Annotated in this window: 56 protein-coding genes and 1 riboswitch (1 of these 57 cut by a window edge); of the genes, 39 read left to right on the forward strand and 17 right to left on the reverse strand. The window is 38.5% G+C overall.

Going from position 1 to position 57,671, the window contains the following annotated elements:
• The 21 genes from J4N24_RS07445 to J4N24_RS07545 all read left to right on the forward strand — a co-directional run.
• On the forward strand, positions 1 to 146 hold the final stretch of the coding sequence (locus J4N24_RS07445; RefSeq protein ID WP_207533045.1) for a DegT/DnrJ/EryC1/StrS family aminotransferase. Its footprint begins 1,021 nt before the window's first position; only the last 146 of its 1,167 coding nucleotides appear in the window; its start codon lies off the left edge, out of view; the stop codon is at positions 144 to 146.
• Positions 147 to 189: 43 nt separating this feature from the next.
• Entirely contained in the window at positions 190 to 1,053 is an 864-nt protein-coding gene (locus J4N24_RS07450) for a glycosyltransferase family 2 protein (protein WP_207533046.1), read from the forward strand.
• Between the two features lie 20 nt (positions 1,054 to 1,073).
• Positions 1,074 to 2,174 carry a glycosyltransferase gene (locus tag J4N24_RS07455; RefSeq protein WP_207533047.1) on the forward strand — a complete coding sequence of 367 codons (1,101 nt, stop codon included), beginning with the start codon at positions 1,074 to 1,076 and terminating at the stop codon, positions 2,172 to 2,174.
• 205 nt (positions 2,175 to 2,379) lie between these two features.
• The gene (locus tag J4N24_RS07460) at positions 2,380 to 3,372 is read left to right on the forward strand and encodes an O-antigen ligase family protein (RefSeq protein WP_207533048.1); all 993 of its coding nucleotides are present in this window, start codon (positions 2,380 to 2,382) and stop codon (positions 3,370 to 3,372) included.
• Positions 3,373 to 3,472: 100 nt separating this feature from the next.
• Complete coding sequence (locus J4N24_RS07465) at positions 3,473 to 4,744, forward strand: DegT/DnrJ/EryC1/StrS family aminotransferase (protein ID WP_242691556.1); 1,272 nt, start codon at positions 3,473 to 3,475, stop codon at positions 4,742 to 4,744.
• Positions 4,728 to 5,321 carry a sugar transferase gene (locus J4N24_RS07470; protein ID WP_207533049.1) on the forward strand — a complete coding sequence of 198 codons (594 nt, stop codon included), beginning with the start codon at positions 4,728 to 4,730 and terminating at the stop codon, positions 5,319 to 5,321. Before J4N24_RS07465 ends, J4N24_RS07470 begins: the two co-directional genes overlap by 17 nt.
• A 9-nt stretch (positions 5,322 to 5,330) precedes the next feature.
• Positions 5,331 to 6,395, forward strand: coding sequence for a glycosyltransferase family 1 protein (locus J4N24_RS07475; protein WP_207533050.1), 1,065 nt, complete (start codon positions 5,331 to 5,333; stop codon positions 6,393 to 6,395).
• A 49-nt stretch (positions 6,396 to 6,444) separates the two neighbouring features.
• Entirely contained in the window at positions 6,445 to 7,554 is a 1,110-nt protein-coding gene (locus tag J4N24_RS07480) for a glycosyltransferase (protein WP_207533051.1), read from the forward strand.
• Between the two features lie 58 nt (positions 7,555 to 7,612).
• Positions 7,613 to 9,481 (forward strand): asparagine synthase (glutamine-hydrolyzing), encoded by a 1,869-nt coding sequence (gene asnB / locus J4N24_RS07485; RefSeq protein WP_207533052.1) that lies wholly within the window; start codon positions 7,613 to 7,615, stop codon positions 9,479 to 9,481.
• 12 nt (positions 9,482 to 9,493) lie between these two features.
• On the forward strand, positions 9,494 to 10,591 hold the full coding sequence (locus tag J4N24_RS07490) for a glycosyltransferase (RefSeq protein ID WP_207533053.1): 1,098 nt from the start codon (positions 9,494 to 9,496) through the stop codon (positions 10,589 to 10,591).
• A gap of 311 nt (positions 10,592 to 10,902) precedes the next feature.
• Complete coding sequence (locus J4N24_RS07495) at positions 10,903 to 11,988, forward strand: NAD-dependent epimerase (RefSeq protein WP_207533054.1); 1,086 nt, start codon at positions 10,903 to 10,905, stop codon at positions 11,986 to 11,988.
• Between the two features lie 572 nt (positions 11,989 to 12,560).
• Positions 12,561 to 13,928, forward strand: coding sequence for a pectate lyase family protein (locus tag J4N24_RS07500; protein ID WP_242691557.1), 1,368 nt, complete (start codon positions 12,561 to 12,563; stop codon positions 13,926 to 13,928).
• Positions 13,929 to 14,307: 379 nt separating this feature from the next.
• Positions 14,308 to 15,705, forward strand: a complete 1,398-nt coding sequence (locus tag J4N24_RS07505) for a pectate lyase family protein (RefSeq protein ID WP_207533056.1) — start codon at positions 14,308 to 14,310, stop codon at positions 15,703 to 15,705.
• A 222-nt stretch (positions 15,706 to 15,927) separates the two neighbouring features.
• The gene (locus tag J4N24_RS07510) at positions 15,928 to 17,070 is read left to right on the forward strand and encodes a glycosyltransferase family 4 protein (RefSeq protein WP_207533057.1); all 1,143 of its coding nucleotides are present in this window, start codon (positions 15,928 to 15,930) and stop codon (positions 17,068 to 17,070) included.
• Positions 17,071 to 17,101: 31 nt separating this feature from the next.
• Positions 17,102 to 18,151, forward strand: a complete 1,050-nt coding sequence (locus tag J4N24_RS07515; RefSeq protein ID WP_207533058.1) for a GNAT family N-acetyltransferase — start codon at positions 17,102 to 17,104, stop codon at positions 18,149 to 18,151.
• A gap of 33 nt (positions 18,152 to 18,184) precedes the next feature.
• A complete protein-coding gene (locus J4N24_RS07520) occupies positions 18,185 to 18,988 on the forward strand; it encodes a phytanoyl-CoA dioxygenase family protein (protein ID WP_207533059.1) in 804 nt (267 codons plus the stop codon).
• A gap of 36 nt (positions 18,989 to 19,024) precedes the next feature.
• Complete coding sequence (locus J4N24_RS07525; RefSeq protein ID WP_207533060.1) at positions 19,025 to 20,014, forward strand: hypothetical protein; 990 nt, start codon at positions 19,025 to 19,027, stop codon at positions 20,012 to 20,014.
• Positions 20,011 to 20,535 (forward strand): GNAT family N-acetyltransferase, encoded by a 525-nt coding sequence (locus J4N24_RS07530; RefSeq protein ID WP_207533061.1) that lies wholly within the window; start codon positions 20,011 to 20,013, stop codon positions 20,533 to 20,535. The genes J4N24_RS07525 and J4N24_RS07530 overlap by 4 nt, the downstream gene beginning before the upstream one ends.
• Before the next feature lie 54 nt (positions 20,536 to 20,589).
• Entirely contained in the window at positions 20,590 to 21,636 is a 1,047-nt protein-coding gene (locus J4N24_RS07535) for a GNAT family N-acetyltransferase (protein WP_207533062.1), read from the forward strand.
• Positions 21,637 to 21,682: 46 nt separating this feature from the next.
• Positions 21,683 to 23,647, forward strand: coding sequence for a polysaccharide biosynthesis protein (locus tag J4N24_RS07540; RefSeq protein WP_207533063.1), 1,965 nt, complete (start codon positions 21,683 to 21,685; stop codon positions 23,645 to 23,647).
• Between the two features lie 68 nt (positions 23,648 to 23,715).
• Positions 23,716 to 24,120, forward strand: coding sequence for a MerR family transcriptional regulator (locus J4N24_RS07545; protein WP_207533064.1), 405 nt, complete (start codon positions 23,716 to 23,718; stop codon positions 24,118 to 24,120).
• An 85-nt stretch (positions 24,121 to 24,205) separates the two neighbouring features.
• On the opposite strand, the gene recR is transcribed toward J4N24_RS07545, so the two are convergent.
• Positions 24,206 to 24,823: a recombination mediator RecR gene (gene recR, locus J4N24_RS07550; protein ID WP_207533065.1), complete on the reverse strand. Its 618-nt coding sequence runs from the start codon at positions 24,821 to 24,823 to the stop codon at positions 24,206 to 24,208.
• 61 nt (positions 24,824 to 24,884) lie between these two features.
• Positions 24,885 to 25,277, reverse strand: a complete 393-nt coding sequence (locus J4N24_RS07555) for a hypothetical protein (RefSeq protein WP_207533066.1) — start codon at positions 25,275 to 25,277, stop codon at positions 24,885 to 24,887.
• A 95-nt stretch (positions 25,278 to 25,372) separates the two neighbouring features.
• On the opposite strand from J4N24_RS07555, the gene J4N24_RS07560 reads away from it, so the two are divergent.
• The 4 genes from J4N24_RS07560 (at position 25,373) to J4N24_RS07575 (ending at position 29,487) form a co-directional block, all read left to right on the forward strand.
• The gene (locus tag J4N24_RS07560) at positions 25,373 to 26,140 is read left to right on the forward strand and encodes a DUF72 domain-containing protein (RefSeq protein ID WP_207533067.1); all 768 of its coding nucleotides are present in this window, start codon (positions 25,373 to 25,375) and stop codon (positions 26,138 to 26,140) included.
• A gap of 22 nt (positions 26,141 to 26,162) precedes the next feature.
• Positions 26,163 to 26,996 (forward strand): oxidoreductase, encoded by an 834-nt coding sequence (locus J4N24_RS07565; protein ID WP_207533068.1) that lies wholly within the window; start codon positions 26,163 to 26,165, stop codon positions 26,994 to 26,996.
• Positions 26,997 to 27,079: 83 nt separating this feature from the next.
• On the forward strand, positions 27,080 to 27,826 hold the full coding sequence (locus tag J4N24_RS07570; RefSeq protein WP_207533069.1) for a YdcF family protein: 747 nt from the start codon (positions 27,080 to 27,082) through the stop codon (positions 27,824 to 27,826).
• Between the two features lie 125 nt (positions 27,827 to 27,951).
• On the forward strand, positions 27,952 to 29,487 hold the full coding sequence (locus J4N24_RS07575; protein WP_207533070.1) for an alpha-N-arabinofuranosidase: 1,536 nt from the start codon (positions 27,952 to 27,954) through the stop codon (positions 29,485 to 29,487).
• A 77-nt stretch (positions 29,488 to 29,564) separates the two neighbouring features.
• On the opposite strand, the gene J4N24_RS07580 is transcribed toward J4N24_RS07575, so the two are convergent.
• The 4 genes from J4N24_RS07580 to J4N24_RS07595 form a co-directional block, all read right to left on the reverse strand.
• Positions 29,565 to 30,899: a dihydroorotase gene (locus J4N24_RS07580; protein ID WP_207533071.1), complete on the reverse strand. Its 1,335-nt coding sequence runs from the start codon at positions 30,897 to 30,899 to the stop codon at positions 29,565 to 29,567.
• Positions 30,900 to 31,176: 277 nt separating this feature from the next.
• The gene (locus J4N24_RS07585; protein ID WP_242691558.1) at positions 31,177 to 31,755 is read right to left on the reverse strand and encodes a DinB family protein; all 579 of its coding nucleotides are present in this window, start codon (positions 31,753 to 31,755) and stop codon (positions 31,177 to 31,179) included.
• A 222-nt stretch (positions 31,756 to 31,977) separates the two neighbouring features.
• A complete protein-coding gene (locus J4N24_RS07590; protein WP_207533072.1) occupies positions 31,978 to 32,364 on the reverse strand; it encodes a methylglyoxal synthase in 387 nt (128 codons plus the stop codon).
• A gap of 2 nt (positions 32,365 to 32,366) precedes the next feature.
• Positions 32,367 to 33,605 carry a nucleoside recognition domain-containing protein gene (locus J4N24_RS07595; protein ID WP_207533073.1) on the reverse strand — a complete coding sequence of 413 codons (1,239 nt, stop codon included), beginning with the start codon at positions 33,603 to 33,605 and terminating at the stop codon, positions 32,367 to 32,369.
• Between the two features lie 273 nt (positions 33,606 to 33,878).
• Between J4N24_RS07595 and ccsA the strand changes: the two genes are divergently transcribed.
• From ccsA to J4N24_RS07610, 3 genes are all read left to right on the forward strand, one after another.
• Complete coding sequence (ccsA, locus tag J4N24_RS07600; RefSeq protein WP_207533074.1) at positions 33,879 to 34,541, forward strand: cytochrome c biogenesis protein; 663 nt, start codon at positions 33,879 to 33,881, stop codon at positions 34,539 to 34,541.
• Positions 34,542 to 34,565: 24 nt separating this feature from the next.
• On the forward strand, positions 34,566 to 34,775 hold the full coding sequence (locus J4N24_RS07605) for a CcmD family protein (protein ID WP_207533075.1): 210 nt from the start codon (positions 34,566 to 34,568) through the stop codon (positions 34,773 to 34,775).
• 120 nt (positions 34,776 to 34,895) lie between these two features.
• Positions 34,896 to 36,332, forward strand: coding sequence for a Glu/Leu/Phe/Val family dehydrogenase (locus J4N24_RS07610; RefSeq protein WP_207533076.1), 1,437 nt, complete (start codon positions 34,896 to 34,898; stop codon positions 36,330 to 36,332).
• Between the two features lie 54 nt (positions 36,333 to 36,386).
• On the opposite strand, the gene J4N24_RS07615 is transcribed toward J4N24_RS07610, so the two are convergent.
• The 3 genes from J4N24_RS07615 to J4N24_RS07625 all read right to left on the reverse strand — a co-directional run bounded on the left by J4N24_RS07615 (position 36,387) and on the right by J4N24_RS07625 (position 40,218).
• A complete protein-coding gene (locus J4N24_RS07615; RefSeq protein ID WP_207533077.1) occupies positions 36,387 to 37,655 on the reverse strand; it encodes a homoserine dehydrogenase in 1,269 nt (422 codons plus the stop codon).
• Between the two features lie 509 nt (positions 37,656 to 38,164).
• A riboswitch (SAM riboswitch) is annotated at positions 38,165 to 38,277 on the reverse strand.
• Positions 38,278 to 38,370: 93 nt separating this feature from the next.
• Positions 38,371 to 39,489, reverse strand: a complete 1,119-nt coding sequence (locus tag J4N24_RS07620) for a trans-sulfuration enzyme family protein (protein WP_207533078.1) — start codon at positions 39,487 to 39,489, stop codon at positions 38,371 to 38,373.
• A 162-nt stretch (positions 39,490 to 39,651) separates the two neighbouring features.
• Positions 39,652 to 40,218 (reverse strand): PH domain-containing protein, encoded by a 567-nt coding sequence (locus J4N24_RS07625; protein WP_207533079.1) that lies wholly within the window; start codon positions 40,216 to 40,218, stop codon positions 39,652 to 39,654.
• Between the two features lie 421 nt (positions 40,219 to 40,639).
• Between J4N24_RS07625 and J4N24_RS07630 the strand changes: the two genes are divergently transcribed.
• The gene (locus J4N24_RS07630) at positions 40,640 to 40,870 is read left to right on the forward strand and encodes a hypothetical protein (RefSeq protein ID WP_207533080.1); all 231 of its coding nucleotides are present in this window, start codon (positions 40,640 to 40,642) and stop codon (positions 40,868 to 40,870) included.
• A gap of 9 nt (positions 40,871 to 40,879) precedes the next feature.
• Here the strand turns inward: J4N24_RS07630 and J4N24_RS07635 are convergent, their stop codons facing one another.
• The 5 genes from J4N24_RS07635 to J4N24_RS07655 form a co-directional block, all read right to left on the reverse strand.
• Entirely contained in the window at positions 40,880 to 41,548 is a 669-nt protein-coding gene (locus J4N24_RS07635) for a YceI family protein (RefSeq protein ID WP_207533081.1), read from the reverse strand.
• 97 nt (positions 41,549 to 41,645) lie between these two features.
• Positions 41,646 to 42,092, reverse strand: a complete 447-nt coding sequence (locus J4N24_RS07640) for a hypothetical protein (RefSeq protein WP_207533082.1) — start codon at positions 42,090 to 42,092, stop codon at positions 41,646 to 41,648.
• Positions 42,082 to 43,383, reverse strand: coding sequence for a sialidase family protein (locus J4N24_RS07645; protein WP_207533083.1), 1,302 nt, complete (start codon positions 43,381 to 43,383; stop codon positions 42,082 to 42,084). The genes J4N24_RS07640 and J4N24_RS07645 overlap by 11 nt, the downstream gene beginning before the upstream one ends.
• A gap of 2 nt (positions 43,384 to 43,385) precedes the next feature.
• Positions 43,386 to 45,701, reverse strand: a complete 2,316-nt coding sequence (locus J4N24_RS07650) for a TonB-dependent receptor (protein WP_207533084.1) — start codon at positions 45,699 to 45,701, stop codon at positions 43,386 to 43,388.
• A 68-nt stretch (positions 45,702 to 45,769) separates the two neighbouring features.
• Positions 45,770 to 46,150: a hypothetical protein gene (locus J4N24_RS07655; protein WP_207533085.1), complete on the reverse strand. Its 381-nt coding sequence runs from the start codon at positions 46,148 to 46,150 to the stop codon at positions 45,770 to 45,772.
• Positions 46,151 to 46,299: 149 nt separating this feature from the next.
• Between J4N24_RS07655 and J4N24_RS07660 the strand changes: the two genes are divergently transcribed.
• The 3 genes from J4N24_RS07660 to J4N24_RS07670 all read left to right on the forward strand — a co-directional run bounded on the left by J4N24_RS07660 (position 46,300) and on the right by J4N24_RS07670 (position 48,430).
• A complete protein-coding gene (locus J4N24_RS07660) occupies positions 46,300 to 47,112 on the forward strand; it encodes an SDR family oxidoreductase (RefSeq protein ID WP_207533086.1) in 813 nt (270 codons plus the stop codon).
• 157 nt (positions 47,113 to 47,269) lie between these two features.
• Positions 47,270 to 47,632, forward strand: coding sequence for a dihydroneopterin aldolase (gene folB, locus J4N24_RS07665; RefSeq protein WP_207533087.1), 363 nt, complete (start codon positions 47,270 to 47,272; stop codon positions 47,630 to 47,632).
• Between the two features lie 156 nt (positions 47,633 to 47,788).
• Positions 47,789 to 48,430 carry an MgtC/SapB family protein gene (locus tag J4N24_RS07670; protein ID WP_207533088.1) on the forward strand — a complete coding sequence of 214 codons (642 nt, stop codon included), beginning with the start codon at positions 47,789 to 47,791 and terminating at the stop codon, positions 48,428 to 48,430.
• 29 nt (positions 48,431 to 48,459) lie between these two features.
• Here the strand turns inward: J4N24_RS07670 and J4N24_RS07675 are convergent, their stop codons facing one another.
• Positions 48,460 to 49,953, reverse strand: a complete 1,494-nt coding sequence (locus J4N24_RS07675) for a TlpA family protein disulfide reductase (protein ID WP_207533089.1) — start codon at positions 49,951 to 49,953, stop codon at positions 48,460 to 48,462.
• Positions 49,954 to 50,349: 396 nt separating this feature from the next.
• Positions 50,350 to 50,580 carry a hypothetical protein gene (locus tag J4N24_RS07680; protein ID WP_207533090.1) on the reverse strand — a complete coding sequence of 77 codons (231 nt, stop codon included), beginning with the start codon at positions 50,578 to 50,580 and terminating at the stop codon, positions 50,350 to 50,352.
• A 120-nt stretch (positions 50,581 to 50,700) separates the two neighbouring features.
• Between J4N24_RS07680 and J4N24_RS07685 the strand changes: the two genes are divergently transcribed.
• From J4N24_RS07685 to J4N24_RS07705, 5 genes are all read left to right on the forward strand, one after another.
• Positions 50,701 to 51,174: a hypothetical protein gene (locus tag J4N24_RS07685; RefSeq protein ID WP_207533091.1), complete on the forward strand. Its 474-nt coding sequence runs from the start codon at positions 50,701 to 50,703 to the stop codon at positions 51,172 to 51,174.
• Positions 51,174 to 51,617 (forward strand): DUF421 domain-containing protein, encoded by a 444-nt coding sequence (locus J4N24_RS07690; RefSeq protein WP_207533092.1) that lies wholly within the window; start codon positions 51,174 to 51,176, stop codon positions 51,615 to 51,617. The genes J4N24_RS07685 and J4N24_RS07690 overlap by 1 nt, the downstream gene beginning before the upstream one ends.
• 13 nt (positions 51,618 to 51,630) lie before the next feature.
• Positions 51,631 to 51,822 carry a hypothetical protein gene (locus J4N24_RS07695; RefSeq protein ID WP_207533093.1) on the forward strand — a complete coding sequence of 64 codons (192 nt, stop codon included), beginning with the start codon at positions 51,631 to 51,633 and terminating at the stop codon, positions 51,820 to 51,822.
• A 233-nt stretch (positions 51,823 to 52,055) separates the two neighbouring features.
• Complete coding sequence (locus J4N24_RS07700) at positions 52,056 to 53,363, forward strand: ammonium transporter (protein ID WP_207533094.1); 1,308 nt, start codon at positions 52,056 to 52,058, stop codon at positions 53,361 to 53,363.
• A gap of 257 nt (positions 53,364 to 53,620) precedes the next feature.
• Positions 53,621 to 54,178, forward strand: coding sequence for a superoxide dismutase family protein (locus J4N24_RS07705; protein WP_207533095.1), 558 nt, complete (start codon positions 53,621 to 53,623; stop codon positions 54,176 to 54,178).
• A 61-nt stretch (positions 54,179 to 54,239) separates the two neighbouring features.
• Here J4N24_RS07705 and J4N24_RS07710 read toward each other — a convergent pair whose 3' ends face one another.
• On the reverse strand, positions 54,240 to 55,733 hold the full coding sequence (locus J4N24_RS07710; RefSeq protein ID WP_207533096.1) for a tetratricopeptide repeat-containing sensor histidine kinase: 1,494 nt from the start codon (positions 55,731 to 55,733) through the stop codon (positions 54,240 to 54,242).
• A 118-nt stretch (positions 55,734 to 55,851) separates the two neighbouring features.
• On the opposite strand from J4N24_RS07710, the gene J4N24_RS07715 reads away from it, so the two are divergent.
• Both J4N24_RS07715 and J4N24_RS07720 read left to right on the forward strand, forming a co-directional pair.
• A complete protein-coding gene (locus J4N24_RS07715; RefSeq protein WP_207533097.1) occupies positions 55,852 to 56,025 on the forward strand; it encodes a hypothetical protein in 174 nt (57 codons plus the stop codon).
• A 62-nt stretch (positions 56,026 to 56,087) separates the two neighbouring features.
• Positions 56,088 to 57,458, forward strand: coding sequence for a dipeptidase (locus J4N24_RS07720; RefSeq protein ID WP_207533098.1), 1,371 nt, complete (start codon positions 56,088 to 56,090; stop codon positions 57,456 to 57,458).
• The last annotated feature ends 213 nt before the right edge of the window (positions 57,459 to 57,671 follow it).

The raw sequence follows: 57,671 nt of genomic DNA on the forward strand, positions 1-57,671 counted from the left end.
TAACCACTGTAGATCTTGACATGATCTGCCGCATTATACTGCGCGTTCAGAACTACAGCGAGCCAAAGGTATTCTCCGCAGAACAACAAGAGCAGATTATGATTGAAAAACAAATTGATGACCTGCTTCGCGACTTTAGAGTATAAGTTCAAACCCTTTCGATAATTCCATAACAATACTGTAAAACCTATGAAAGACGATCAAAATCAGATCACCCTTAGTGTCTGTTGCATTACTTATAATCATGAAAAATATATCGCCGAATGCATCGAAAGCTTGGTTGAGCAAAAAACAACGTTCAACTATGAGGTTGTAATAGGAGAGGACTGTTCCACCGATAATACGAGGCAGATCATCCAGTCTTACTGTGAAAAATACCCTGACAAGATCAAACTAATCACTTCAAATAAAAATGTTGGGGCCGTAAATAATCAGGTACGGGTACTAAAAGCTCTAAAAGGCAAATACATTGCAATGTGCGATGGGGATGACTTTTGGACAGATCCAGATAAGCTTCAAAAACAGGTAGACTTTCTTGAAAGTAACACTGATGTCGTTATTTGCTGCACCTATTCCCGGGTAATCGATGATGATGACAATCTCGTATATGAACCATCAGGAAACCGACCGTTTGAATACAATTATCAGGACCTCCTGGAAGGGAAGAGAGAAGAAACCCGCATTAGCTCCGCGGTGATTAGAAATACTACTATTTTTAGGCAGATGTTGGAGAATGACTGGTATTATAAGTCTTACGGTACCGATGTATTAATCAAGCTTTATATGACCGGGCATACGGGGGGTAAGATCTATGTTATTCCGGAAATAACAAGCTGTTACAGACTTCATCTTGGAGGAATTTATAGTATGGTTAATCCTAAAGCCAGGAAAAGGAAACTTCTTAACGACTTTAATATTCTTGTGAACCATTTTCCATACGACAGCCAGCAGAAAAAGCAACTTCTAAGGAAATACTTACGTGAATTTTTTGTATTTGAATTAAAGGACTCAAAGGTCAGAAAGGCCCTAGCGACAATATCGAGTTTAATCTAAAATCCCAATAACACCTTGTTATGAAAACGAAGCTAGTATTCGTGGTTAGCTCACTACGAGGGGGTGGGGCAGAGCGTGTAGTGAGTACCCTTTGCAATTGCTTAAGTAAAGGCACATTTCAGGTTACTATAATTTGCTTGATAAAAACTGAACATGCATACAGAATATCTGAGAATGTGAAAGTAGTTCAGTTGGTTGAGAGGAAGTTTGATACAAAAATATTCTTTCGTTGCTTGTATGCAATCCTAACGCTTACAAGACTAATCCTTACCCTTATAAAAGAGAATCCAAAATGTGCAATATCTTTTATGACTACAGCAAACTTGTGGACCGGGCTTACCTGTTGGCTAGTGAATGTTCCCTATTTTGTGTCTGAACGAATAACTCCCGATTATACTATCCATCAATTTAACAGATTTGTTAAGTGGTTCTCGTATCAGGTATATAGAAAATCAAAAGCTATTGTTATTCCCGCAAAAGGCATTGAAGACTGTTTTAAAAAGTATAAAGCTTTCGAAAAAGTAACTAATTTCCAAACCATACATAATCCCGTAGGCAGGTTGGGACCAGGTTCTCAAACTCCAATTTATGATCGGCAATTTATCCTCGGGGTTGGACGACTTGATCCTCAAAAAGGATTTGACTTATTAATCGATGCCTACTTTAAGTTGCAACCGGTTCACCTGGATCTTTTAATATCAGGTGATGGCCCCGAAAGAACAGCGTTACAAGATAAGATTAGAAGGTATGGCTTAGAAAGTAGGATAAAGCTTATTGGCTTCAAGAATAATATCAGCAGTTATTATCAACAAGCTGAAATGTTTGTCCTATCGTCAAGAAACGAGGGCTATCCGAATGCGCTTGTTGAAGCTATGAGTTTTGGTTGTCCCGTTGTAGCTGCAAATTGCGAGTTTGGACCATCTGAAATAGTAATAAATGAAAAGAATGGCCTGCTAGTGAGACCAGAAAGTTCTTCGGCTCTACTTAAAGGAATCGAGAGATTGATTAATGACCCAATATTAAAATATAGAATTTCTCAGAACGCCATCATGATCAACGAAACTAACTCGCTTGATGCTATTTCTAAAAAGTGGACAAATTTAATCCTCAGTCATGTTTAAGAAATTTCTCATTCCCCTGTTGATGTTTCTGTATCTCTACACTTTGACATTCAATATCTTTATGACTAATCTCATAAGAATTCCTTCCCCCATAGCGTTTGCCTTACCTTTGGTTTTTCTTTTCCGGCAGAAGGATTACAAGTTTATATACATACGGGAGACTTTTGTTTTTCTCATTACAGCAATGCTTTTACACTTGTTTGCATTGGAAAGTGTAAAAGCATTTAGCGTCTTCATGATAATCACCGTTTCTTGCTCGCTATATTTTAACTACTTCATTGGAGAGAGTAAAGAGAGATTGAAATTATCAATACGGATTTTCTTTGCGCTACTAGTCTTATCCGCATTAATAATGGTGGCAAACCATGTCGAACCAGCAAAGATCATTGTCCTTCGTTCCCTTCTTGTTGGAGAACCCGTACAACAATCACCGTCAGGCATAACACCCTGGATATTTTCATTTGGATTTCAAATTGCAGCTTTAACAACTTTTGCGGTAGTAGCATCTGCTGTATATAAAAGGGCAATACTATTTCAGGCAATAGTTTTTACCTCGGCGTTAACACTTCTTCTTCTAGGGATGAATAGATCGGCATTTCTAGTATTTGCTTTAGCTGTGGGGCTATTCTGGTTACTCTACTTCCGGTTCAAAACTGTTTTAATAATTGGCTCGCTACTGTGCATTGCTGTTGTATTAAAATCTGAAATTGCAGCACTGTCAACTGGTAGACAACAGAATATTCTAGCCAAGAATAGTAACAAGATAAACGAAAACCGTTCGTCTCTAACGATAGAAAATTTGAAAATAATAGAAGACTACCCTTTAGGAATTGCTTTCTCTGGCAAAACCTGGAACCAGGTAGCTATACATAACCCGGCATTTCGGATAGGAGAGACTGGGCTGGTCACTTCCCATAACGGCTATTTAATGTTTATTACATATTTAGGAATTGTAATTGGAAGTCTGTTGTTATTCCTCATCTATCAGAACGTTTTTAAGATATTTATTAAGGTGATAAAAGGCTTAAAAGATCCAGACAACGCTTTGTTGGCAGCTCTTTGCTTTTCGCTAATGGCCATATCTGTAAATTCATGTTTTCATAACGAATCCCTTCTCGCAGGAAGTGGACCTATTCTTTTCTTATACTTCAGCGTTTTGCACCTATCAAAAATTCAGAGCAATGAGGCTCTGGTCTGAAAGACCTGATAATAATTAACGATTTTCTAACGAGGGCATATTGATAATCCGTGGATCTAAACAAGGAACACGAGTGATATATACCTATAAAAAGACTAAAATGATGAAGATTCCCTTTTCTCCCCCGTTTATTGACAAACATGTTATAGATGAAGTTGTAGACACGTTGCAATCAAATTGGATTACAACAGGACCTAAAGTGAAACAGCTTGAGCTGGAGATGACCAAACTAACAAAAACACAAGCGGCAGTTTGTGTAAATTCGTGGTCTTCAGGTGCTTGTTTAACGCTGAAATGGTTCGGATTGAAAGAAGGCGATGAAGTAATTTTGCCAGCTTATACATACTGCGCCACTGCACTAAGTGTAATTCATTGCGGTGCAAAGCCGGTAATTGTTGACATCCTTGATGACTTAACTATCGATCCTGAGGAAGTAAAAAAAGCTATAACTCCCCGTACGAAAGCAATCATTGCAGTAGATATAGCCGGCTTACCATGCAACTATGGGGCTTTAAGGTCTATCATACAATCACCGGAAGTCAAGAAACTATTTAATCCAGAAACAGAGAAACAGTGGCGTTTAGGACGAATCTTATTAATTGCTGATGCTGCACATTCTATTGGGGCTAAGGTAGATGGATTACCAGCCTCTTTGCAGTCAGATATTAGTATCTTCTCTTTTCACGCTGTCAAAAACCTTACAACAGCAGAAGGCGGATGCGTTTGCTTAAATCTCCCTTGTCATTTTAATATCGAAGAAGAATATCGCTTTTTAAAAGTTTTTTCATTAAACGGTCAAAACAAAGATGCTTTTACTAAGAATAATGGTGGCGGTTGGCGGTATGATGTTTTGTACGCTGGTTTAAAAATTAATATGCCCGATATCTGTGCGGCAATAGGTCTAGCACAAATCAGGCAATACGAAAACTTTCTTTTTGAGCTACGAAAAATCATTGCGCATAGATACAACGATGCATTCAAAAACAGGGACTGGTATATTCAACCAATACTTTCGGACAAAAAAAGAGAAAGTTCCTACCACATTTTCCCATTAAGAATAATAAATGTGAGCGAACAGCAGAGAGACAGTATTATTCAACGAATAATGGATAAAGGAATAGTGGTCAATGTTCACTTTATACCCCTGCCAATGTTATCCATATTTAAAAGTCTGGGTTATTTGATGGAGGATTGTCCCAATGCCTATCTCCAATACTCTTGTGAAATTTCCCTTCCTATCTACCCTCAACTAAAAGGAGAAGAAATTAATTTTATTATCAACACCGTAATTGAGGAAGTAGAAAGGGAATTCGAGATGGAAAAAATCTCAAACCCTGCTTATCTGACAAAAAACTATGAAAAGAGTATTTGATCTAATAGCATCAGGCTTTGCTCTCCTGCTTCTTTCACCAATTTTAATTGTTATAGCAATCATAATTATTGCTGATTCAAAAGGGCCAGTGATTTTTAAGCAGACGCGGGTTGGCCAACATGGAAATGATTTTAAGCTTCTTAAATTCCGTACCATGCGGGTTAACAACTCTGATAAGATTCAAATCACAATCGGAAGCCGCGACAACAGAATCACTAAAGCGGGATACTGGTTACGGAAGTACAAGATTGACGAATTACCTCAATTATTTAATATTCTTAAGGGGGAGATGAGCATTGTCGGTCCCAGACCAGAGGTTAGGAAGTATGTTAATCTTTACAACGATGAACAACAAAGGGTGCTCATGGTAAAACCTGGATTAACGGATTGGGCTTCCATTGAATTCAGAAATGAAAGTGATCTTCTTGCTAAATCCTCAGATCCAGAAAGCTTTTATATAAAAGAAATTATCCCGGCCAAGCTATTAAAAAACTTAAGCTACATCGAAAAGAACAATCTGTGGATAGATTTCACGATCATATTAATGACAATAAAAAAGATCATGTTCGTCCGATAGCATTAGACGATGAAAAAACTTTACTTTTTAGATTGGCCTGACTATAAATACAAGTCAGATAGCCACCCATTATATCGTTGGAAAAAAAAATTAAAAGACCATGGTATTGATGTCCGCTTTTGCTATGATCATACTAAAAAGGAGCTTAAAAATATAGATTATCTTTTTATTCATTCCCGTTACTTCGATAAAGGTTGGCAAAATATCGCTTTCCGTAGTTCCCAGAACGAAGCGTCCTTGATGAATTACTTAACCGAAATGAAAAGGTACGTTGGCAAATTGATTTGGTTTGATACAGCAGATTCGACTGGCTCTTCCGATTTTCCGATCATACACCTCGTGGATGCTTTTGTGAAAAAGCAACTTCACAAAGATCTGAATATCTACTGCAAACCTGAGAAATTGAGAACCTGGATTGAAACTAGTGCTTCTGATAAAGAAAACACTTTCGATCCATGTCATCCGCTTCAATTATATAAGATAAAGCTCGGATGGAATATCGGATTGAAGGATTATAGATATTTCGGCTATAAAATGAATAGATTAAGTAATTACCTAAGCTATTCAATTTACCCTAATAAATATCATCCAGTTGATATTGATAGAACGTTTGACCTGACTTTTCGTGGCTCTATCCCTAAAAGCAATGGCAGCGAAATAGCCAGGCAACGCACTTTCGTTATGGAACTAATTAATTCTATAGAGAGAAATAAGTTGACTGGGCTTCCGGTAAGTAAAAAACGCTATCTGAAAGAGTTACGACAATCGAAAATCTGCATAAGTCCATTTGGTTGGGGAGAGATTTGCTATCGGGATTTCGAAAGTTTCATTTCGGGTTCGCTATTAATTAAACCAAGAATGGACCATTTAATAACCTATCCAAATGTATATAAAGAGAACGAAACTTATTTGCCCGTATCATGGAAATTAAATGACCTCCAACCATTAGTGGAATATTCTCTTGATCACTATAAAGACATAAAAAAAATAGCCCAAAATGGGCAAGAACTTTATCGAAAAACCGTAGCAGACGGCGAGGCATTTGTAACATTGATAAAAAACATACTCAATTAAGGGGACTAACCAATTTATCTCTCCAAACACCATAATTATTATTATATCTATGAAATGCAAAGTTTGGTTCATGATGAGCCATGCAAGGGCAGGCGGTGCAGAAAGAGTATACTGGATTCTTTCGCAATACTTCGACAAATCTAAATTTGAAGTAAGTTTAGTACTTCTTGACGCTTCTCGCCCTTTCTTCTCTACTAATTTAAAGGATGTTTCGATTATCTATCTTAAATCTCAAAGGGCTTCGAAGGCGTTTTTCAAATTATGTAAGTTAATTAAAGAAGAGAGACCTTCCGCCATATTTTCAAACGGCTCACATTTAAATATTTTAATGGCTATGGTTTCGGTATTTGCCCCTATACCTTTATTAATAGGAAGAGAGGCTAACGTTCCCGAAGAACATGCAAAGCAAGGATCCTTTAAAGACTTTTTCTGGGATAAATTCCTTTCTCTGGCTTATAAAAGAATAGGGTGGGGAATATGTCAATCCGAAGAAATCAAACGGTCCCTTTCCCGGAAATACAGGATCCCTTCGAAGAAACTGACCATTATTCCAAATCCGGTACTTGCAACACCTATCAGGAGATCAAGTGGAGGTTTAAATGGACGAAAACTAATAGCAGTGGGGCGGCTATCTACCGAAAAAGGACTTTTCCGCCTGATCGATATAATAAAGAATTTACCAGAAGAATATACCCTGAGTATTGCTGGAGATGGGCCTCTGAAAGACTCTTTGCAAAAAAAGATAAAAGAACTAAATCTTGAAGATCGGATAACGTTACTGGGAATGATAAAGAATGTACAGCAAGTGATCTCTGAACATGATGTCTTAGTTCTACCTTCATTTTCAGAAGGATTTCCTAATGTTGTACTAGAAGCTCTTTCTGTTGGCGTACCAGTTGTCAGTTTTAAAGTTAGTGGAATCTCTGCTATGATAGAACATGGTTTTAACGGCTATGTCGTTAGTCAAAACGACTTAGAGGGTTTTAAGAAAAAGATCATACTTGCCATTGAAAATGATTGGGATATTCAATCAATTAAAGCAGATGTTAGTGCAAAATTCGGTGTACATAAAGTCGTCAAGATGTACGAAAGTCTTGTACCCACCGCCTTAAACGGCCTTCCGTTAAGCCCAAAAATCGCCGCTGAATGGCGCGATTGATTTTCCACCCGTTTCAACTTATTAGTTCTACTATAAAATTCACCTACCTATAAATCCTATGTGCGGAATCTACGGCTCAACTACCATTCATACGTTGGAGATATTAAAAGAAAAAATGGCCCGAATCAACTTTCGCGGACCTGATTACTCCGGTATACACCATACTGAAGATATTATCCTTGGGCATAATCGCCTCGCCATTATTGACCTGGACTACCGATCCAATCAACCCTTTATTTTTGAACATTTATCTATTGTCTTCAACGGTGAAATCTATAATTATCAAGATATCAGAAACACACTTGCGAACAAAGGCTATAAATTCCAAACAACATCAGATACCGAAGTGATTTGTGCTGCATATCTGGCGTTTGGACCCGAATGCCTGCATCATTTCAACGGAATGTTTGCCTTTGTAATTTACAATTCGAAAACAAAAACTCTGTTTGGAGCAAGGGATCGCTTTGGTAAAAAGCCCTTATACTATTATCATAATGGAGTAGATTTTGAGTTTGCGAGCCAGCCCTCACAAATTAAGATCGCCCGAAATTTAACCGTAGATACCCAGGCTATCAATGAGTACTATATTTGGGGTTATATACCAGAGCCAAGATCAATTTGGAAGGAAGTAAAAAAATTACCTGCAGCTCATTCCTTTACCTATAATTTACAGACGGGGGAATTTCTGATGCAAAAATACTGGGATTTGGAACAGAGTCCCTCTTCGCGGTTTAGTGGCACTTATAATCAGGCGAAGGAAGAACTGTCGGAGTTACTTCTTGACGCGGTAAAAATCCGGATGTTTGCAGATGTCCCTCTCGGAGTTTTTCTTTCAGGTGGAGTAGATTCTTCTCTTATAACAGCTCTGGCTACTAAGAATACCAGTAATCTTCAGACTTTTTCAATTAAGTTTCATGAGCAAGGTTTTGATGAGAGCCCTTATGCAAAGCAAGTAGCAGACCATTTAGGAACACAACATAATACAATTGATTGCAACTATAACGAAGGCATTAATCTGATAAAAAATTTTGGACAATACTATGATGAGCCATTTGCCGACTCAAGTGCTATTCCCTCATTGCTATTGAGCAAGTACACTCGTCAACGAGTAACAGTCGCTTTAAGTGGAGATGCAGGCGATGAGGGATTTATAGGATATTCACGATATAAATGGTTTAAGATGGTAAGTCCGATTTTCACTTTACCTCTTGTTGTTAGGCATCTTATTGGATCGACCGCCCGGATGTCACCTAACTATGTCCATAAACTTGTTGGGATGGGTATATCAGTGAAAGACTTAAATACGCTTTACAAAAAGATGTTTGGCGGAATGGAAAATTCGTGGGTAAAGTTTCAGGAAGCGGGTTTGAACTCTCCGTTTACCACACTTCTCATGAATAAATCGAAACCCCTTGTAGAGAACCTGGCTGACTTTGACATTAAAACTTACCTAAACGGCGATATAAACACTAAGGTGGATAGAGCCTCGATGGCATTTTCTTTAGAATCACGTTCTCCATTAATGGATTACCGGGTTATCGAATTCGCAAGAAGCTTGCCTCTTGAATATAAATACAATGGAAAAGTCCAGAAACGAATTCTCAAAGACCTTCTATACCAACACGTGCCAGCGAAAATATTTGATAGGCCAAAAGCTGGCTTCACTATGCCTTTTAAAGAGTGGTTTAGAAACGAGCTAAAAGAGTACGTGCTTGATAACCTGTCTAATAAGGAACTACAAAATATACCAGGCATTAATATACAAAGAACAGAAGAAATTATTAAGGAGCATATGACGGGAAAGTGGAACCGATATCCCCAGATATGGAAACTACTGGTTCTTTCACAATGGCTTAAACAGCAGAAGGAGGGCTCTTTAGATGCAAACTTTATACAGAGCGCAGCTAACAATAACCAGTTTGTCTAAATCTATCAACTTATGAAATCTCGAGTTCTATTTATAACACCAAGCCTAACGAAAGGTGGTGCAGAAACGCAGCTTATAAAAGTTGCGAGATTCTTAAATAGCAAGCAGTTTAATGTAATGATAATTTCACTTAAACCTATTCATCAATTTCAACATTTAAAGCTGGAGGAAGAAGGAATAAAAGTGCTCCTTTTGGACAATTGGCCGGGGCGTTTTACATCGAATGTTAGAATGCTTTATAAGGCTGTAAGATTGTTTCGGGCGGAGATTGTAGTTGCATTCATGTTTATTGCGATTATCTTTGCGAGGATCCTTAAACTATTCCTGGGATTTAAACTTGTTTCTACTATTCGTATTTCCGTAATTAAACCTAAGTGGTATATTCCATTTAAACTCACCTCCGTTCTTGATGATATTATAGTATACAATTCCAAGGCATCAAAATTTAATTTCGAAAACAAAAGACTGGTAAATAAGCCCGGGATAGTGATATACAACGGAATAACTATTCCTGAATGGAATTCACCCGAAGCGGAAAACCACGATAAAACTTTTGTTTGGATTTGTATCGGTCATTTTAAATACAACAAGGACTACCCAACTCTATTTAAAGCTGTATCCCGTCTGAAGGATCACAATTTTAGGGTAGATATTCTCGGGAGATATGACGACCAGGAATGGCCATTTAAGATGATCGAGGAGCTGGGAATCGAAAATAACGTCCGATTGCTTGGATTTAGACCCAATGCAACTGATTATCTCAAAACTGGCGATGCTTTTGTTTTATCCTCATATTCTGAAGGAATGCCAAACGGAATTCTGGAAGCTATGGCCTATGGTAAACCAATAGTAGCTACTAATATAGATGGAAATAATGAGCTTTTGACAGAAGCTGAATGTGGCTTCTTATCACTACCATCAGACCCAGAGGACCTTGCAGCGAAAATGCTTGAGGTGATGCAAATGCCACCAGCCCGACGCTTTGTCCTTGGCAACAATGGCCGCAAGTTCATAAGCACCAATTTTGCTGAAGAAAAAGTAATGTTAGACTGGTTGAACCTGATTCAAGATTACAAAACTGAAGACCTCTTATTAAAACAACTAGCATAGTTGCAGAGTGGGTGCTAAGGCCCGCTAAGCTTACATCACAAGAATAGTTACGATTCTCCGGTATCTAAATAAAAGGAAACATTTTCAATAAGAATCATTCAACAAGAATTTAAGGAGCATCTCCTTCATAGGTGTAGGTAGAGGCATCTGCCCTGGAAGGAAACCAGGGCGATGCCATACTTTTCCATGAAGAAGGTCCTTCATCCAAAAGGTCAAGAAAGGATAGAGGAGAATTAATATGTTCTCCTGCTATCCTTGATCTTTAACCACGAACTAGCCAATTCAATTTTAGTAATATATCTATAGAAGCTATGAAAATTCTAATTACAGGGACAGCAGGATTCATCGGCTATCACCTAGCACTGCGTTTATTGGACCGTGGCGATGAGGTAGTCGGTATCGATAATATCAACGACTACTACGACGTAAACTTGAAGTACTCCCGACTTGCAAATTCGGGAATTAAAAAAATAAGAATACTCTATGGGCAAGCGGTACAAAGCACAAAATATCCGGGTTACAAATTCTACAAACTTGACCTAAATGACAAGGAAGGATTAAATGAACTGTTTAATAAACATGGATTTGACGTTGTGATCAATTTAGCTGCTCAAGCCGGAGTTCGCTATAGCCTTAAAAACCCTCAGGCTTACATCGACTCTAATATCAGCGGCTTCCTTAATATACTTGAAAACTGCCGAATCCATAGCATTAAGAACTTATTATATGCAAGTTCTTCAAGTGTTTACGGATTGAATAAAAGAATGCCATTTTCTGTTACTCACAACGTAGATCATCCGGTATCTCTTTATGCAGCTTCTAAAAAAAGTAATGAGCTAATGGCACACGCATATAGTAATCTGTTTAACATACCTACTACTGGCCTTCGTTTTTTCACAGTCTACGGCCCGTGGGGAAGGCCAGACATGGCCCTCTACTTATTCACTAAAGCGATTCTGGAAGGTAAAGCAATTGACGTATTTAACAACGGAGAACTTAGTCGTGATTTTACTTATATAGATGATATAATAGAAGGAATTGTGAAGGTTGTGGATAGCCCTGCAAAAGCTACTATAGAATGGGATGGTTACCACCCTGACCCTGCTTCCTCACCCGCGCCTTACCAACTATTAAATATTGGTAGAGGTGAACCTGTAAAGCTCCTTGATTTTATCACAGAATTAGAAGATGCAACAGGTCGAAAGGCGAAGAAGAATTATCTCCCTATGCAGAAAGGTGATGTTTCGTCAACCTGGGCAGACATCAGGAATTTGGAAGCAACGTTCGGTTATGAAGCGAAGACATCCATTAAACAAGGAATAAAAGCCTTCATTACTTGGTTTAATGACTATTACTACGCTCAAGAAAAGGATTTAGAACTTGCAAAGACCGAGTAAAAGCAGTTTTTCTGACTATCCTGGTCATTAATTCAGCACAATGTTGATTTTTTCCCCAGATTTTCATACAAAAGAATTATCGATTTTCAAAGAAAAAAAAGAGGTTTTTTAGACAAAAAGCACTTTTTAAGAAATCTTAGTAAAAATGATGACATATACATGAAATAATAATGACAACCGCGTGACTTTCTACCAAAATAGTGTGCAACACGTACTAGCTAATGCGAGAAGAAATTTCGCTGTTTTGTTTTTCTGAAAAAAAAATAAAGAAAATAGCGCAATTTGTGCTTGCATAAACCTTAATTATCTGTTTAGACGTTCAACGTTCGAAGAACTAATTATGTCACTATAGTTAAAAAAGGTAACACCTAATTTAAAGAGCAACAATCAAGGTTTATTAACACAAGAAACAACTAAAAAAACCGAAAGTCCTAATAGCACGATCTTAAAAAAAAAAACTGATTTTCATACTGTGCAGGTGCGTATCCTAACTAAAGATTACCCCGTTAGAAGGAGTGTAATTTTTTTTAAACAGTATGAAAAATATGAGTAATTTAAAGAGTAAGGGGTCAATGACAGTTCTAATAGCTGCAGCTTTATTGTTCAGTCAGTGTAAAAAGGATGAACAGGTTTATACTTCAGAAACAGAACCTATATCAGCGCAAACAATCGCGGCAACTTCTGCAACTACTACAGTTCCGCAACCTATTGACGCTACTAAAGCAACTTCTGACGGAGGCTATGCCTGGAGAATTAGAAGTGTTGCATTTGGGGTAACCGGAGATTCCGGCACTAACGCTACTGCTTCCACTGTAAGGATTTTTGAAAATGGTGTTGAAATAGGGCCAGCACACACTCCACACACAGACATTAGAACCTCAGGAAAGGGTAGATTTAGTCATTGGGGAACAGATCTATACTTCTCAGCTTCTGACAATTCAAATCCAACCACGAACGGAAAGAAATACACTTTCCTAACAACAAGTGGGTCGTTAACGACAGCTGCTCCAACAACCCAGACCCCGTCAACCCCAGATGCATTATCGTTATCAAATTTAATTGGATATGCTAATGTTGGTGGTAAAACTACTGGTGGACAGGGAGGTTCAACTATTACAGTTACCTCATTCTCTGCATTAAAAAGCGCAGCAGAATCTTCCGCTACACTTATTATAAAAGTGGCAGGAAAAATCACTGGAACTGGGAGCTTGTATGTGAAGTCTAATAAAACTATTATTGGCGTAAACGGGGGTACCTGCGAAGGTTTCGGATTTAGAGTTTATGATGTTTCTAATATCATCTTTCAAAATCTAACCATAAGATACGTAGTAAACAGAAATGATGATGACTGCATTAATATTAAAAATGGCAATCACGTTTGGGTTGACCATTGTGATCTTTATGCTGACAGAACCCATTCCGACTGGGAGTATTATGACGGTTTAATCGATATTTCAAGACAATCTGATTATATCACTATCTCATGGAATAAACTTCATGATAGTAACAAGCCTGTTTTAATTGGTGCCGATGACTCAAATACTGGAGACGTTGGACGCAACAGGGTTACATTGTACAAAAATTATATATATAATGTTTCTGAAAGAAATCCGAGAGTACGATTTGGCTACGTACATGTTTTCAATAACTATATGAAAAACGTGAGCGGATATGGAGTTCTTTCATCCATGGGAGCAACTGTTGCAGTAGAAAAAAACTATTTCGAAGGTGTATCTACCCCTATCAGAACTGACGTTGGTGCGAAACCTGGCTATATTAGCAACTTGAGTACAAATAAGTTTGTAAGCTCCGGCTCCAACAAAATTACAACTTCGACATCAACTTGGACTCCCGCTTCAATTTACTCCTATAGTGCTGCAGTAATTGCGGTCGACCAAGTACCTTCGTTGGTATTGGCAGGAGCAGGCCCAAGAAACTAGTCTTCGGTGTAAAAGAGTCCAGATCATTATTTTGCTTAAACTTTCAAAGCTGCCTTCAGGCGGCTTTGAAAGTTTTTAATGTTTCTGATATGGGGAGAACAATTTCTAAAATCTTTTAGTATAAAATCCTTCTGATGTTTCAACGTCTAATAGTTCAGCAGCCTGCGAGAGTTTTCTACACCCCTTAACTACTAACAACGAAGAGGTAGAATCACAATAGGGAAAAAGTACCCACATTACACAGATATACGCCTTCGGCAACTCATATTATTGCACATAATGAAAATCTTTATAGCAATGGCACAATTGTTTAACCTCTCTTTAAGATCGGCGATACAAATAACCATTTATAAAGTTTTAAATTATGTTGTACAAAAAGATGAGCTTTAGAATTAAGAGTAGTAATTTCTTTTTATTATCGGCAATTCTGCTGTTTTCTAAATGCAGCAAGGATCCTCAAATGGAAGAAAATCCGGCTTTAGTAGAGATTCAATCCGGGACTGTAAGTGCAGCGACAGCAAGTACTCTTCTGCTACCGCCAACTCAAGTGAATGTGCTGGATGTTTCAGGTGCTATTAAACAAGGCAATAGCTATCAACTGTATAATTTGAATTTGGAAGTCGACGGGGATTCAGATCTGAATCGTTCAAAATCAACCATTAGAATTTTTGAGAATGGAGTTGAACTTGGGCCGTCACACTCCAGGCATACCGAAATAGTATCAGATGGTAAAGGTCGTTTTAGCCATTGGCGTTCAGATCTTTATTTTTCTTCATCTGACAATACAGATCCGCGAATAAACGGAAGGAAGTATACTTATGTAATTAGTAGTGATCCGGTTTCTCAACCAACCAATAACACTGATACTTCGGCTGAGCCTTTAGCCCTTTCAAACCTTATTGGCTACGCCAATGTTAGTGGTAAGACAACAGGAGGCCAGGGGGGGGCAATAGTAACAGTTAGTTCTTTCTCGACTCTAAAAAGAGCTGTCGAATCAAATACTCCAATGACAATCAAAGTTTCTGGAAGGTTATTTGGAATGGGTAGCATAAGCGTTAAATCAAACAAGTCCATTATTGGATTAAAGGGAGCAACATGCGAAGGCTTTGGTTTCAGAATTTATAATGCATCAAATGTTATTATTCAGAACTTAACAATCAAGAATGTTATAAATATTAACGATGATGATTGCATCAACATAAAGTCATCACACCATATATGGGTGGACCATTGTGATTTATCTGCCAATAGAAGTGTTTTAAATTGGGAATATTATGACGGGTTAATTGACATTTCCCACAGGTCAAACTATATCACGCTATCATGGAATAAGCTTCACGATAGCTATAAACCAGTTTTGATTGGTGCTGACGATGGGGATGTTGAGGATATCGGCCATTCAAAAGTTAGCCTATACAAGAACTACTTCTACAACGCCACAGAACGACAGCCTAGGGTAAGGTTCGGTACCGTACATGTGTTTAATAACTACATTAGAAATGTGAATGGCTACGGTATACTCTCTTCTATGGGAGCGATTGTGGATGTCGAAAAGAACTTCTTTGAGAAAGTATCCACTCCAATCCGAACTGACGCTGGTGCAAAACCGGGCTATTTAAGCAATATAAATACTAATAGATTTGTAAACTCGGGGCCAAATAGAATCACAACGCCCGCTTCTTCCTGGACGCCATCCTCCATTTACGCATACAGTTCAAGTGTTATTCCAGTAGACCAAGTACCTTCAGTGGTACAGGCAGGCGCAGGCCCAAAATAGTAAGCATATTTAAATATGCTTACTATTTAAAACTCTCAAAGCACTTCGCGTGGCTTTGAGAGTTTTAACCATTATAGTAGAGAGTAATTATTACATTTCATTTTTCTAACGGAAGGCTAAAGCTTTCCCGTTCTACTGACCAACATCCTTCTTTTCCAATACCGGATTAAACTTGACCCGAACTTACAGAAATGCACCCGTTATTATTTAACCCATCAGCTTATGAATGCAAAACGAGTACTCATTGCTTGCGACACACCTAGAACAATACTTGAGTTTAGAGGCAAACTAATAGAAGCAATGTCCTTGAATAACAAGGTATATGTTTTTACACCTGTCATAGCGCAGGAATTTATCAGGAAAAAACTAGAAAGCTTTGGGGTAACTATCATCGAAACAAGTCTTAATGGCAGTAATGTCTCGGTGTTCTCAGACTTGAAGTATATCCTTAAACTTTTCAAAGTTATCCATTCTTTGAAGCCAGACGTATTTTTCCCCTATACCTTGAAGCCAGTAATATATGGATCATTAGTAGCCAATTTTTGCCGGGTAAAACTCGTTGCACCAATGTTGAGCGGACTGGGGTACAACTTTGCTGACAGTCAATCCAAAAATACTATCGTTAAAAAAATAACACGTGCTCTCCTAAGAAAGAGCTTGGATAAACGGAACAAAATTCATTTAATCCTCCAGAACAAAGATGACTATAAAACACTGCTTAATCAGAGAATTATAGATGAGAATAGCAAGGCTTTTGTCGTTAATGGTTCAGGAGTGGACTTGAGTCATTACGACTATTCTGTTCCGGACTCCCATAACATCAGTTTTGTTATGATTGCCCGTCTTATCAATGCTAAAGGAATTAACGAGTACTACAAGGCGGCTAAAGCAATAAGAAGCCAGTTCCCCCAAATTAGATTTAAGCTGGTAGGCTCGTACGACAATAATATCGATTCTATTGATAAGTCTCTTTTTGAGGAAATAAAAACTTCAGGAGTACTTGACTACATAGGCCAGGTAAATGATATAAGACCGCACATAAAAAGAACTTCAGTAGTGGTTCTACCTTCATATTACGGAGAGGGGGTACCAAGATGCATTCTTGAAGCACTAGCCATGGGCCGCGCGGTAATTACCAGCGATTCTGTTGGCTGCAGAGAAACAGTTAACATAAAAGCAGGAGCTACCAATGGTTTTCTTGTGCCTGTTAAGGATATCCCATCCCTTGTTGCTAAAATGGAGTATTTTATACTTAATCCCAACGATATAGTAAAATTCGGCATCAATGGAAGAAAGTATGCTGAAGAAAAATTTGATGTTCAACTAGTCAATAAGCAAATGCTTAAGATAATGGAACTCATTTAATAGCCACCAGACAATTCACATCACTAAACCCATGAACACTTTTCTAACCATTAAGGAGAAACAACACTGGAATCATTTTATCAAAAGGGCCATTAGTTACGATGCGTACCACCTTTGGGAGTATCATGACATAGACCCTAGCGGCGAGCCTGTGCTCTTTGTTTTGCAAAAAGGCCATTTGTTCATAGCGCTTCCGCTAATTAAACGCAGGATTCCCGATTCGACATTGTATGACCTTACTTCAGTGTATGGATATGCAGGCCCTGTATCTAACGAAAGATTTGAGAACCTTTCAGAGGGCCTCTTGCAGGAATTTAAGGATTCCTTTATGGACTTCATGACCAAGGAAAACTGTATAAGCGTTTTCTCGCGCCTGCATCCTTTTATTAATCAACGCCTTCTGCTAAGTAGGTTTGGAGGAATCTACGAAAACGGGAAAACATTATACGTCGACCTTACTGTCCCATACCAAGATCAAATAGAGGGCTATGATAAACGACTTGCTAAACAGGTCAGAAGTCTGAAATCCAGAAATTATAAGGTGGTAGAAAGTAGTGACCGAAAGGCAATCCGACAATTTGCTGAAATGTATACGGAGAATATGTTAAGGGTAGGTGCCTCAGGAAGTTACTTTTTCAAGGAAGAGTACTTCGCGAACCTTCTTGAATTAAATCAAGAGACTAGTACACTGATGATGGTTTATGATCAGGGGATTCCGACAGGAGGTGCTCTTCTTCTACATTCAAAGGATATTATAAGGCAACATCTTTCAGCCACGAGTATAGACTACTTGAAAGAGTCGCCAAGCAAATTTATTACAGACGAGGTAAGCTTGCTTGGACGCAGGATAGGAGCCCGGTACTACCATATGGGCGGGGGAGTAGGAGGGCAAGAAGATTCTCTTTTTAAATTTAAAGCGTCTTTTACAAAAACTACCCTCGACGACTATACCTGGCGATTCATAGCAGACAATAACGCATACAATGCGTTGGTCGAAGAGAAGGGAGCGGCCCGGTTAAAACAAGGTTTCTTTCCCTTATACCGCAGCAGAATAGCTGAAACAGCAGAACCTACAGAGTAACCCGCTTTTTCCAAACTTACAATACACTATATCATGAAAAACAAATTTAAATATGGAGAAGCTTCTCTGATTGATTTCACAAAGGCAATTAACGAATACGGATGGATAGTCTATGAAAATGCTTTAGACGAAACATTTGTTGACGAAATAAACGAAGACCTTATAAGAGCTTACGAGGTAAGACGACAGGTTCAGGTAAAGAACGGTATTTCCATTAATATGGAAGGAACTCTGCATCACCTCATCGACAGTGAGGGTTTTGGTTTGAAGTTCCTCGGCCAGATGTTTTGTGATCAGGAAATGAAGCAGTTTCTCAAAGGCAATTATGTCGTAAACGCTTTTGGAGGAGTGATGAATGCAAAAGGGAATACCCCTTACGTTCAAAATATCCACCGCGACATAAGGAGCTTTATGGGCGATGTGAAACTTATGGTACAAATGATGGTTCTCCTGGACGATTTCACTGAAGAGAATGGAGCAACCTATATGCTCACTGGTTCTCACAAGGTGGATGAAAAACCAGATCCGGAAGCGTTCTACGCGAAGGCAGATCGGGCTGTAGCAAAAAAAGGCAGCATTATACTATTTGATTCAAATTTATGGCATGCTGCGGGTACCAATACCACTGATAAGCTTCGCCGCGTATTAACCTTAAGCTTCACTCGTCCCTTCTTAAAGCAGCAATTGGATTATCCCAGATCTTTAGGCTACGACTTTGGTGAATCATTAAGCGAAGAACTAAGACAAGTTTTAGGCTACAAATCCCGCGTTCCGGCAAACTTACAAGAGTACTATCAACCTGTTCACAAGAGAATGTATCAACCTGATCAGGGTTAACCTACTCCATGTACAAATTCTACCACACATTCACTTATGCAACAACGTCAGCAAGATCATCCCGTTACTCATTCAATAAAACCTTTGGGGGGATATATTGAGCTTCAACTTCCTGAAAAAGAGGAATATTACCCCTCTTTAATAAAAGTAAACACTGGAACAAATGCCTTTGAATATATCCTGAAGGTCCATAGCTATAAACACGTCTACTTACCATACTTCACTTGTGAGGCTATGCTTAAGCCAGTAAAAGACCTGGGTCTTCAATACACATTTTATCATATTGATAGGAATCTTGATCCGGTCATTAACTTTGAAATGAGCCCAGACGACTGCTTTGTTTATACCAACTATTTCGGTATAAAGCAAAAAACAGTAAGCCGGTTAGCTAATCAGTTGAAAAACCTGATCATCGATAATTCTCAGGCTTTTTTCTCTCATCCAATTCCCCGAATTGACACTTTCTACTCTTGCCGTAAGTTTTTTGGCGTTCCGGATGGCTCTTACCTTCAGCTGAATAGCTTATGGCGTTTAGAACTGGAGCAAGATGTATCATGTGATCGCTTTTCACACCTTATCAAAAGTATTGATATGGGTACTGAAGCCGGATACGGCGATTATGTAGAACACAGTACTACTTTATTAAGCGTATCTCTTAAGGAAATGTCTGAACTATCAAAAAAAATATTAGGTACCATCAACTATGAATATTGCAGAGAAAGACGGCATGCTAATTTCTCTTTCCTGAATGAATTTCTCCAAGAAAAGAATGAACTGCCGATTGAATTTTTTGAGGGCGACGCTCCGCAACTTTATCCTTTATTACTGCCTAGAGATGGATTGAAAGCTCAGCTCATTCAGAGAAAAATATTCGTGCCTACTTTTTGGCCTAATGTTTTTAAATGGACGAGCAGTTCAATGTTCGAAAATACCCTTTCCAGAAACCTGATAGCACTTCCGATTGATCATCGTTACGATTTGGATGACATGGAAAGAATGGTGACTGTCATAAACCAATTATTATGAAAACGAACATTTATTTAAGAGCACTTAAGATCGAAGACGCCAGTACTTCATATAAATGGAGAAACATTCCGGAGATATGGAAATACACAAAATTCCGCCCTAAAGAACCTATCTCAGCCGAGATTGAAGAGAAATGGCTATTAAACTGCTATAAAAAGGATAATGAATGCCGTCGGGCAATTTGCTTGAGAGATACACATGAGTATATTGGAAATGTACAAATAGTGGACATTGAAAATTCAAAAGGAGTTTTTCATTTGTTTATTGGCAATAAATCCTATTGGGGCAAGGGCATTGGCAAGGACGCTACCAGTCAGATCCTTAAAATTGGCTTTAACGAACTGAGATTAGAAATGATATCGCTTGAGGTGCACACGTATAATACCGCGGCTTTACATATCTACAAGAAATTTGGCTTTACAGAATGTAGTGAAAATGAAGACTTTATAGAGATGGCTCTATCAAGATCTGCATATAACTCAATCACTACCTCTACTTCCTCACTGGTAACAGAGACCTAAACCAGTTCATCCTCCCTAACTACAATATTACTTTATCAAAATAATTAAAACCTTATGATAAAAATTATTACTCTTCATCAAAAAGGTGAATGGAAGTGGTATATAAGTAATTCTGTTCAATATGATTTCTATCATACCTGGCTTTACCATTCAATTGAGCAGACAGGTGAACCCTTCTTACTTGTATATCATGAAACTGACGACTTCCTTGCCATCCCTTTAGTCAAACGACCAATTAACGGAACGCCTTTCTTTGATCTAACCTGTGTTTATGGATATACCGGCCCAATTTCTAATAAGGATATCAAAGACCTTCCCGAAGATTTTCTGGAAAACTTTGTCTCAGCTTTTAACAAATACCTACACGAACAAAAGTTTGTTTCTGTTTTCCTTCGCCTGCATCCTTTGCTGGATCAAGGCAAACTGATGCAAAGGTTTTCTGGACTAACACCCAATGGTAGAACCATCGCAATTGATCTCACCAAATCTGACGAAGAACAGAAAAGAGCTTATAGAAGAGCTTATAGAGTAGATATTCGAAAAATAAAAGAAAAAGGATATTACCTCAAAGAAGGTAAGAGCGATGAAGACATTCAACTGTTTCGTGAAATATATCTGGAGAACATGCGTCGGGTAGATGCTTGTGATAGCTATCTTTTTTCCAAAGAATATCTTTCCAGCATTATTCACTCCACAGATTTTGATAGTAGATTATTTCTTGTCTATGCAGAAAATCTACCAATCTGTGGCGGAATTATCAGCTTAACAAATGAAATATTGGAGGTACATCTGCTTGCTACGCGCACAGACTACCTACGTGAATCTCCAACAAAATTTTTAATTCATGAAGTGAGTAAGTTTGGCCGGGAGAAAGGAATGAAATACCTGCACCTTGGTGGGGGGGTTGGCTTCAAAGAAGATTCATTGTTCGACTGGAAAAAAGGCTTTTCTAATTTATCCTTTGATTATTATAGTCTCAGGCAAGTAGTGAACAAAGAGCTCTATGCAACCTTATTAGATGATAGGGGGATAGACCCTCACGAAGAAGTAGATTTCTTTCCCTTATACCGCTACAGAACGTTATCCTTGAATAATTCCTAATCCCGGATATACCGGAACCAGCTTTTAACTTCAAAAATTCTACGCTATGATTAACAGAATTAGTGAGAGAAATTACTCTCGCTGGCTGATCTTATTGATTGACCAGTTAATTATCTTTTGGGCTTTATCCATGTCATTTCTGATGACACACAGAGTTGACTTTATAAGTATTTTTTCTAAAGAATTCCTTTTTTATACGGGATCCTATAATATACTATCAATAGGCGTATTCACTGTTATGAAGATACATACGGGCATGATAAGGTATTCCAATACCGAAGACATTTTAAGAGTGTTCTCAGCGTCACTTATCTGCAGTTCCATTTACTGGGTATCCATACCCTATATACTGGTAACTAATCCCGGTACCAACTACGAACTTTTTCAAAAGACAGTGGTCTTGAATTTTTTTATATCCTCGAGTATGTTAGTGATGCTTCGTTCTGGGGTAAAAAAGGTTTTCAATATCTCACAATTAGACAAATCTGAAGATGTCCATACAATCCTGATCTACGGAGCAGGAAAAGCATCAGTTCTAATAAAACAAGCTCTAGAGAATCATCCACAGTTTAAATATAAAATTGCAGGCTTCATCGATAGTGATATGGACCGGGTTGGAAAACGTATTGAACAAGTTCGTGTATACAACTTCTACGCAATTTCAGACCTGAAAGAAAAGCACAATGTTTCGGAGATGATCGTTATAAGCAACAGTCTCAACAAATATGCTTCGCGTCAGGCAATGGAAGAATGCATGGAATTAGGAATAAAAGTCCTAACAGTTCCGCCTGCAGACCAATGGCTGAATGGGCAGCTAAAGCAGAATCAGATAAAGGATTTAAAAATTGAGGATCTGCTCCAGCGAGAACCAATAGTACTGAAGAAGAAGAATATCATCCAGGAGATTTCCGGAAAACGTATCTTAATCACAGGAGCAGCCGGATCTATTGGATCTGAGATCGTACGTCAGGTTTTAGAATATAAACCATCCAGTATAATCCTTGTAGATCAGGCAGAAACACCTCTACACGATTTACAGTTGGAACTGGAGGATAAGCAATTAGAGGCGAAAGTTGTGTTATGTATGGCCAATGTCCAGAATCACCGCTCGATCTATAAGATTTTTAAGGCTCATCGCCCCGAAATTGTCTTTCATGCCGCGGCTTATAAACATGTGCCCATGATGGAGAACAATCCAAGTGAAGCCATTTTGGCAAATGTCCTTGGAACTAAAAACGTGGCTGATCTAGCTGTTGAATTCGAGGCTGAAAAATTTGTGATGATTTCAACAGACAAGGCTGTAAATCCCACCAATGTAATGGGAGCATCAAAGCGTCTTGCAGAGATCTATACGCAGGCTCTTAATCAAAAATCTTCTAATTCCCTGGTCAATGATCTACTTCTAACTGGAGACGAGCGTTTTCTTAGTGAAAGTACAACCTTGGGAACCAAATTCATCACCACCAGATTTGGAAACGTTTTAGGCTCAAATGGATCTGTTATTCCAAGATTCAAAGCGCAAATAGAAAAAGGAGGACCAATAACCGTTACACATCCTGAGATCACCAGATATTTCATGACTATACCTGAGTCGGTGCAATTAGTACTGGAGGCAGCAGCAATGGGACAGGGAGGTGAGATATTTATTTTTGACATGGGACAACCCGTTAAAATCTCAGAACTAGCGAGGAACATGATACGCCTGAGCGGCCTTTCACCTGATAGAGATATTAAAATCGAATATACAGGACTGCGACCAGGCGAAAAGTTATATGAAGAACTTTTGAACCAAAAGGAGGCAACTATCCCTACCTATCATCAAAAGATCAAGATTTCGAAAGTTGTAGAATACCCCTACAACTTCGTGATGGAGAACATTAGTGATCTGCTGGAAATTAACATGTACGGGTCTGAAACAGAGTTGGTAAGAAAAATGAAAGAAATAGTTCCCGAATACAGGAGTAACAATTCACGCTTTGAAGAGTTGGATGCCATGCTGCAAACCATATAAAAGATCTACTTAAATACGAAAGCAAGAGACAAGAACTTAGTCAATTATCATTAAAATACCTTAGAGAAATGAAATCCGAAATGCATATTGGTGAATTAATCGAAGAATTAATTAGGGTTAATCACTTAAGCATTAGTGAAGTTGCCCGAAAAATGCACGTTAACAGGCGATCGCTATATAATTGGTTCAAGCAAAAATCTATCAGACCATACATCCTGCACAGAATTTGTAATGTTCTTTCCAACGATTTTGCTATCGAACTTCCCAATATAATCAAGGAAAATACAGGAGCCGATATAGGTAAGCCGAAACTCACACCCAGGGATACAAGTGATGAAGCAAACCCAAATACCGTGAGCTACTGGATGAATAAATACATTTATTTGCTCGAAAAGTACAATGAGATGCTGGCGAAGAACGAGCCGGATCCCAACAACGAAAGGTTTAAGTCGCCGAGTGGCAGCTACAGATAATGGTGATGAAAATCAACGTAAGTTCTCTTGTTTTTAGCCCCGTTACAAAAAAATAGTGATGGGGCTTTTTATTTAATAGCCAAACCTACTTCAGAAAAGAATTCTCATAAGGAACCCTGGTTGCAATTGATCTTCCTAAAGTAATTTCGTCTACATATTCAATTTCGCCACCAAAAGCAATACCTCTGGCTATAGTTGTAACTTTTACCGGGAACTCTTTTAATTTTTTGTAAATATAAAATATAGTAGTATCACCTTCCATCGTAGCGCTTAATGCAAGGATCACTTCCTGCAATTGGCCGCTTTTCACGCGTTGCACCAATGATTCAATATTAAGCTCTGAGGGCCCTATTCCATCCATAGGAGAGATCAATCCTCCGAGCACGTGATAAACCCCATTATATTGATTAGTATTTTCAATAGCCATAACATCCCGCGTATCCTCCACCACACACACCAAATTCTTGTCCCTTTTAGGATTGCTGCATATATCACAAATTGCCGTATCCGAAATATTCCTGCAGGTATCACAGAACCGTATTTCATGCTTCATCTTTTTCAATGCTTCACTAAAACGATCAACATCGGCTACTGGCTGATTTAAAAGATGAAGCACTAACCTCAGGGCGGTTTTCTGTCCAACTCCTGGAAGTCTCGAGAATTCATTAACTGCGTTCTCTAACAAACGCGAAGAAAAGTTCATACCACAAAAGTATTAAAATACCAGCTTGGTTTATAACCAGAGGAGAAAAGGCCAGGAGTATTCATCGCAGAGAATTGATTTCGACCGGATCTTTCATGGAGTAGATAGAATCGACAATATATCGGGTAAAACCTCGCCATGGGAGAGTGTTATGATATTCCTTATAATGAAGGTCGAAGGTCTTTCCAGAATTCTTCATTAACTCTTCTGCTATATGTTCATCAGTAACCGAAAATTGAAATTCATAAGACTGAATACTTCCGGCAGCTCCGCCCCTTAAACCGCTTTGGATCAACTTACCCTCGTACGTTTTAAAAACGTTCCCCTTTTTCACAAGGTAGTTTAACTCACCCGATTTCACGCCTTCACCAAAGACGTAATAATACTTGTAGTAGATAATTCCAACTACGATAAGAGCAATAACAATTGCAACGATAGAGCCTATTTTTCTCATGAAGAGTTTTTTACTTTAATAACCAATCCGCAAACAATATGTTTATCCCTTAAGTTCCCTATTCTGAACTTAATTTGACGGAAATCACGAGGGGCATGAATTTGAAGCGATCCCAGAATATTTATGCAGGAACAAGCGGACTTGTTTTACCAGTTAAAAACAAAATGTCCTATCCAGAGGAATATCAGGACAAACCCCGACTATGCTATTATGCCTCGCTATTAAATAGCATAGAGATCAACAGCTCCTTTTACAAGCTTCCCATGGCGAAAACTGTTGCGAAGTGGGCAGATACTGTTCCTGATGATTTTAAATTTACCTTCAAGTTGTGGCGGGATATTACTCACAATAAAGGACTAACATTCAACAAGGAAAACGTAGCCAGGTTTATGCAGGTCATTTCAGAGGTTGGGGAAAAGAAGGGCTGTTTACTTGTACAATTTCCTCCCAGCCTTACAAATGCTGCGTTCAGACAGCTTGAAACCTTACTAGGGTCTATTCAAGAGCAGGAAACAGCAACCGGATGGAAAATAGCACTGGAACTCCGTAATGCCTCATGGTATAATGATGAGCTATCCGAGTTACTGGAGAGCTCTGGATCAAGCCTGGTGATACATGATAAAATAGAATCGTCGAACCTTCTTACGGATAATCCGGCAGAATTTATTTATTTACGTTTCCATGGACCTGGTGGAAATTATCGCGGCAGTTATTCTGACGAATTTCTTAGTGAGTTTTCCTACTATATCCGGGATTGGCAGGAGGAGGGTAAAACTATTTATACCTATTTCAACAATACAATGGGCGATGCGATAGGTAATTTAGCAACCCTTAATAACTATATAAGTTCAAACGATCTTTAATTAAGTAAAAGGAAGAATTAAAATGAATCAGGAGAAAATTTGGTTTATAACAGGAGTTTCAGGAGGCTTAGGAAGAAGTATTGCAAGGCAAGCAGCGCTGTCTGGAGATATAGTGATCGGTACTCTAAGAAAAGAAGAACAAATTGAGGAATTTTCACAAGTGGTGCCTGGTAAAACTTATGGTGTTTTACTAGATGTTAATGAACATGCACAAATCAAGGGAGTCATTGACGCCGCAATCTTAAAGTTTGGTCGAATTGATGTATTGGTGAATAATGCAGGTTATGGCCTTTTTGGAGCTGTTGAAGAAGTGAGCATGGAAGAAGCAAGACTGCAAATGGAAACGAATTTCTTTGGGGCACTTGCTGTAACCCAGGCGGTTTTACCTCTGATGAGAAAGCAACAGGGAGGGCACATCGTGCAAATCTCGTCGCAGGCAGGATTTCGTTCAGCCCCAGGACTAGGACTATATAATGCAAGCAAATTTGCGCTTGAAGGCTTTAGTGAAGCTTTGGCATTGGAGGCCGCTCACTTGAATATAAAAGTAACGATTGTAGAACCAGGACCATTCAGGACTAGCTGGGCGGGAAATTCTTCTAAACGCTCGGCTGACGTGATTGAGGATTATGCAAGCGTGGCTGGAAAACTAATTACAACAATAAATGGCTATTCTGGCAAACAACCTAATGATCCTGAGAAAGGTGCAAACGTGATCGTAGAAATAGTTAGAAGTGAAAATCCTCCACTACGTCTTCCTTTGGGACCAGAGGCTCATGAGGCTATAAAAAATAAGCTTAGATCGGTGGCCGATGATATCAACACCTGGGAGAGCAAAGCAATGAATACAGCGTTCTAAAAATTCAGCTTAGCATAGTAATTCATTTAGTGATAAGGATAAAGTTTTAGAATTTACTATCCTTGCATAGAAATCGAATTACTATGTTTTTTCTTTTATCCAAGCTTTTGGTAATCTTCATTTATCCTATTACCTGGATTGTCCTTGTATTTTTGCTGTCCATCTTTTCTCGCAATAAGAAATTACAAAAGCGATTTCTGCTAAGCGGGTTTTTCCTGCTGCTCTTCTTCAGTTTGCCTATCTTTCAAAATTCCTATGCCCGCATTTGGGACATTACTACCAGGCCTGACAACAAGCATTACAATGCAGCAATAGTATTAGGTGGTTATGGTAGCGAAGACCGTAATGGAGGAGGTTATTTTAACGGGGCTTCAGACAGATTTATCCAGGGTGCCCGGTTAAAAATTTCAGGAAGGGTTAGTTACCTGGTCTTTACAGGTGGAAATGCAAATGTACTTTTACCAAAATCATTCAGAGAAAGCCGATGGACCGCTGAAATACTTAAAGACTTTAAGGTAGATCCAAAAGAGGTATTAACTGAAAATGAATCCAGAAATACGCTTGAAAATGCCATTTTCACTCAGCGGCTATTAAAAAAAAATAACATTCCCCCTCCATATTTGTTAGTTACCTCAGCCTTCCATATGCGAAGATCTCTTCTAACATTCGAGAAAGCCGGTGTAGAAGTGGTTCCATATTCCTGTAACTACATTGCTGGTCATGAGCGTTTATCCATTGACAGTTTCCTTCCCAATGCTGATACGCTATCTAAATGGGAAAAATACATTAAGGAGCTCATTGGATATATCGTCTATTATCTCAAATCATAGGTAAAATAGCCGGAATAGAAATATGATAACTATGCTTGCTTTTGGAAAAAAAAGGCATATCTTAGCGCTTACAATTATAACTGTCAAACAAACACTTATTTACTAAAACCAATTATTATTTACAAATGAGAAAGCTCCTTTTATTGTTGCTATCCTCTTCAATGGCATTAGGCACCAGGGCACAAAACACAGCCGAGTTAAGTACAAGCCCCAGTGGCAGAACGATCAGCAAACACATTTACGGTCACTTTGCAGAACATTTGGGCAGATGTATTTACGGAGGATTTTACGTGGGCGAAAACAATACGAAAATTCCTAACAAAGATGGTATACGTACTGACGTGGTTGATGCGCTGAAAAAATTAAAGATCCCAAATTTACGCTGGCCGGGCGGCTGTTTTGCCGATACGTACCACTGGAAGGATGGTATTGGACCTAAAAATCAAAGACCTTCCATAGTTAATACCTGGTGGGGTGGGACTACTGAAAACAACAGCTTCGGTACCCATGACTTCCTTAACATGTGTGAGTTGTTAAACACCGAGCCTTACCTGGCAGGTAATCTTGCCACGGGGACGGTTCAGGAATTGGCAGACTGGGTACAGTACGTAAACTTCGCGGGTGAAAGTCCGATGTCTAAACTCAGAAGACAAAATGGAAGGAACCAGCCCTGGAAAGTTTCCTTTTGGGGAGTTGGTAACGAAGCCTGGGGTTGCGGTGGAAACATGAAGCCAGATTACTATGCAAACGAATTTCGTAAGTATTCCACGTTCATGACAAACTGGGATAACAACACTAAATTATTCAGAATTGCGTCTGGAGCTAATTCAGCTGACTATAACTGGACAGAAACCCTGATGAAAAATATTCCTTCAAATCTTATGGAGGGAATAGCTCTGCATCATTATTCAGTAATAAACTGGAATAAAAAAGGACCATCTACTGATTTCACAGAAGAGCAGTATTTTGCTACAATGAAAAGTGCTTCCTTTATGGAGGAGCTGGTGAACAAACACATTGCTATAATGGACAAGTACGATCCAAACAAGAAAATCGCCTTAGTAGTTGACGAGTGGGGAGGATGGTACGATGTAGAACCAGGCACCAATCCAGGCTTCTTATATCAGCAAAATACTATTCGTGATGCAATGATCGCAGGCTTAACTCTTAATATCTTTAATAACCATACAGACAGGATCAAAATGGCAAATCTTGCTCAGGCTATTAATGTTTTACAAGCAGTTGTATTAACGAATGAAGAGAAGATGATCCTTACTCCAACCTACCATGTATTGGAGATGTACAATGTACACCAGGATGCAGAGTGGTTGCCACTTACTATTAAAACGAACAATTATAGTTTAGGTAATGATAAACTACCTGCAGTAAGCGGTTCTGCTTCACGCAAGGACGGACTTACTCACGTAACTCTTACCAACATTGACGCTAAAGCAGCACAAGAGATTTCTATCAACGTAAAAGGAGCTAAATATAAAACCGTTAGTGGCCGTATTCTAACTTCCGCTAAGCTTCAGGACTTTAACTCCTTCGAAAATCCTAACAAAATTGTTCCGGTTACCTTCAAAGGCGCCGACATAAAAGGCGACGTCCTTAAGGTAAAATTACCAGCACACTCAGTAGTCGCTTTAGAACTTAAGTAATTAAATAATATGTAATAAAAAAGTCCCGTCAGACATAAACTGAACGGGACTTTTTTATTTATATCTATTACGATTTGTTACCTCTCAAAACTCAATCGCTTACCGCTGCCTAACTCATTAAATCTTCCATGTTCGTAGACAAGATTTCCTGATATAAAAGTATGGGTAATTGCAGAATTAAATGTATAACCATCAAAAGGACTCCATCCGCACTTCGAAAGATCTGACTCTCGATTAACATCCGTTTTAGAACTGAGATCTGCAAGAACCAGGTCGGCCCAGTAACCTTCTCTGATATAGCCTCTCTTACTAATGTTAAAGCAAATGGCTGGATTATGAGCCATCTTTTCTACTATGGCTTCCAGACTAATTTTGCCTTGTTTATAAAACTCAAGCATAGCAAGCAGCGAGTGCTGCACCAGAGGACCACCCGAGGGTGCTTGCAAGTAACTCTTTTGCTTTTCCTCAATGGTATGGGGAGCATGGTCGGTAGCAATTACATCAATGCGTCCGTCTAAAACTGCTTTTAAAATAGCATCCCGGTCACTTTCTGCCTTAACAGCTGGATTCCATTTTATCCAGTTTCCTTTTTCAGCATAGTCTTTATCAGAGAACCAAAGATGATGGATACATGCTTCTGCAGTTATTTTCTTCTCTGCCAGTGGTGTTGTATTCTCAAAAAGAGACAGCTCTTTTTCGGTTGAAATATGCAGGATATGCAATCTTGCTCCGTGTTTTTTCGCTAATTCTACTGCTAATGAGGATGATTTATAACAAGCTTCTGCGTTCCTGATTAAAGGATGCATCTCTGGAGTGATATTCTCACCAAATTTCTCCTGAAAAGCTGCAAAATTATTTCTGATAGTCTGTTCATCCTCACAATGGGTAGCAATTAGAATAGGAGCAGAAGAAAAGATCTTTTCCAGCACAGTGCCGTTATCTACCAACATATTCCCTGTAGAGGAGCCCATGAACACCTTAATACCACAAACTGACCTAGGGTCGGTTTTTAATACTTCTTCAATATTATCATTTGTTGCTCCCATAAAAAAAGAGTAATTGGCTAATGACCTTTTGGATGCAATAGTATATTTCTCTTCAAGCAATTCTTGGGTAATAGTGTTCGGAACAGTATTCGGCATTTCCATAAACGAGGTAATACCACCAGCTACTGCAGCTCTGCTCTCGGTAAAAATTTCTGCTTTATGAGTAAGTCCCGGCTCGCGGAAATGAACTTGATCGTCTATACATCCCGGAATCAGGATCTTGCCTTCAGCATTTATTTCTTTACTGGCAGCTACATTTAAGGAGGATCCGATCTTCTCTATGTAACCATCCTTGATGAATACATCCGAAACTGTTTGCTTTCCTTCGTTAACTACAGTTGCAGCTTTAATTAAGATTGACGACATCTTTTGCAGTTTTAATTTTGATGAAACTTATTAACCTGCGAAAATAGTTTTAAAAAGATACATACAAGCAAAAATTAAGGAATAATAGAAGCCAGTGCCGGGTCACGATCAAAATATCGGAGTAAAAAAAAGGGATTAACAAGCTAAAACTGTTAATCCCTTGATCTTAAGTATAGATATTAATCTCTTTGATAATGCCTATCTTCATTTATCCAATGATCCATTCATTCATTCATTCATTCATTCATTCATTCATTCATTCATCCAATCATTCCACCTACACAGCAAGCTCATCAATATATTCAGATAAACGCGGCAAATAAATTACATTATTATTTTTTCCAAGCTCCATAGACCAAAAACTTCCGGCGAGTTTAAAGATCTTAAATAGCTGACTGGACTCATGTAAAAGGAAAAACTCAATCCATTGATTTACGTTCATTCTTCCTAATACATCATGCGTTCCAACCCTTGCGAAATTTTCTGCAGGCATCTCTTCTATTTTCAACCAAAGTTCATTTCGCAACCTATACATTTCGTGCATCAGAGATCCTGTTGTTTTGGCATTGGTAAAAGAAAACTCATGGTCCTGATCAGGCTTGTAAATATCGAACTGAGGGTTTATTTCGCTAATTATGCGATTTAAACGATCCATAAAAATATGATGATATCTTGTGAGATAAGCAATCGTTTCGTGGATAGAAAATTTGTCCTGTGAAATTCTGTTATAAATAGCCTCGGGTGGAAGGTCGTCTATATAACTCTTTAGTGTTTTGTGTTGATTACAAAACCGCTCAATGGTATGAGGGTGCAAATTCATAGAAGAATTGTTTTTGGTTAGTCCTGCATTTAACATATGACCAATTTGTTTTGTTTCCCATCTGGTTTCAGTTGTAATTCACTTTCTGTGCCAAAGGTCGGAGGGGAGTATTAAGATTAGGTTCAGGCAAGGTTAATCTTTGATCTATAGGAGGATAGAGAGATATTCAAAGAATAAAACAGGTAGTTTACAACGTAAATTACCTGTTTTGTTTTATGTAGCAGTTTGAAGACAAAGTCAACATTTATGCCTCTTTTGTCAGACTTGTTGTCCTTCTTCTACCATACCCAGAAGCAGGTATTTAGCAGAGGCTGGGTTAGTAGCAAGAGGAACATTATGGACATCACATACCCGCAGGAGCATTTGAACATCCGGTTCATGGGGGTGTTTTCCTAAGGGATCTCTAAAGAAAATGATGCCTTTCAATTCTTTCTCTGCCGCCATTGCCGCAATTTGAGCGTCCCCGCCCTGTGGTCCGCTTAACTTCCTGGTAACTTCCAGACCAGTCTCCTGGATTCGGGAACCTGTTGTTCCTGTTGCAACAAGATGATAATTTTTAAGTATCTCATGATACTCCGTCACAAAATCAACCATCTCTGGTTTGCGACCGTCATGGGCAATTAGGGCAATTGTTTCTTTTGACATAGTTATCCAAAAAATAAATAAGATATAAGAATAGCTGCAATAACTCCGGCCAGATCAGCAATCAGACCGGCGGTTATAGCATACCGGCTATTTTTAATTCCAACTGAACCGAAATAAAGAGCAACAATATAAAATGTAGTATCAGCTGAGCCATTAAAAACACAAGCTAGCCTACCCACAAACGAGTCAGGGTTAAACGTTTTCATGGTCTCTATCATCATGGCTTTTGCACCTGAACCACTAAGGGGTTTTAAGAAAGCTACAGGCAAAGCATCAGTGAAACGAGTATCAATATTAAACTGACTAAAGACAAACTTAAACCCATCCACGATATAACCTAAAGCACCACAATTTCTGAAAAGACTTATTGCAGCAAGCATCGCGATCAGATAAGGAATAATTTTAACTGAAGTTTCAAAGCCGCCTACAGCTCCTTCAATAAAGGTCTGGAATACATCCACTTTTTTCCTGACAGCTCCAAGAATGAAGATCACCGGTATGCTCAGAAGAAGCAGGTTACTGGCCACTTTAGAAACCATACTGATCTGATCTTTATCAAGATAGGAGGTGAAGTACCATACAATAAAAGCAATGAACGATGTTAAACCAATAAGCCAGGCCATAACAACAGGTTGAAATAAATTGATTCTCTGCCATATAGCTACCACAATCATTCCTACGACGGTTGCAACATAAGTAGCAATAATACAGGGAATAAAAATATCGGTTGGATCAGAAGCGCCCAAAATGGCTCTCTGAGCAATAATTGAAATTGGCAAAATAGTTAATCCCGAGGTGTGGAGCACAAGAAACATAATTTGAGCATTCGAAGCTCTTTCTTTACTCGGATTTAATTCTTGAAGGCTTCCCATCGCTTTCAAACCTAAAGGTGTCGCAGCATTATCCAATCCAAGCAAGTTTGCCGAAAAGTTCATCATCATCTGTCCTGTAGCCGGATGGTCCTTTGGAACTTCAGGAAACAAACGGTGAAAGAATGGTCCAACAATGCGGCTTAAAAAGTTAATAGCTCCTGCTTTTTCCCCAATGCGCATAATTCCCAGCCACAAACCCATTGTTCCAATAAGTGGTAGTGCAATATCCATTACCGAGGATTTAGTAGTGTCAAAAAGGCCTTCTACAAGTTTCTGAAAGATCTCAGTATCACCAAAAACGATAAGCTTAATTAATGCAACAATAAAAGATATAACAAAAAAAGATATCCAGATATAATTTAAAGCCATGCAAAATCACAATCAAGGTAAAAAACCGGCTCACTATCCTTCAGCAAGCGGGTGTGAATTTACAGTTTTTGAAAAGCTTTCGGCAAATTATCTAATAACAAACGCCTCATTCAATAAATGTATCCTATACAACCTGCTCCTATACAACCTGCTCTTAGCACTATACCTTGTTAACATTGAACCTTTAGCCTTTAACTTTTCCCCTTTAACCTCTAACCTTCCCCTTTCACCTTTGTCCATTCTTTCATACCTTTGCGCACCAAACAACGTATTATGAGACAAAACTGGTGGAAGCTACTTGCTTCTATTTTAGTTTTATATTCCATTATAGGAGGATTTCTGATTCCGGTTCCTGCATTACCAATTCTTCATGAGAGCATCAGAAATTTATTCTTTCATGTACCTATGTGGTTTGCTATGCTAACCCTTTATTTAATATCGGTAATTTATAGTATAAAGTACCTGAACACAGGTAACGAAAAATATGATCTGATAGCAGTGGAAAGTGTAAACACTGGTGTGTTCTTTTGCTTTTGTGGCCTTGCAACCGGAATGCTCTGGGCAAATATAACCTGGGGTGCTCCGTGGCCTAATGACCCAAAACTAAATAGCTCGGCAATTTCAACGTTAATGTACCTTGCATATCTGGTACTTCGAAACTCCCTTGACGAAGAACAGAAGCGTGCGAAGATCTCTGCAATTTATAACATCTTCGCTTTTCCTGTAATGATAGCACTTTTGTTCATCCTCCCACGTTTAACTGATTCCCTTCATCCTGGTAATGGTGGTAATCCGGGGTTCAGTAATCTTGATCTTGACTATAATATGAAGTGGGTTTTAAGACCAACATTCATCGGTTGGATATTAATGGGGGTATGGATCATGACCATTCGCTACCGTATTCGCCTGCTGGAAAACAAGAAAAACAATATTTAACTTAAGCTTAAATTCCTCATTAAAATGAAACGTTTCTTTCTGACCCTTTCTTTACTCATTATATTAGCTTTTCAAACATTTGGACAAGCTAGCGAGGTGGAGATGGCTACCGGCTTAAGAACTTCTGGCAAAATTTACGTAGTTGTTGCTGTTGTAGCCCTAATTTTTATTGGCCTGGTTATATATTTATTCTCCATAGACAGACGCTTGAAAAAATTGGAAAATCAGGATTAAGACTCCTAGTTTTTGAGAAATATCCCGAAAAGTAATCTCGATATACTCAAACACTTTGTTATCTTTCGTACTTTAAGTTGATGATTTAGGTCAACATTTTATAAACCTGAAGTATAATTTATGACGGACAACAAAGTAGCCCCCCATGGTCAAACGGGTTTCTTCGATGATGTTTGTGCTTTTTTTGATCGTGCAGCACAATTTACAGATCATCCTAAAGGATTACTAGACCAGATTAAAGCCTGTAACAGTGTTTACAGATTTCGCTTTCCCATTAGAAAGGGAAACAGTGTAGAGGTGATCGATGCCTGGCGTGTTGAACACTCTCACCACATGTCGCCAACAAAAGGTGGTATCCGCTACAGCGAAATGGTGAACGAAGACGAAGTAATGGCACTAGCGGCCCTTATGACTTATAAATGTGCCATCGTTAATGTTCCTTTTGGCGGCGCGAAGGGTGGAATTAAAATAAACCCTAAAAACTACTCGCTGGCTGAGTTAGAAAACATCACTCGCCGCTACACAGTAGAGCTAATTAAGAAAAATTTTATTGGACCTGCAATTGATGTTCCCGCTCCAGATTATGGCTCAGGTGAACGTGAGATGAGCTGGATTGCTGATACCTATTACACCATGAATCCCGGTCAGCTGGATGCTATGGGATGTGTAACCGGAAAGCCTATTGCCTTACATGGAATTCACGGCAGGAGAGAGGCTACAGGAAGAGGAGTTGCCATTGCAACGCGTGAGTGTATGAGTGTGACTGAGGATATGGCGGCACTGGGTTTAACTCCGGGTCTCGAAGGAAAACGGGTTATTGTACAAGGCTTAGGGAACGTTGGATATCATTCTGCGAAATTCCTCGCCGAATTCGGTGCAATAATAGTGGGACTTTGTGAGTATGAAGGTTCTATTTATAATCCCGATGGACTGGATGTAGATGAGGTAGTTGCCCATCGTAAAGAAACCGGGACCATTCTTGGTTTCCCGGGGGCTTTTAATGAGTTCCGTAACTCAGCTGAGGGCCTGGAACAGGAATGCGATGTACTCGTTCCGGCAGCATTGGAAAACCAGATCACCTTAAAAAACATTCATAATATTAAAGCGAAAGTGATTGCTGAAGGTGCTAACGGTCCAACTTCACCTGAAGCTGGAAAAATCTTCACTGAAAGAGGAGGTATTATTATTCCAGATATGTATTGTAATGCAGGTGGTGTAACCGTTTCGTACTTCGAGTGGCTAAAGAACTTATATCACGTAGCTTTTGGAAGAATGGACAAGCGTTATGAAGAGAAAGCAAATCTTGAGTTGGTTAATCTTATCGAGAAAATGACGGGCGCTAATCTAACCTGGGATCAGAAAAAACTGGTCGTCAAAGGACCTAGTGAGCTCGAACTGGTTAACTCGGGCTTGGAGGAAAGCATGGTTAGAGCATACCATGATATAAGAGACATTAAGGTTCAGAACCCAAAAATTGAAGACCTGCGAACAGCTGCCTTTGTTGGTTCCATTAATAAAGTGGCAATATCTTATATGAATATGGGAATTTGGCCATAATTCTTCTTAAAATAGAAAAAAAGGAGAGCAGGCAGCTCTCCTTTTTTATGGTATTTATAACGCCAAATGTGTCAAAGCTTTAGAACTTTCAAGTTCCAGATGCTCTTCAGAAACTCCAATTTCATGAGTTACAGGACTTATGTTTCCTATTTCTGCAATGAAAACACCAGCTTGTGTCAATAAATCTTTCTGCTCAGCTAACTTGCTTAAAGAAATTTTCCCAATCACATAGTTGAATTTGGGTGAAAAATATCGTTCCGTAACTTCTTCAAACCCTAGCTTTTCAATTAATTGGTCGTCAGAATATCTCAAATAAATATGCAGTGAATAATCAGACGAAAGCTCCAGGCTTTTTTTCTGGTGATACTTCTTATACTCATAACGGTAATCATACCTTAATGCTGCTATGTCAGAAAGAACAGCAGAGCCTGTTGGATGACCACCAGCACCTTTCCCGAAAAAGAATTGTTGATCGGCAAAGGCAGCCTGAACAATTACCCCATTATACTCGTTCTCGACGTTATAAAGAAAATCATCTTGTTTAACCAGCTTTGGAAGCACGTAAAGAACGATCTTTTGTTCTCCAAACTCTAAAGCTGTAGGAACCAGTTTTATCTTAAAATCCTTCTCTCTTGCAAACTGAATATCCTGGTCCCCCAAATTTTGTATACCAATATTCAACACTTTTTCAGGATCGGCCAGTAAGCCGTAGGCATGCGCAGAAGCAATAACCAATTTAAATTTAGGATCATAACCGCCAACATCTAAAATTGGGTCTGTTTCAGCAAAACCTAAATCCTGAGCCTGCTTCAGTGCAGTTCCATAACTTAAATTTTCATTAAAGATCTTTGAAAGAATGAAATTTGAAGATCCATTGAAAATTCCCCTTAATGAATATAATAACTCATTGTCATAATATTCTTCGAGATTACGGATTATAGGAATGCTACCACAAACAGCACCTTCATATAGAAATGAAACATTATGCTTTTGTTGTAATTCAACCAGTTCTTCCAGATGATTAGCAATAAGCTTCTTATTAGCAGAGACTACATTCTTCCCATTTTTCAAAGCTGTAGTAACAATATAATAGGCAGCCTCAGCATCGTTAATCAACTCGACGACAGTGTTTATTTCTGGATCGTTCAATATTAATTCTCCGTCTGTAGTAAACAGCTCTTCCGGGAGGGTCCTTTTCTTTTCGGGATTCTTAATAGCGATCTTTTTGATCTCCAGATTCAAGTCTTTTGTCCTGATAATATCGTATAAGCCCTGGCCGACTACCCCAAAGCCAAATAAACCAAGTGTAAGTTTTTTGCTCATCTAAAAATTTATGTTTAATATTTCGTAATCAGACTTAACCTCTTCAAGAAATTTAGCAATCAGTTTGTGAGTGCATTGGTCTCTATAAGTAACCGTCAAGCCCGTATAATAAATTTATTTGGAATGTAGGGCTCCTTCAATATGCGCAGAAGCGGATGAATAACCCAAACTATATTGTCTGTGCTGCTATTTATTTGTCCGCAGGTAGGATAGGCGCACTCCAGTTGCCCCTTCGAAGCTTCGCACTGGAATGTAAAAGAAGAATTTTGTTTATAACTATGAATATTCATGGAATATTTGAGTCGCTCCTTTAAAAAAGGCTTTAAGAAATTAAATGATTTAAAATCAGCAGGAATACTAATTCTTCAGACCTAAAAAAATTTACTGCATTATCAGAATATGCCAAAACTCCGTAAGCAGCAATGAGTGATGTGAACCTTTTCTGGGAACAAGCAACGATGATCCCATTAAGGAACCGTAAATTTTGAAATTTTTCATCATGGTTTAACAATTTATATTTTCCCCAATCACTCGGGAACAGGATTTGGCACCTTTTCTAGTATCTCCCAGTAGGTTGCCAGCGGGTCGCAGAGCCTGATCTCTCACCGCTTCTTTATAAATCAAAACCTTTTAAGGGGTGTTTGACAGCCAATATTTCAATCGGCAAGCAAATATAATTGCTTTTAGTTTAATCGTACAAAAAATCTTAGTACAATTATTGTAAGGCTTGGTTAAGGTCTTCAATAAGATCTTGAATATTTTCCAGCCCTACTGAAAGTCGTAAGAGATTGAAAGGAGTTTTAGTATTTGGGCCCTCAACAGATGCCCTGTGTTCGATTAAACTTTCAACCCCACCCAGACTTGTAGCTTGCGTGATTAACTTAAGGGAATTAGCAGCTTTGATGGCAGCTTCCTGGCCTCCCTTTAAAGTAAAGCTTAGCATACCACTGAAGCCGGACATCTGAGACCGCGCGATGGCATAAGAGGGGTGATTTATTAACCCCGGATAAAATACCTTTTCAACCGCCGGATGTTGTTCCAGGAACTGAGCTATTTGAATAGCATTTTCTTCGTGCCCCCGCATTCGGTAGGGCAAGGTCTTCAAACCGCGAACAGTCATATAACAATCGAAAGGAGAAGGTACAGCACCAGACAGCGTCTGAATACTCTTAATCTTTTCCCACTGTTCATTTACTGTTTTGGTCACCAGTGCGCCTCCCAGCACATCACTATGGCCGCCAAAATACTTGGTAGAGGAGTACATAACCAGATCTGCTCCCAGATCTAATGGTCTTTGAAAAACAGGGGTAGCAAAGGTATTATCACAGCAAACGATGATATGATGCTTCTGAGCCAACTGGCAAATAGATTTTATATCTGAGATTTTAAGTAAAGGATTAGATGGAGTTTCTATCCATATCAGCTTTGTCGTACGAGGATTAATGGTTCTTTCAACCAAGTTAAGATCAGACATATCAATAAAGCTGATTTCAAGCGTTCTTGAGAAAACTTCATTCATTAATGCCTTTAGCCCATGGTACATATCTTCAGGGGCAATGATTTGACTTCCTGGCTCGAGTGACTGAAAAACTGCAGATCCGGCAGCATTACCTGATGAAAAAGCACAAGCTTCGGCTCCTCCGTCTAATTTTGCCAGCACGTTCTCGAGCGAAAGCCGATTAGGGTTTGCAGCGCGGGTATAAATATATCCAGCAGGATAAGAACCGTCTTCGGCACGTTCAAAGGTTGTTGATAGAGTTATAGGCTGAACAACAGCTTTTGTATTTGAATCGGTAGAGTTACCGGCGTGAATGGCTAAAGTTTCTATTTTCATATTCTGCTTATTTGCAATTATAAGATTTAAGACTTAATGAAAATAGAATTAGGTTGTTTTAAATAACAAAAACAGCTGATTGAAAAGAACTAAGTCAGGATAAACTGTTTGAACACAAAAAAGGCCCCTTGATAAAGGAGCCTTCAAATAGTTTTTTTATGCTTACAACTTTGATAAGAATTGTTGAGTTACATGACCTAGTTTGATAAGATCATACTCTTTAGACGAGATCGCACCTTTTTCTTTCAATTCATAAACCTGATTCAAGCTATGTGCTGTAGCATGTTTTTTAACCCGATGCTCGATTGCTTTAGAAAATTCCTCGTGATTAGTAATGAAAGAGTGGTTGAAACCAGAACATTCATCTGCTCTTCTGCGGGTTCTAACATTACCCATTCTAAAATACTTACTTAGCTTATGGTGCTCTGCTGAAGCCTGGTAAATATCATGAACAGAGATTTCATGTTTTTTCTTAGAAAAAACTCCTTTTTCCATCACCAGGTGCTGGTCTGTCAAATGCCATTTCTCATTTGCCTTACTGATTGCCCAAATCAATCCCGCTGCAGCGATTACTCCTCCAAAAATTTTGAATGTGGTATCATCCTGAAGGAATAATATTAAACCAGCAGCAATTAAACCAGCCGGTGCTGAATAAACGATCCAATGTTTTTGCGCTGTAATAGTTGGTTCAGGGCGTCTTACTTCTGCCTTTTCTTGTTTTTTACTCATACTGAAGGGTAGTTTACTTCCGATGTATACGCAACTTATTTATTTGGGTTATCATTTTTTTTATTCTATTAATATGAATTAGAATTACCCTACAGGTGAAGATCGATCGCTTAATACAGCGAGTAAAAAAACGTCAACAATTATTTACAGCATTTGAAATTAACTTAAGATTAAATCATAGATAACAGGAGAACAGGCTACTCTAAACAAGGAGCAAGCCCGTGATTTACCGGGTTATGTCCGGGTTAGACCCGCGTTATGTCCGGGTAATATAAGCGTAACTTTAAAAGCTGGGACATCCTAATCTTAATTATCCTTTCTCCTGAGTTAAATTAGAATGAACATTTGGCCACCTGATATTTTACTTTTCACTCTTCAATTTGTATAGGTTTAAGTTAATTTGCAGACAGAAAACAAGGAAATGAGTAGTGACCCAATGGCAGACAAGCTTTTTGAAATGAAGCTTAAGGTAATTTTTGAGAAATACGAATGGTTGAGAGAGCAACTTTCCTTCAAAGAATTTAAGGAACTGTTCCCTGTTACGTTTAAAAAGGGAAGGCCTATGGGTTTGGACAAGCCAGCATTTGATCTTGACAGGGAGATCTTTTTGGAGGTACTAATTGCCTTCAAGCAATCGTACCCTCCAAATTGATCAAATGTTTTATTGGATTGCTTTTAGATCAAGCTCAATATTGACTGTTTCTGAAATAAATTTATCACCGAGAGTTTTATCATTTCCATAGTTCATTTGCCACTGCCTTCTGTCAATATCAAAGTTGGCTTTAGCTTTTAACGTATTTCCCACTAGTTCCACATTGGCCGGGAAAGTAATATTCTTTGTAGCATTTTTTAGCGTTAGATTACCACTGATATTAAAATTTGCACCCTTAACAAGAGAGGTGTCTTTTCCATCAGGCTTATAGGGCGAAACCTTTGTGATCTCAAATTTGGCAGTTCCAAATTTGTCTGCATCAAAAAAGTCGCCACTTAATAAATGTGGTTTAAGCTTGCTCTGGAACATGTCACCCTTTTCTTCCACTTCGAGAGACTTAACGTTTATTTCAAATTCACCTCCTGTAATCTCTTGATTTGCAACTGATACATTTCCATAGTTTAATTTAAAAATACCAGGATGACTTTTACCTATACCATGGCCGGTAAAACGGATCCTTGAAGAAGCAGTATCGATCCTAAAAGTCTCGCCAGTTGAAGTAGCAGCTTGCTGTTCTTCAGATATCTTGGCATTGTCACCCTTTGGGGCTTGGTTACATGCGGCGAAAAGAACTGCCACCGCAAACGCTAAAACTGAACTTTTAACTCCTTTTTGCATAATATTCTACATTGGGTTAGAACATCTAAACAGAGGGTAAGCCTTAAGTGTTTTACATGTAAGCTTCTCCCAGAAGCAAAAGGAGAAGCTTATTATACTACTTTCTGTTAAATCTTAAAAGGTACTGATTTGATTCCTTCAAAAGGTTGACATAAAGGGAATCTAAAGATCTAATCTTTGTTTTTTCCAGATTAAAATAGGAAACAGCTTCATCATTTGACTTTCCGGTCACATCAGCGTTAAACTTGTGCATCCAGTCCGACATCCGGCTATCAGCATCCTCTAACTGCGTCCGTAGCTTATTCATGTTTTGCTTTTCAACTACAGTGTCGAGACTCGGTAACGTCTCTCTAAGGCTATCTAACTGGTTAACTAACGTATCCAGTCTTCTTTTATTTAAATATGCTTTCTCGGTATTCACCATCACACTGTCGTGTATGGATACAACTTCGTCTCTAACAGTCTTGTAATCGGGCTCCTGCTTGCATGCAAAAATAATTGTTGCAAAAGAGCTTATTAAAAATAGACCTGTTTTATTTGTCATCTGCCGTTTCTTTGATCGTATAATATATTGTCGGAATTCCTTTGTTTTCTCTTACCCAAGCAATCAGTGCATTACCGTCTTGAGGGGTAATTACCGCGTGGTGATCTGCGAATGTACCATCTGTAATTGAAACTGACTTCTGAATACTTCCATTTTCAATAAAACTCAATTGGACTTTCGCGCTTGATGCGCCTTCCTGGTGCGAGGACATGGCAGTACCCTGATGACTAGCCGGACTTGGGGAAGCGTCCGATTCTTCACAAACCATTAAAATCTGTTGGCCAAGGGTTGTTAATTGAGGGTGCCTTCCATTTGTACTTAAAGATCTTCGTTTACTAAACGTCCCTCCAGCCGCAGTGCTAAAGAATAGTCCTGCCTTACCTTCGGCTGCGCTGAACCAAACTGCACTAACTTTATTAGAGGATACCGCGAGGGATGGCCCTGAATGAGGGCATCCCTCGATCTTCCAGTTATCATTACTAATTGCCTTTTCCTTGGTAAAGCTTTTACCATTATCAACAGAACTGATGTACACCATGTCTCGAACTTGTGCACCTGCGGTGGTTGCAGGATATTGGATACTACGGTAGGCAACATGGATATTGCCTTGATTATCAACCATCAAATTAGTACGGCAACATTCACAGGTACTCTTGTTCAGACAAGAATCGGCTCCAAAGCCTTTTCCTCTCTCTGTCCTGGAAAAAAATAAAGCAGAGCCTTTCTGTGCTTTTCCAAATCTTCCGTCAAGCCAAATTGCCGCTACTTCTCCATCCTCTAGCGTTGCAAGATCAAAGAAATTCCTGCCATAGTGATGTGAGGTATCCGAGTGAAGGAACAGTGGTTTAGACCAAGTTTTTCCAGAATCATTAGATGTTGAATAATAAATGGCTCCAGCATAAGGGTTCTTCTCCTTTACAAACTTTCGTGCAAATACAGCGATTATGGTACCGTCTTTTTTAAAAGCCACTTTGGCCATGCTTTCGGGTGAATGAGAACAGCCAATGGAAGAAGTAACAGTGACAGGCGAACCAAACGTTCTTTTAACAGGATCGAAAATTGCATATTGAACACGGTTTAAAGAATCAATGGAATCTTTTGCGGTCCAGCAGAGAACGGCCTTTTTATCCGAATTATGGGTTAAGTAAGGACCTACTGCTTCCATACCTGCATTTATAGATTGCTCTTTCTTCAGCTCTTTAACTTTATTTACATTTGTACATGAGGTAAATACTATTAAAATATAGGTGGATAAAAGGATTATACTATTTATTATAGACTTAAAGTTCATGTTTATTTCAAGTGTGTTAAAGAATAAGTTAGACCTATTGATATGGTTCTGGGCGGTGCTGCATTGTAAGTTACACCATATTGATTCCCCGTTACATTGCTAGCATAAAGTTGATCGGTAGCATTCAGAATATTAAGCCAAATACCTGCACCTTTTGCCATTTTTGCTTTGAAGTCGTAACCAAACCTCAGATTAAAAACATCGTATCCTTTATAAGATTTTGAATTCGCACTATTTACATAGTATTTACTGATCGATTGCCATTCTGCAGCCATTCGCAGCCCAGGCAGGAAAGTTGGTTTCCAGGAAATTTCTGAGTTTGTGATGGAAGCGGGTGCATTGGCCATAATTTTACCGTCGTAAAACACTGTTTTTCCAAATAAAAGCTCGCTATACTCCTGGTATTTATGGCGAGCAAAAGTACCACCAAAACGAAAAGCCAGCTGACTGCCAGGGGAGTAAACAACGGTATATTCTACACCCCGGTGGGTGGTACCACCAGCGTTATCGTTTTGAGTAGTATTATCCGGCATCATCACGCTGATTATCTCATTCTTACCAATCATTGCAAACGTAGCGATTTCAATATTCAGCTTTTTACTAACTGGTAGCCATGCCCCCAGCTCGTAGTTTTGAAATGTAGCTTGCTTCAATTTATTTGTTTGTCTGGCACTGTACAGAAAACTGGTTTCGGGCGGTTGGAAACCTACGCTCCAATTGCTATAAATACCAAAACCTCTTCCTAAATCATATGTTAAACCCAGCTTTGGAGCAAGCACTGAATAGGTGTTCTGCTCTTTTTGCTTATACTTGGTTTTCCCCTGGGGTAACTTATTCTCAAACTTATAAACGAGGTTATCAAACCTTAATCCAGCTACCAAACGCAAAGGTTTAATGGGATTGATTTGATACTGGACAAAAGCGGCAGTATTAATCAGGTTTGTTCTATAATTATCAATAACCGAATCAGTAGTTGAGTAACCAGTATAATAATTAGTGCTGAGGTCTTTATTTATATTTAGATAGCTTGCAACGAAAGTACTTGGACTATAATCAAAATATGCACCCACCTGAAATTTAGAGTTCAGGAACTTTATTTGAGAACTGTGTTGAGTAAGAATTCCGAAGCTTCTAAAGCTAAGGTTATTCTCTTGTCCCCTTGAAAGAACATACTTCTTAGTGTCTTTTGCAATGCTATCGCCAATATAGTAACTCGGCAGTTGACCTGTTGAATTATCTCTGAAGAAGGCAGTTAAGAAGCTGCTATTTGACGAATTCCAACGGTGATCCATCCTTGCACTAAAACGAAAAGCCTTAACGTTACGATAGGTAAACCGTTGATTACTGCTATAACTTTTACTAAAGAACCGGGCACTATCCAAATTACCAGGGGTTTGTGTATCCAGATAGTTAAAGCTTCCGGATACAGTTAAGCGATTGGATGTATTGAAATCATAAGTAGTTTTCAAACTTGCTGAATATTTATCGAAATCCGTATAATCCTGCCAGCTATTTCTTTGACGGGCAGTGTAGGCACCTACATAAACTCCCATTTTTCCTTTTGTAAAGCCGGTGCTTACATCTGTTCTGAAATAATTGTATCCATCGCCCTGCAACGAAATCTGCCCCTGTTGTCCTATTGGGGGATTGGCGGTAATGAAGTTGATTGAACCACCAATGGCGTTACTGCCATAAAGGGAAGAAGCTGGTCCTTTAAGTACTTCAATTCCTTTAAGACCATTCATATTGATCTCATAAAGAGCATTATGATTAAAAATGCCGGTGGGCCTGATTGGAAGACCATCCTCCAGATAAAGGTAGAGCGCATTATAGGTGATAGGTTGGCGAATAGCCATCGTGTGTTGCTCGTTACCGAGATTTACCATATACACACCTGCCGACTTATTTAATAGCTGATAAAGAGCTGTTGCTCTAGTTTCAATAAGCGTAGAAGAATTAATTTTACTTATTGCTGCGGGGATTTCCCTTCGTGATTGTTGCTCCCGACTGGCTGAAACTACCACCTCTGATAGAAAATTGGAAGTTGCTTCTAGAGCCACAATTAATCCTTGTTTTGCTATAACTCTTACGGAATTATAACCTGACTTTGCGACTTCAATGGTATCATTAAGACTAACGATTGAACGTCCTTGTGCATTACTTTGCGATATGATTGATCCATTACCTAAACTTCTTATTTCTGCGCCTTGTAATGCCGTTTGTGAGCTTGAGTCGAGAATCCTAATCTCCACACTTTGCTTTTGCGCATAAAGAAGACAGGTAAGGTGCATGAAACATGCAAAAATGAAAGTTCTCATTTTTATTCCTTTAACGTGCCAAATACTCTGAAAGACAATGAAGTCTCTCAAAACTCTAATAAAAATCTTTAAAGGAACAAAGCGCGGGGCGGTTGAAATATGGTAGTACTAGAACTAGAAGGCTTACTATCAGGCTCAAAAAATGAAGCTAGAAAGATATCTGAAACAGGAACAGTGATGGTAACCTCGGTAAAGCTTAACACCTCTTGAAAAGTATCAGTTTGCGAGGACCGTCTTTCCTGATTTTTCTCTTTTTCTTCCGCTAACTTGATCTTTTTCATCAGGTAACACTTACCGTTACAATGAAGCTGAGGCTTGTCCCGGTTTTCGCAAAGAGCGGAAGCAATGAATCTTTTGTTCGCAACGAAACCTGCATAAATAAAAAACCGGCTAAAATTTGCACTTAGCAGGGTTAATATTAAAATGAAGGCCGTAAGTTTGCGAATCATACTAGAAGACAAAAGTAACCAGCAATTTATTCTCAATCAAGAGAAGTTAAGATTTTTAATTTTATTCCATCAATCTAGTTGTTAGCTTATGGACTTGGCGTGAAAAAAAATAGTCACAAACAGAAAAATCACACATAAGAAAAAACAGAATGCATTCAAGTTTTTCATTAGAGAACAAGGTTATTATCGTTACTGGTGCCACTGGGGTACTAGGTCACTCGTTTGTTAACGGACTTGCAGAAGCTGGAGCCATAGTAGGGGTACTAGGACGTAATGAGGCAGTTGCAAATGAACGTGCAGAAGAGATTATTAAAAAAGGGGGTAAAGCAATTGCCCTTATTGCAGATGTACAAGATGAAGGTCAGCTACTTGCCGCCAGGGATCTTGTATTAAAAACGTACGGCAGGATAGACGGACTTGTTAACGGAGCAGGAGGAAATCGTCCTGACGGGATACTTCAGCCGGATGAGAACATTTTCAAATTGAACGTTGACGGCATGAAAGAAGTGATGGACCTTAACCTTTGGGGAACTTTGCTTCCTACACAGGTATTTGGCGAGTCGCTTACTGAGAATGGAGGAAGTATAGTCAACATCTCTTCCATGTCTGCCCAACGCGCTTTAAGTAAGGTTATGGGCTATAGTCTTGCAAAGGCTGCTGTAGATGCTTATACACGTTGGTTTTCCGTAGAACTGGCCAATAGATATCAGGATAAGGTTCGTATGAATGCTATAGCACCAGGCTTTTTCCTAACCGACCAAAACCGTGCATTGCTAACTACAGAAGATGGTGGCTTTACTCAAAGAGGCCAATTAGTATTGAACCAAACACCTTTTAAACGCTTCGGGCATCCTGATGAATTAATAGGAGCATTAATATGGCTATTAAGTGACGCTTCTAAATTTGTTACCGGAACAGTGGTGAACGTAGACGGTGGATTTATAGTGAATAGTGGGGTATAGGCCTGAATAGTAGACTAGCTATTTCAACTTAAAGTTCTTAATATTAAGCTCGTATAGATATACATCTTACGAGCCTTTTTATTTTACGTGGATATATTATAAGACCAACAAAGAATTACTTTTAAGACAAGTATTCCTTTTTTATTTTTGGAACCTTATGCCAATTACCCAAAAAGTAGCCCTGGAAGGCGTCAGATTTTTTGCATACCACGGATTCTATCCCGAGGAACAGCTTACAGGTAACGAATTTATTCTAGATCTTGTTACGGAAATGCAGGTGGTTGATGATGGAGGTGATAACCTTGAGAACACAGTAAACTATGAGCAACTTTTTGATATTGCCAGTTCCGAAATGAAACAAACCAAAAAGCTCCTTGAGACCGTAGCTTATGGAATCCTTAATAGAATTATTGAAAGATATCCCTTCATTACTAAAGCAGAGGTTTCGATTAGGAAGATGTGCCTTCCCATGGGGGCTGAGATTCGAAATTCATTGATCCAACTTAAGTATATCAAGTAAGCAAACCTTGAATTATTATTAGCCTGATTAACGATGTTTCTTTAAAAAAATTTTCAGGTTTGTGACTAACAATGGGAACATTATTCCCGTATAAAAATTACAAGTTTGAAAGCAACCAGCTAATGTTTTCATTTACACTAATTACAAGTGATCGAAATGGAATTCCAATTTGAATATCATGATCTTCTCAGGATATTGATTTCTATAGCCTGTGGAAGCATAATAGGTTTCGAGAGAGAGTATAAAAACAAAAATGCAGGCTTCAGAACCTTAATTCTAATATGTTTAGGTTCAACAATCTTTACAATCGTCTCCCAGAGGATCTCGAATTCAAGCGATGACAGGATTGCCGCCAATATAATAACTGGAATTGGTTTCATTGGAGCAGGTGTAATATTTAAAGACGGATTATCGGTTAAAGGGTTGACAACAGCTGCAGTAATTTGGGTAGTTGCCGCACTTGGGATGGTTATAGGGACGTTCCATTATTCCTTGTCGATAATACTTACACTCATAGTGCTGGTTATCCTTTCTCTTTTCAATAAGATCGAAATGCTAATTGATTTCCTCCATCATCAAAGGAAGTTTAAGGTGATATTCATCGACGAAGATATGTCTCATCTGAATGCGCTCGACAAGGAGGCTTTGAACCGAGGATTGCAGATAAAGCAAATTCAACTTACGAAATGCAACAATAAGATCCACCTTGTATTTGAAGTATCGGGACGAAAGAAACTATTGACCGACTTCAATAAGTATTTAATCGAATCGCATCATATAGCCGATGTGATGATTTAAATAGGAGAGAGGACGTATCTTTTAAATCCTTACTTTGACGAACAAGTTGTACAGGATGACAAGCTATTAGACAATAACTTATCCAATAATTGCTGAAGCTTTGGATTAGAAGGCCTCGGTGCGTTACCGCTTACAATTTTTCCTTCAGGATCGATCAGAATGAAACGAGGAATCGTGTTTATGCCGAAGGCCTGAATAAAATCCGATCCGAAATCATGATCTGCTAACACTTGGGTTCCTGTTAAATTTTGCTCCTTAACATGTTGCATCCACCTTTCCCGATGCGCCTGCAAATCGACAGAAATACTTATAAACCTCAAGTTTTGATTTTGATATCTACGCTCAATCTCCTTTAAATATGAAAGTTCAGTTTTACAAGGTCCACACCATGTAGCCCATATATCAAGGTAAACATAACTGCCTCTAAAGTTGCTTAGCGACACTGTGCGATTGCTCTGATCTTTATAACTAAATTGAGGAGCTTCGGCACCAGGGGAAACGAGCCTTAACTTATCGAATCTCAGCTGAACCTGTTTCCTGTAAAAAGAATCCTTGGCTACACTCAAATACTGCTTTAAAAACTTTTCATCATCTGCACTTCCAGTTATTAAAGGATTGGTATTTTGAAATAGTAGCTCTTCTTTAATAAAACCCTCCGCAAACTCCCGTTGAACGATATCACTTTTCAATTCATATGAACTTCTGTTCTTTAGATAAGGTGATTTAATCAATTCTGCTGCACGGAGGGATTCAAGTCTACCAGAAATAAGAGATCTATAATAAGGAGAGAATGAATACAGTTCCACTCTATTTATATCAAAACCTTCCCACACCTTAGCCTGAAGTTCTGCTGTTTGTTCGGAAGAAAGATGCCGTACATAAATCGCCTTTGCAGCCGGTAGTAAAATATCTGAAACATCACTTCCGGGCCTTAAAGACCCAGCCAGTTTATAATACGCGTCTTCTTTTTCCGGGTTTATACCATACCTCTTTAAGTAATCATTAATAAAGTACCTAATCGTATACTCAATATGATCTTGCTGGGAGGTGATGAATTTGCTCCCGTAGTTTTGCTGATGTAGGATTGAAAAAGCTTGTTGTTTAAACTGGAGCGAAAGCTGGATAAAATCTTCAGGAGGAAGAGAATTAAAATGCTTATGGAGATGGCCGTTTACAACAGGGAAGGTTTGTTGTATTAGACGATTGATCTCCGCCTGAGCTCTATTTTCTAATTCACCTTGACCCTGAATCTTTAGATTCGCTAAATCCCCACCTAGGGTCAGATTCATGCCGGGTCCAAGATATAAGAGGACGTCCCTATCTATTGTATAGTACCCGCTATCGAGGCTTGCGTTTAATGCAAAGTTTCCTTTTTGATCGAACTTCAAAGGTTCCTTTAATTGCTTACTGTTCTCCAGCAACACAGTTTGCCCTGCGAGCTCAGGAAGTTTTCCTTTTAAAAAAACGTTTTTCTGAGCATATACCGTAAAAGGAATACACAGAATTGAGAGAGTTTTTTTCATTGTGGTTTAAGTACTACATCATGCTTTGTAAATTTCGCCTTTGATACTTTAAAAATTAATTAATGGTTACAAACCGAGAGCCGTTAATAAAGTGTGAATAACTGTGGATAACTACCCTTTATCTGTTAATAACCAAGGAATCTAAAAAGAAAAAAATTTAAACACCTGAATTAGAGGTCAATCATTAATAATATCCTAAACGGGCCACCTTTAAGCATGTGGAAAACTTAGAAAAATAAAAGAAAAAAAGTTGATAAGTAAATCCCAAAAAAGACGTATTTGGAAATATCACCGCGGACCCAGTGAACGTAGGTGTAGTAAAGCCTAAAAGAAATTCAAGCCAAAGGGTTATTCAGGCATAAGGCTATTTTCACCTCTTAATGCCTGAATAAAATTTTAGGAATTATCTTCTCTATTTCCCTGATCTACATGAGTTACAGGAGGAGCACCCGATTTTCCCGCTGCTTTACTATCCTCATTTTCGGGATACAGTTGCTTCAATTGATCATCGTTCTTAGCACCTTCCATTATTGCATCTTTTTCTTCCTTACTAGGCAAATGTGGATCTGGTTTTCCCTTATCAGGCTGCCCGGGGATATTATATTGCTCTCCATCTTGCTTTTTCATACTATTACTTTTTTTCAGTCAACAAGCCACAGTAGCCTTTGTTGTGTTTTATTTCAAAAGAGACCTCTTGAAACAATCTTTAAAAAATGAGGGTTAGTCTTGAAAATAGTCACACCATAGATGCGAAAAGATACTTTAGCACTCGAAAAAGATCTTGCCATTGAGAAAAATGAATGGCCAATATTAAGAGCCGGATGGGTATTTATGGGTTTGATTGTCATTGGGGGAGCTATGGGCTTATTTGGAGGGGGCTTTCTAAGCCACACTCTCGTGAAACATAGGGACATATCTATAGGATATGACCAAATATTGCGCTATTCATTAAATTCAGAAATAACCATTGAAGGCAATAAGCTCAGCAAGGACTCTTCTATTCTTATAAATTCTGATTATACCAAAAAGATTAAAATAGAGGAAGTGATCCCTGAACCAGAATCTGTGAAGCTGGAAGGTCAGAAGATCAGGTATAAATTTCATTCGAGAAGAAGTGACAATATAATCCTATATATAAAACCGATTGGAAGAGGCGAACAAAGACTAACACTGGAGCTTGACGGATTTAAACTGGATATTAATCAATATATTTTTTTCTGATGGAATCTGTTGTAATAAGATCAGCTTTTATATACGTATCTGTTTTTCTAATCCTGCGACTAGGTGGAAAAAGGACGGTAGGAGAAATGACAACATTCGACCTGGTTCTTTTATTAATAATAAGCGAGGCCATTCAGCAATCTCTAATTAATGACGACAATTCCATAACCGGGGGATTGCTCGCAATAACAACTTTAGTATTTATAGATATAATGGTTTCTCTTATTTCTAACCGTTTTTCAAAAGTAGACAAGCTTTTGAATGGAGTTCCTCTAATTATATTAAAGGATGGAAAACCGTTAATGGAACGGATAAAGAAATCCAGGTTACAAGTTGAAGATATTCTGGAAGCTGCAAGAAAAATGCAAGGTATAGACAGTCTTGACCAAATAAAGTACGCTGTACTTGAAAAAGACGGCACAATAAGTATAATTCCTATATAAAAAACAAGTAAATATGACTTCTAATTTTTTTACAGTATTAATAGACGATAAGCCCACTAGATTTGAAAAACAAAGAGTAATCGCAATTGAACCCTACGAGTTTGGGACAAAAATTATAATTGAGGCTTCTCATACAGAGGAGGAGCCGATCATTTATTTCACAAAAGAGCAATACGATGACGTATACAAGTCATATTTAGGATAAATGACAACAAAACATATATACAAACCTAATAAAATCATTAAACCCACAAAAATTTGGTGAAAATCAAAATAAAACAATCCTAAAAATCGACACAAATAGAAATAACACAAGCAATAATGATAGAAAATGAATTTAATTTAGTGTTTTTGCATTTTTACCACTAAAAATGTTTGTAATTATAAAAATAATTGCCACTTTTATTTTTAATTACATTAAACATTAACAAAATTCAAATGAAAAAAGCATTACCTTTTCTATTACTACTCGTGGTTGTGGTGCTTGGGTTAGCATTTCCGTCCGTAGAGGCTGCAAATGTAACGGATAGCAAAATCGACACCGGAGACACAGCATGGTTACTGGTGTCGACTGCTCTTGTACTATTAATGACTCCTGGCCTTGCATACTTTTACGGAGGTATGGTTCGCAAGAAAAATGTGATTTCCACTATGCTACAAAGTCTTGTCTGTATGGGGCTAATAACTGTTCTATGGGTTGTTTTCGGTTTTAGCTTGGCTTTTGGTGACGACATTGGTGGAGTAATTGGTAATCCCGGAACTTTCTTCATGATGAAAGGAATGATAGGAAATGCAGTTTGGTCACTTGCTCCGACTATCCCCCTTGTATTATTTGCTATGTTTCAATTGAAGTTTGCGGTAATAACACCTGCTTTAATTACAGGTGCCTTTGCAGAACGGATAAAATTCAATTCTTACCTGATCTTCATAACCCTGTTTATGATCATCATATATGCACCCTTAGCTCATGCAACCTGGCATCCTGATGGAATTCTCTTCAAACTGGGAGTATTAGATTTTGCAGGTGGTACGGTAGTACATATGTCGGCGGGATGGGCTGCACTTGCATCAGCTTTATTCCTCAAAAGCCGGGCTAAAGCTGAACATACACCCGCCCGTGTAAGTTATGTTATCCTAGGCACGGGTTTATTATGGTTCGGCTGGTTTGGCTTTAACGCAGGCTCTGCAGTAGGGGCTGGCACTTTAGCAGCTACCGCTTTAGCAACTACCACAACCGCTTCAGCAGCAGCCGCTATGGCCTGGGTGTTCTTTGATATGTTCAGAGGAAAAAAACCGTCAGCAATGGGTGCATGTATTGGTGCAGTAGTAGGTCTTGTTGCTATTACTCCTGCAGCTGGTTTCGTTACAGTTTCACACTCGTTAGTAATAGGGATAGTTGCAGCCGTAGTCAGCAACCTTGTTGTTATTTGGCGTTCTCGTACCAAAATTGACGATACTCTTGATGTATTTCCATGTCACGGTGTTGGAGGTATGGTCGGCATGTTGATGACTGGTATCTTTGCAAATCAAACTGTGAACGCAGCAAATACTACAGGAAATGGCCTATACTATGGAGAACCAAAATTATTTACAGTCCACCTGATGGCACTGGTAGGAGTTTCTATATTCGCATTTGTTGGTTCTTATGCTCTGTTGGTCATCACCAATGCAATTAGCCCTCTTCGCGTAACATCAGAGGAAGAAGAAATCGGTCTCGACATTAGTCAGCACGACGAAGAATTATAATGGTAAATAGTTCTTTTTGTTTAAACCCGCCTTGTGCGGGTTTTTTTGTGGGACCTTTATTTTTTATTAGCGAGAAAAGCTTCCTGAAATCATTTATACTTCATTGACCTATACTGTTTATGTTATATTGTTCGGGTTTGTAAGAATTTTAGTAAAACGAGAGTAATTACTACTACACGTTTTTTGTTGCTTTTAAATAATTTTCAAACCTTTGAACCTTTATTAACTTAATTGTTATTATCTAAAAAAAGATAGAAATGTCAAAAGTAACGTTTACTAAAAAAATGACAGCAATGGCAATCATTGGTACGTCATTCTTTGCCTTTTCTTGCTCCAGCTTAAAAGGTGGGAACACAAGGGAGGCAAAAGCTACAATAAATTCAACAAAAACAGATGTGCCTGGTAGCGGCACTATTAGTTTTATACAAAAGCAAAATGAGGTAGAAATGAAGTTAGACCTTAACTTCCCAGCCAAAGCAAATAGAACAGTTGCGGTTCACATTCATGAACACGGTGATTGTGGTAATGCGGGAAATGATGCCCATGGTCATTGGAATCCGACTAACAGCAAACATGGAAAATGGGGAAGCAGCGAATACCATCTTGGAGATATTGGGAATGTACAACTTGACGCCTCAGGAAAAGGATCACTAACCATTAAAACTGACAAGTGGTCTGTTGGAACTGGAAACACCAATGATGTAGCGGGAAGGGGATTAATTGTTCACGACGGAGTCGACGATTATGTTACGCAGCCAACAGGAAATGCGGGATCAAGAATTGGATGTGGTGTTATAGAAGCCGCTAAGAAATAAACAAAGAAGGGTTCCATCTGGAACCCTTCTTTGTTTATACATAATTTTCATTGAATAACTATCAGATATCCTCCTCTGATTGATTAGGAGGCGGAATTAGACTGGCAGTGTTTTCAGGCAATACAAACGCCTTATACTGTGGATTGTGAAGCATATGATTAATATTGAGAAGCTTATTGTCTATTTCCTCTACAAGTCGTCTTACTTCCGAGATCAGTTCCTGATCGTCTATCAAATCTTCATCATCAAGCAATAACAAACCCTTAATAGTAGAAACGGGACTACGGATCTCGTGTGAAAGGTGAGAAGAGTATTGAGACAGCTTTAAATTCTTTGCTTTAATATCTTCAGTTCGCTCTTCAATAATGCTCTCCAGATTCTGATTTATCTTATCAAGATTCTCTTTCTGGACGGAGATCTCTTCATTAAGTTCCCTCATTTTATGAAGGGTCTTTGCCTTCTTGCGGGACTGAATAATAAGTAGAGCAATAACGACAAGAGAAAGCGCCAAGACTATTACAGCAGCTATGTATTTTACCCGATTTGTCTTTTGCTTCTCGAGAAGAATCTCGGTTTGCTTTTGCTTTTCGATAAAATCGAATTGTTCCTGGTGAAGTGTATATTTTTTACTTACTAACTTTCTAAAATCAATGCTATCTCTTGAAAACACCTCTTGTAAATGCTTAATAGCTTTCTGGTAGTTCTTTCTTGCTTTTTCAAGCCAGTAATACCTTTTTATTAAATCGGTTTCAAGCTTTTTATCCCCAATTTTATTTGCGATAGATATACCTTCTTGAATTACATACTCTGCCTCACTATACTTCTTCTCTAAAGTATAAATCTCAGCCAGATTCTGGTTTACACTAGCAATGGTGGGATAAATCTTCTTATCAACACAAATACTTTTGCATTGGAGAAACACATCCTCCGCCTCCCCATATTTCTTAAGATTCAATAAAAGTACACCCTTGATAGCAAGGATCATGGCTATACTTGCCGAATCTTTCTTCTCATTGAAGTAGTCATAACTTCTTTGCAAATAAGTAAGTGCGGTAGTATATTTTTCTTTTTTGGTAAAAATATTTGCAATATTAATGGAAACACCAGCAACAAGTTCTTCAAACTTATACCCTCGTCCGATTGCTAAACTTTTAGTATAATAACTGAGAGCTTTATCATGATCGTAGTTCTTGAATCTATTGCCGATGTTATTATAAACCATCGCCTCACCATAGACATCATGATGTTTTTTAAATAAGTTTAAAGCTAGTAGGAATTTTGAAAGTGCTATATCATCTTGAACTAAAAGAGCATAGCCAGTCCCCATAACCCTATAAGCTTCTGCCATACCCAACTCATAATTGATCTTTTGGGCCAACTTTAGTGCTTCTTCGGCGGTACTAACAGTCTTTTTTGGGTCAGACTGGCGAATTTTACTAGCATAAGAATTTAATTCTTTTACTCGCAAACTATCTGTTGCATTCACATGTTGAATAGCATGTGAATACGGTATAGCCAGAAAAGAAAAAAAGAGAAGAAATATTATTTTCATCATTTGAAGTACGGCCAAAATACAAATTTTCTCACAGGAATATTAATAAAAGTTTCGTCAACAAAAGAAATATTATCTTTATATTTATAGCTCATTTATATTTGCATCAAATCTAAACAACATGAAAAAAATTTTATTAGCTGCCTTTATTATAAGCATTGGTTTTGCAGCATGTAAAAAAGACAATGACGCTCAGCCAGAGAAAATCAAAATTGAGAAAAAAACTATGGACGGTGAAGAAGGTGGTGATGATTCAAAAGACGGAAATGGCAACGGCGGTGGCTGGGGTGGATAATTAATTTTAGAATTAAATACACCTGTAGCGTTCCGGTTATATATTTGTAAAAAACCGGATTTATGCAAGACATTAAAACCTACGTAGAGCAGCACAAACAACGTTTTTTGGACGAATTGTTTGTGCTGCTTCGTTTTCCATCTATAAGTGCCGACCCTAAATACAAGGGGGATGTTCTAAAAACGGCAGACTTCGTAGCAGAGAAACTAAAGGAAGCTGGAGCAGACAATGTTGAAGTTGCTGCTACCGCAGGTTATCCAATAGTTTACGGCGAAAAAATCATTGATCCTTCCAAACCGACTGTGCTCGTTTACGGGCACTATGACGTACAACCTCCAGATCCTCTTGAACTTTGGGAAACTCCTCCATTTGAACCCACTATTCGGGACGAGAAGATCTATGCACGTGGAGCCTGTGACGATAAAGGTCAGTTTTATATGCATGTAAAAGCCTTCGAGCTGATGCTTCGTACGGAATCTCTCCCTTGTAATATCAAGTTTATGATAGAAGGAGAGGAGGAGGTCGGTTCAGACAATCTTGGCACTTTTGTTATTGCGAATAAGGAAAGGCTGAAAGCAGATGTGGTTTTAATCTCAGATACTGCAATGATCAGCCTTGACAGTCCTTCTCTTGAAACAGGACTAAGAGGACTATCTTATCTGGAGGTAGAGGTAACGGGACCAAACCGCGATTTGCACTCGGGTGTTTACGGAGGAGCAGTTGCTAATCCTGCAACAATTCTTTGTCAGATGATCGCATCACTTCATGATCAAAACAATCACATAGTTATTCCTGGTTTCTACGACGACGTTCAAAGCCTGAGTGAAGAGGAGCGGCTACTATTAAATTCGGCTCCATTTGATGAGGAGGAGTACAAAGAAGATCTTCAAATAAGCGAAGTTTGGGGAGAGCAAGGCTATACAACTATTGAAAGAACTGGAATACGCCCAACTCTAGAAGTAAATGGAATTTGGGGAGGATATATCGGAGAAGGAGCGAAAACGGTATTACCTTCAAAGGCAAACGCCAAAATTTCGATGCGACTTGTTCCTAATCAAAAATCAGAGAAAATTACAGAACTCTTTCAAAAACACTTTGAAACCATAGCACCTAAATCCGTAAAGGTTAAAGTAACGCCACATCATGGCGGGGAACCAGTAGTAACTCCAACGGATAGTGTAGCCTTTCAGGCGGCTCAAAAAGCAATTGAGGAATCTTTTGGTAAAAAACCAGTCATAACCAGAGGTGGCGGTAGTATTCCAATTGTTGCCTTATTTGAAAAAGAATTAGAAATCAAGACAGTATTATTAGGCTTTGGACTTGATAGTGATAATTTGCATTCTCCCAACGAGAAATACGACTTGGCTAATTACTATAAAGGAATAGAAACAATTCCTTTGTTTTTTAAGCATTTTGCACAGTTAAGCAGATAGTTCAATTCCATGAGTAAAAAGCCAAAAGCATTCGCATTAGAATGTTTTTGGCTTTTTTAGCAATCACTACATCTCTATTAATGCCAAACTTAAATAGTAACTTATAGAAGCTACTAATAAAATTTGCAAAGTAATAATAACAGATTATAAAGAAACGATAGGGGCATCAGAAATACTTAGTTAACATAATATTAATTATAATCCGAAAGAGTA

This window comes from Desertivirga arenae, from assembly GCF_017355785.1.
Taxonomy (GTDB): domain Bacteria; phylum Bacteroidota; class Bacteroidia; order Sphingobacteriales; family Sphingobacteriaceae; genus Desertivirga; species Desertivirga arenae.

What these genes read in the sequence shown, in the direction of transcription:
- J4N24_RS07540 (WP_207533063.1), top strand. Translation starts at nt 21,683, where the DNA reads ATGATTAACAGAATTAGTGAGAGAAATTACTCTCGCTGGCTGATCTTA.
- J4N24_RS07570 (WP_207533069.1), top strand. Translation starts at nt 27,080, where the DNA reads ATGTTTTTTCTTTTATCCAAGCTTTTGGTAATCTTCATTTATCCTATT.
- J4N24_RS07640 (WP_207533082.1), bottom strand. Translation starts at nt 42,092, where the DNA reads ATGACAAATAAAACAGGTCTATTTTTAATAAGCTCTTTTGCAACAATT.
- J4N24_RS07695 (WP_207533093.1), top strand. Translation starts at nt 51,631, where the DNA reads ATGACTTCTAATTTTTTTACAGTATTAATAGACGATAAGCCCACTAGA.
- J4N24_RS07465 (WP_242691556.1), top strand. Translation starts at nt 3,473, where the DNA reads ATGATGAAGATTCCCTTTTCTCCCCCGTTTATTGACAAACATGTTATA.
- J4N24_RS07645 (WP_207533083.1), bottom strand. Translation starts at nt 43,383, where the DNA reads ATGAACTTTAAGTCTATAATAAATAGTATAATCCTTTTATCCACCTAT.
- J4N24_RS07605 (WP_207533075.1), top strand. Translation starts at nt 34,566, where the DNA reads ATGAAACGTTTCTTTCTGACCCTTTCTTTACTCATTATATTAGCTTTT.
- J4N24_RS07490 (WP_207533053.1), top strand. Translation starts at nt 9,494, where the DNA reads ATGAAATCTCGAGTTCTATTTATAACACCAAGCCTAACGAAAGGTGGT.
- recR (WP_207533065.1), bottom strand. Translation starts at nt 24,823, where the DNA reads ATGAACTTTTCTTCGCGTTTGTTAGAGAACGCAGTTAATGAATTCTCG.
- J4N24_RS07630 (WP_207533080.1), top strand. Translation starts at nt 40,640, where the DNA reads ATGAGTAGTGACCCAATGGCAGACAAGCTTTTTGAAATGAAGCTTAAG.
- J4N24_RS07530 (WP_207533061.1), top strand. Translation starts at nt 20,011, where the DNA reads ATGAAAACGAACATTTATTTAAGAGCACTTAAGATCGAAGACGCCAGT.
- J4N24_RS07690 (WP_207533092.1), top strand. Translation starts at nt 51,174, where the DNA reads ATGGAATCTGTTGTAATAAGATCAGCTTTTATATACGTATCTGTTTTT.
- J4N24_RS07590 (WP_207533072.1), bottom strand. Translation starts at nt 32,364, where the DNA reads ATGTCAAAAGAAACAATTGCCCTAATTGCCCATGACGGTCGCAAACCA.
- J4N24_RS07495 (WP_207533054.1), top strand. Translation starts at nt 10,903, where the DNA reads ATGAAAATTCTAATTACAGGGACAGCAGGATTCATCGGCTATCACCTA.
- J4N24_RS07505 (WP_207533056.1), top strand. Translation starts at nt 14,308, where the DNA reads ATGAGCTTTAGAATTAAGAGTAGTAATTTCTTTTTATTATCGGCAATT.
- J4N24_RS07515 (WP_207533058.1), top strand. Translation starts at nt 17,102, where the DNA reads ATGAACACTTTTCTAACCATTAAGGAGAAACAACACTGGAATCATTTT.
- J4N24_RS07450 (WP_207533046.1), top strand. Translation starts at nt 190, where the DNA reads ATGAAAGACGATCAAAATCAGATCACCCTTAGTGTCTGTTGCATTACT.
- J4N24_RS07705 (WP_207533095.1), top strand. Translation starts at nt 53,621, where the DNA reads ATGTCAAAAGTAACGTTTACTAAAAAAATGACAGCAATGGCAATCATT.
- J4N24_RS07625 (WP_207533079.1), bottom strand. Translation starts at nt 40,218, where the DNA reads ATGAGTAAAAAACAAGAAAAGGCAGAAGTAAGACGCCCTGAACCAACT.
- J4N24_RS07585 (WP_242691558.1), bottom strand. Translation starts at nt 31,755, where the DNA reads ATGTTAAATGCAGGACTAACCAAAAACAATTCTTCTATGAATTTGCAC.
- J4N24_RS07565 (WP_207533068.1), top strand. Translation starts at nt 26,163, where the DNA reads ATGAATCAGGAGAAAATTTGGTTTATAACAGGAGTTTCAGGAGGCTTA.
- J4N24_RS07475 (WP_207533050.1), top strand. Translation starts at nt 5,331, where the DNA reads ATGAAAAAACTTTACTTTTTAGATTGGCCTGACTATAAATACAAGTCA.
- J4N24_RS07685 (WP_207533091.1), top strand. Translation starts at nt 50,701, where the DNA reads ATGCGAAAAGATACTTTAGCACTCGAAAAAGATCTTGCCATTGAGAAA.
- J4N24_RS07595 (WP_207533073.1), bottom strand. Translation starts at nt 33,605, where the DNA reads ATGGCTTTAAATTATATCTGGATATCTTTTTTTGTTATATCTTTTATT.
- J4N24_RS07615 (WP_207533077.1), bottom strand. Translation starts at nt 37,655, where the DNA reads ATGAGCAAAAAACTTACACTTGGTTTATTTGGCTTTGGGGTAGTCGGC.
- J4N24_RS07470 (WP_207533049.1), top strand. Translation starts at nt 4,728, where the DNA reads ATGAAAAGAGTATTTGATCTAATAGCATCAGGCTTTGCTCTCCTGCTT.
- ccsA (WP_207533074.1), top strand. Translation starts at nt 33,879, where the DNA reads ATGAGACAAAACTGGTGGAAGCTACTTGCTTCTATTTTAGTTTTATAT.
- J4N24_RS07635 (WP_207533081.1), bottom strand. Translation starts at nt 41,548, where the DNA reads ATGCAAAAAGGAGTTAAAAGTTCAGTTTTAGCGTTTGCGGTGGCAGTT.
- J4N24_RS07620 (WP_207533078.1), bottom strand. Translation starts at nt 39,489, where the DNA reads ATGAAAATAGAAACTTTAGCCATTCACGCCGGTAACTCTACCGATTCA.
- J4N24_RS07510 (WP_207533057.1), top strand. Translation starts at nt 15,928, where the DNA reads ATGAATGCAAAACGAGTACTCATTGCTTGCGACACACCTAGAACAATA.
- J4N24_RS07650 (WP_207533084.1), bottom strand. Translation starts at nt 45,701, where the DNA reads ATGAGAACTTTCATTTTTGCATGTTTCATGCACCTTACCTGTCTTCTT.
- J4N24_RS07535 (WP_207533062.1), top strand. Translation starts at nt 20,590, where the DNA reads ATGATAAAAATTATTACTCTTCATCAAAAAGGTGAATGGAAGTGGTAT.
- J4N24_RS07575 (WP_207533070.1), top strand. Translation starts at nt 27,952, where the DNA reads ATGAGAAAGCTCCTTTTATTGTTGCTATCCTCTTCAATGGCATTAGGC.
- asnB (WP_207533052.1), top strand. Translation starts at nt 7,613, where the DNA reads ATGTGCGGAATCTACGGCTCAACTACCATTCATACGTTGGAGATATTA.
- J4N24_RS07675 (WP_207533089.1), bottom strand. Translation starts at nt 49,953, where the DNA reads ATGAAAAAAACTCTCTCAATTCTGTGTATTCCTTTTACGGTATATGCT.
- J4N24_RS07670 (WP_207533088.1), top strand. Translation starts at nt 47,789, where the DNA reads ATGGAATTCCAATTTGAATATCATGATCTTCTCAGGATATTGATTTCT.
- J4N24_RS07520 (WP_207533059.1), top strand. Translation starts at nt 18,185, where the DNA reads ATGAAAAACAAATTTAAATATGGAGAAGCTTCTCTGATTGATTTCACA.
- J4N24_RS07560 (WP_207533067.1), top strand. Translation starts at nt 25,373, where the DNA reads ATGAATTTGAAGCGATCCCAGAATATTTATGCAGGAACAAGCGGACTT.
- J4N24_RS07525 (WP_207533060.1), top strand. Translation starts at nt 19,025, where the DNA reads ATGCAACAACGTCAGCAAGATCATCCCGTTACTCATTCAATAAAACCT.
- J4N24_RS07680 (WP_207533090.1), bottom strand. Translation starts at nt 50,580, where the DNA reads ATGAAAAAGCAAGATGGAGAGCAATATAATATCCCCGGGCAGCCTGAT.
- J4N24_RS07720 (WP_207533098.1), top strand. Translation starts at nt 56,088, where the DNA reads ATGCAAGACATTAAAACCTACGTAGAGCAGCACAAACAACGTTTTTTG.
- J4N24_RS07610 (WP_207533076.1), top strand. Translation starts at nt 34,896, where the DNA reads ATGACGGACAACAAAGTAGCCCCCCATGGTCAAACGGGTTTCTTCGAT.
- J4N24_RS07660 (WP_207533086.1), top strand. Translation starts at nt 46,300, where the DNA reads ATGCATTCAAGTTTTTCATTAGAGAACAAGGTTATTATCGTTACTGGT.
- J4N24_RS07710 (WP_207533096.1), bottom strand. Translation starts at nt 55,733, where the DNA reads ATGATGAAAATAATATTTCTTCTCTTTTTTTCTTTTCTGGCTATACCG.
- J4N24_RS07455 (WP_207533047.1), top strand. Translation starts at nt 1,074, where the DNA reads ATGAAAACGAAGCTAGTATTCGTGGTTAGCTCACTACGAGGGGGTGGG.
- J4N24_RS07555 (WP_207533066.1), bottom strand. Translation starts at nt 25,277, where the DNA reads ATGAGAAAAATAGGCTCTATCGTTGCAATTGTTATTGCTCTTATCGTA.
- J4N24_RS07545 (WP_207533064.1), top strand. Translation starts at nt 23,716, where the DNA reads ATGAAATCCGAAATGCATATTGGTGAATTAATCGAAGAATTAATTAGG.
- J4N24_RS07500 (WP_242691557.1), top strand. Translation starts at nt 12,561, where the DNA reads ATGACAGTTCTAATAGCTGCAGCTTTATTGTTCAGTCAGTGTAAAAAG.
- J4N24_RS07580 (WP_207533071.1), bottom strand. Translation starts at nt 30,899, where the DNA reads ATGTCGTCAATCTTAATTAAAGCTGCAACTGTAGTTAACGAAGGAAAG.
- J4N24_RS07480 (WP_207533051.1), top strand. Translation starts at nt 6,445, where the DNA reads ATGAAATGCAAAGTTTGGTTCATGATGAGCCATGCAAGGGCAGGCGGT.
- J4N24_RS07715 (WP_207533097.1), top strand. Translation starts at nt 55,852, where the DNA reads ATGAAAAAAATTTTATTAGCTGCCTTTATTATAAGCATTGGTTTTGCA.
- J4N24_RS07655 (WP_207533085.1), bottom strand. Translation starts at nt 46,150, where the DNA reads ATGATTCGCAAACTTACGGCCTTCATTTTAATATTAACCCTGCTAAGT.
- J4N24_RS07700 (WP_207533094.1), top strand. Translation starts at nt 52,056, where the DNA reads ATGAAAAAAGCATTACCTTTTCTATTACTACTCGTGGTTGTGGTGCTT.
- folB (WP_207533087.1), top strand. Translation starts at nt 47,270, where the DNA reads ATGCCAATTACCCAAAAAGTAGCCCTGGAAGGCGTCAGATTTTTTGCA.